Origin of the sequence: Paraburkholderia panacisoli (assembly GCF_008369935.1) — a bacterium.
Classification (GTDB): Bacteria; Pseudomonadota; Gammaproteobacteria; order Burkholderiales; family Burkholderiaceae; genus Paraburkholderia; species Paraburkholderia panacisoli.
Window position 1 is genome coordinate 228,530 of record NZ_VTUZ01000010.1, and the last position, 56,131, is coordinate 284,660.

Sequence of the window (56,131 nt, forward strand, 5' to 3'; positions counted from 1 at the left end):
GTGGTTCATGAAGCCAGTGCCGCCGAAAGGCATCAATTTCGATTTCCCCATGAGCGAAGCGCTGGAAAAGCTGTACGCAGCGCCCAACGACAAGGCCTTTGATTGAGACTGGGCGACGCTGCTGTGGCGCGCGATTGAAATGGTGCGAAGCGAACGATTTGCCTATGGACTACAGGCACGCCACGCTCACGCATGAGTCGCACCACGGCATCTGAGCTGCGTTGTATCGCTGTCGACGTTCTGGCGTCCCACGACACGCCGGAGCGAAGCCGCCCGATAAATAGAATAGAAGTGAAATGAGGGCATTTGCGATAACCGTGCTACTCCATCCGTGGCACAATCGCCGCGCTAGCTCGGTCCTTGCAGAGAGTACTCCGCACAGCGAATTTCAAGGAGACGGAGGTTGCCGGAGCCATGCATTCCGTGACAACCTCGCTGACGGAGGCGTCTCCTGAAACAGAAGAACACGCACGTGAGCGACGTGCTCTCGGATTGCACGCCATGGACCTGGGCTGCGATCGAAGGCGAAAGCCCAAATACGGTGGGGCAATATCCATGTCAACCTATAAAGAGACGCCGCGCGTTACCGCCGGCCTCCCCCACGCACCCTCCCCCTCTCTCCCGCTCAGGTCGGCATTGCGCCGCTGGAACCTGCGGGTACAGTGGACGATTGCCGCGCTCAGCGCCATCGGCGCCATCACGGCGGCCCGCTGGTACGGCAGTTACGGCGCCGCATTGGGACTGGCGCAGTTCCTTGTCATTTTTGGCCTCTTCGGGGCAGGCCTGAGCCATGCAATCTCGACCTTGCGGGCGCAGTTGAATGCGCTGTGCGACGGCGACCTGGTGCGCGACGTATGTTTGCCCGGGCGCGACGAAATGGCTGCGCTGGGCGAACAGGGCCGCCTGCTTGCCTACCAGTTGTCGCAGATGGTAGCGCGCATCCGCAGTGAAGCCGAACTGATCGCCATGGGCGCAGCCCAGGCCACCCAACAGACGACCCTGCTGTCGCAGCGGACCGAATCGCAGGCTGCCAGCCTGGAGGAGACCCGTGCTTCGCTCCAGGCCTTGCTGGAGGCCGTGCGCTACAACACCGATCAGACGCAGCAAGCCGATGAGCAGTCCTCTCGTGCGCATGCAGATGCGGTCGCGGGCCAGGCGGCGGTGCGCGCTTCCGTCGAAAGCATCGAGCGCATCGAGCAGCGTTCACGCGAGATGGGGGAAATACTCGGTGTGATCGACGGCATCGCCTTTCAGACCAATATCCTTGCGTTGAATGCCGCAGTGGAAGCCGCACGGGCCGGCGACTCCGGCCGCGGGTTTGCCGTCGTCGCCGCCGAAGTGCGGGCATTGGCGCAGCGCTCCGCGCAAGCGGCGGCCGAAGTCAAGAAGCTGATCCAGCATTCTCGCGACGAGGTGACCGACGGGGTGCAGGCCATTGAAGGCAGCAGGAATTTGCTGGCGCGCGCGGTCGGCGCGGTCAGCGAAGTGGCCGCTTTGCTGCGCGACGTTGCACGCTCGAGCAACGAGCAGACCACCGGCCTGCAGGAGATCGCGCAAGCGGTCGAGGTGCTGGACGACATCACGCAGCGCAATGGCCAGATGGTCGGCGGGTCGGTGGAAACCGCGAGTCTGATGCAGGCACGGGCCGATCGACTGAGTGATGGAGTGAAATACATCCGGCTTCGACAGGGCTGTGCGGAGGAAGCCAGAGCGATGGCGGAGCGTGCCGCTCGACTGGTCGACACTGAGGGGCCGGAAAGCGCAGTGCGCCGATTTCACGACCCGCAGGGCGGCTTTCACGATCGCGATCTTTACATCGTGGTCGCGGACCGCGACGACTATTTCCGCGCCTTTGGCTCCGATCCGGGCAAGGCCGGCAAGCTGCGCAACGAGGCGCTGCCGGGCGACGACCAATCCGCGATCCGCGAGGCCAGTTGGCGCGCGGTCGATCAAGGCGGCGGGTGGATCGAATTCAGCGGACGCCATCCGATTACCAGACAACCCGTGGAAAAGATCGGCTACATCGCGCCCGCCCTCGGCGGCCGCTGGGCGGTTCAGTGCAGCGTCAACCGCGGCGACGGACTGGTGCCGTCGAGGAGCGCTTGAGCGCGGCGTCAGGCAGTCGAAGCCGGGGCATCGTTCCAGATGCGCGACGACCACTGACGCTGTCGAGTTACCCGTTTAACGAGTAGTTCTGCTCACGGATGCAGCATTAATCCCTTCACCGCCTTATCAACCATCTTTCTCGGTCCACGTAAAGCGACTCCAACCAGATCGGGCTGGTCAGCCGGCTCGGTGCTAAACGCGGCGCGATTGTCGTCGTCATTACCGGTCGAAAACATTGCTGTCACATAGACGGCCATCATGAGTTCTCGTTGGTGACCTTGCTGGAACGCCCTTTGCAAACCGGAAAGATCACCTGTATGGATCATCATCGGTTGGCCGAGCAATGCGGCGTATTTTCGCCCGTTCGCATCTTCGTAAGGCTTTCCAATCGCATCAGGCGCGGCCGCTGCTATTCCGGTCGCCAAAAAAGCGGTGACGTTCAATTTTTGCCACGATGCCAGATCCTCACGCACCACGATCGCCACTTTAGTTTCAAATTCCATCAGTTCCATTTCCTCACCGTATCAGACACGCAAAGCGAGAGCGGACACTGTGCGACATGTGGGCACGTCGGCAAGCATCGCCTCGCGGACCCGACGTTCCGAGAAGACTGACGGGGTCGTTCCCGGCAAGACTAGTTCACTTTCCTCGCGCAGTCTGGAAGATTTGTGCAACGTTTGCTGTAGTGCGCCGGCGTCAGTCCATACGCACGCCGGAACCAGCGTCCAAGGTGACTCTGGTCGGAAAAGCACAGCGAATGTGCAACATCCGCTGGCAGCGCGCCGAGTGCAAGCAGCTGACGCGCCTTGGTCAGACGCAGTTGAATCAGATAAGCGTGCGGCGCCAGTCCAAAACAGCTCTTGAACGCGCGTGATAGCCGGAACCGATCCACTGCGCAGGCAGCCGCCAGATGGTCCAGTCCGATGTCATCTTCGACATGGGCATGTAGATATTCGCGCGCGCGATGTGCGACACCCAGGAGCTTAGGCCCGCGTTCGCAGCGTATGCGCCAGTCGAGATGGTGGCTAAGGCGTTCGAGTAACACATCGATTGCAGCCTGCCGCACGACGTGCATTTCTTGCGTATGCAGTGCGCGAAACACAGTCGCAGTTGCCCTGACGAGCAAGACATCGTCGACAAGGGTTTGCGGGAAAGAAGGGGCGCCCGATTGCGGCGCTTCACTGGACCATGCCCGGAGTTCGCGCGTCAGCCACTCCGGTTTGAGATACAGCATCGAATAGGTGAACCCGCCTTCCGACGGTGCGTGTCCGTCGTGGATGTCGCCCGGTTCGAGCATAAAGACTTTACCCGGTGTACTGGTAACGCGGGTGCGGCGGCAGTCGAATTGCTGGATGCCGTGTTCGGTATAGCCGAGAAGATAGGTGTCGTGCCAATGTGGATCGTAGGCATGACCCTCGAAATGCGCACGAAGGATTTCGATTTCCGTGCTCTTGTCCTTGCGTATATCGATCCAGTTATTTCCTGCCATGGGGTGTACGCGGAAGCCTCGTCGTTGCCGTCAATTCTATGCGGTCAAGAACTCTGCTGCCCACACCCATGCATTTGGGCTTTCGTCCACCTTTCCTTTGCCTATACTTTCCCTGCGCGAAGTCGGCATATTGTCTACACCGCGCGCTTGATTTGGTCAGATTTAACCTGCTTTCGTCACGGAGGCTGCACATGCACTACGACGAGCAGAAAGTAGAGGACTTCATGGCGCGCATGGTCGGCGAGTTCGGTGCCGTGGCATCCGCGCCGCTCATCGCACTGGGCGACAGGCTGGGTCTGTACAAGGCGATGAGCGAACGGGGTTGGATGACCTCCGAGCAGGTCGCCGAACGCGCAGGTCTGGCCGAACGATACGTCCGCGAATGGCTCGCGGCGCAGGCTGCGTCGGGCTTCCTCAGTTACGATGCGGCGAGCGCCCGGTACCAGCTCGAAAACGAAATGGCGAGGTGCTTTGCCGACGAGAGCAGCCCGACTTTCATCCCGGGCTTCTGCGACTGCGCCGAAGCGATGTTCCGCGCCTTGCCCAAACTCGAAGCAGCTTTCCGCACAGGCCTTGGAGTGGGATGGCATCAGCATCATCCATCGCTGTTCAAGGGCACCGAGCGGTTCTTTCGTCCGGGCTACGCGGCACATCTGGTCAATGAATGGATTCCGGCACTCGAAGGCGTTGAAGCGATTCTCAAAGGGCATGGCGCGAAAGTCGCCGACGTTGGTTGCGGCCACGGCGCGTCGACGATTCTGATGGCGCAGGCGTTTCCGGACGCGACATTCGTCGGCTTTGACTATCACGAGCCGTCCATCCAGAGGGCGCGAGAGTGCGCCCGTGAAGCGGGCGTCGGCGATCGCATTTCGTTCGAAGTAGCCAGCGCACAGCAATACCCCGGAACAGATTACGACCTCGTCGCGTTCTTCGACTGCCTGCACGACATGGGCGACCCGACGAGCGCCGCCGCACACGTGTTGCAGTCACTCAAGCCCGATGGTTCGTGGATGATCGTCGAGCCCTTCGCGCATGACCGCCTGGAAGACAATCTGAATCCTGTCGGGCGGGTGTTCTATTCGGGATCTACGATGTTCTGCACCGGAGCGTCGTTGGCCCAGGAAGGCAGAAGGGCGTTGGGTGCTCAAGCCGGAGAAGCCCGGCTGAGGGAAGTAGTGAGCGCAGGTGGCTTCACCCGCTTCCGGCGAGCAACGCAAACGCCGTTCAATCTGATTTTCCAGGCACAAGCGTGAGCGGCAGTGCAAACGCTGGGCAGGCTGCGCTCACGGGCGGACGAAGTCCGAGCACACGTTTATCACAGAGGCCGGCTCAGTTCGACCCAGACAGCCGTACATCCCCATGGCTGTTAGCGTTTGACGTGCGGCCAATGACGAACGGTCGAATTCGCCAATGGCCGCACATGAGAGCCGCGATATCCGCCGCCTAGCCGTTGCTCAAGGCATCGTCCAGCAGTTCGAGCGTTTCGAGCGCTCCGCTTGCGAAGCCGATTCCGCGATGGGACGCAATGCCCGGATCCTTGGGATTGATTCTGATGATGTGAGAGCCGACGCGCTCGCTGAAATGACGAACGGTGGGGATGGTCTTGCCAGCTCCGATTTCTATGACGACAGGTCGTTCGACCGAAGCGAGCCACGCATACAAGCGCGACTCCTGCGCTTCCGTGCGCAGAGCGACCCAGTCAAAATCCCCGAACATGAGAATGTTGGGCCGCGCGATGGCTCCACAGTGCGGACAGGTCGGCAGATCGCCAAGCAGACGACAGTTAGCCTCGTCGACAACGGGTTCAAATGCTTGCGCCGACCATATCGCATCGGTACAGAATTCCGAGCACTGCATCATGTGGATGGAGCCGTGGCATTCCGCTACGCGTCCCTCATGAAAGCCGGCTTTCTGGAATTGACCGTCGACATTACTCGTGAAAACCGCTGCGCCGCCCGGCATATTTTCAGCCCAACGACGCAGTATCTGGAAACCATTGTGAGGCACGGTGCGCCGATAGAGCTGGAGCCGGTGACCATAGAATCCCCAGCAGAGTTCGGGAGAGCTGGCCAATGCTCGCGGGTTTGCCATGTCCTGGAACGTCAATCGATGAGCTCTGAGCGCCGGATAGGCTCGCCAGAATCCCTCCGCGCCCCGAAAATCGGGTAGGCCCGAGTCCACCCCCATGCCGGCACCGGCCGTGACGAGCAGACCGTCTGCCTCACGGAGCCATGAAACCGCGCGCTTCAATTTCTCGCCTTCGTCCATTGAATCCGCTCTTCCAAATCGGGTCTTCGCTTGGGTTGGTCCTGATCGGCATAGACCTTTGCGCCCTCACGGCGCCAATAATGCGGTGGTCCTATCGGTTCGGCAAGCGCATCAATTCGGCAACGTCCTGGAAAGGCTCGATCCGGGCATGTTCCGTGCAGCCTGACCAACGTTCGCACAGCCAGCGGGGCACCGCGCTCATCCCCTATCGATCGACATGGACGCCATCCACAGCAAACCCGCTTCGCCTCCTATGCCCTCGGGCGCTCATACCGGCTTCGTACGCGCGCGGCGCTCGCGAGCACAAGCCCAGACGCCCACTCACGCATAGCGTGCGAGAAACATGTCAGCGGCCGATTCCGCGACCTGCCTTTGCTCCTGTTCGCCGAGCGGCGCCTGGCCCATCGTCACCTGCGGCCAGAACGCAAACGCCTTCACCAACGCCTGCAACTGCAGCGCTGCGAAGAGCGGATCGGCGGTCTTGAGGCGGCCATCTGCGACGGCCGCCCGGATCCACACGGTCAGGTCTTCCTCGCGTTCGCCGAGGCGGGCGACCATGTCCCGCGCGCGCTCCGGCGAATGGATACCGGCCGCGATCGCCACACGTGCAAGCGACAAGAAGGACTCGTCGTTCAGCAGCCGGAGCTTGCGGCCCAAAAGGTCGAGCAACTGCGCGCGCAACGGTTCGTCGGCGCGGTAGGCGGGCGCATCGCCGCTCTGGCTCGCGTCCCACAGTTGATGGAGAATCGCCGCGAAAAGGACTTCCTTGCTCGGGAAATGGTTATAGACCGTACGTTTCGAGACGTTCGCGCGGGCGGCGATACGGTCCATGCTAGTCGCGTCGTAACCGGCCGCGAGGAATTCCTCAATCGCGGCGCCGACGATAGCGACCCGCTTGCGGTCAGTCAGGCGTTGGTGAGTGGCACTTGGATCCATGACAGGATTTTACACCGGGCAGTTTACTTTTCTCGAAAATAAACTACACTGCCGAGTGTACATTTCTTTCCGGACGGCCTACCTCATGACGTCGCTTCCTGCTCTTGTCAGTCGCGTGCTCGGCGTAACCGCTACGCAGCGTGGCCGCGCGCTGTCCAGCCACTCGCCGCAGCACGATGGCGAACGCTTTCGCAACGTCAAGCCGCGTCCCGCCGAAGGCCTGCGCAAGACGCTCGGCATCGTGTGGAACGTGCTGTTGAACAAGCCACGCGACACGGTGCCGACGGACGCGTTGCCCGTCGATGCGCTGACGCGCGCTCAGCTCGATGCCGCGCCCGACCGCAGCCTCTACCGGCTCGGTCATTCGACGCTGCTGATGAAGCTGCGCGGCCAGTTCTGGCTGACCGACCCCGTGTTCGCCGAGCGTGCGTCTCCGTTCCGGCGCCTCGGCCCGAAGCGCTTTCATGCGCCGCCAATCGCGCTTGCCGATTTGCCGCCGCTGCGAGGCGTGATCCTGTCGCACGACCACTACGACCACCTCGATCGCGAAACCGTGCTCGCGCTTGCGCAGAGCACCGCCCTTTTTCTGACACCGCTCGGCGTCGGCGACCGCTTGATCGAATGGGGCATCGACGCTTCGAAGGTGCGGCAGTTCGACTGGTGGCAAGGCATCGAGGTCGACGGCATGGAGTTCACCGCTACGCCCGCGCAGCATTTTTCCGGCCGTAGTCTGTTCGACGGCAACAGCACGCTATGGGCGTCGTGGGTGATCGTCGACCATGATCTGCGCGTGTTCTTCAGCGGCGACACAGGCTACTTCGACGGCTTCCAGACGATCGGCGAGCGCCTTGGGCCATTCGACATCACGCTGGTCGAAACGGGCGCGTACGACGCGCAGTGGCCGTACGTTCACATGCAGCCCGAAGAAACCGTGCAGGCGCACATCGATCTGCGCGGCCGCAGGCTCGTGCCGATTCACAACGGCACCTTCGACCTCGCCATGCATCGCTGGCAGGAGCCGTTCGAAAGGGTGACGGGCTTGGCCCTCGCGCGCGGTGTTGCGCTGTCGACGCCCCGCATGGGCGAACGGCTTGATCTGGGCGCCCCCCATCGCGGCGAACTCTGGTGGCGCCGCACCGTCGAGACTGTCGCCGCGCCGAAGGCCGCATGGCGTTGGTGCGCGCCGCGCAACGCCGCCGACGCGAAGTCTTCGTGATTCCTGGTGAGCACCGCGAGCCTGACGTCGCGCTTGTCGCCATTGTCAGTTCGGGTTCTTCGTACCTCACCTGATACGAAGAACTGCGAAGGGCGATTTCGGGGCGCATCGAGGGCGGACGTTAAAGAACGGCGGCGCGTGCGCCGGCGTTCAGACCGTGCGGTGCAGTGCCAAAGCGGCGTTCGCCGCTGCCTGCATCTCGGCCAGCAGTGCTTCGCCTGACCATAAAGGGCGCACGTCGGCGAGTTCGGCTTCCCGCACGAGTTCACAAAGCCGCTCATTTACCGGTGCCGTTTGCCCAAGGCGTTGGGCGAGACGCACGACCTCGCCGTTGATCCAGCTGACTTCCGTGGCGCGCCCCGCCGCCAGGTCGTCGGACATCGACGAGCGCGCCAGTGGATCGATCGTCAGCATCGTGCGTCCCAGCCTTTCGAACAACGCATCGGGCACGCTGAGAACATGCGGTATCCACGTGGCCGGCAACGGCGTCACTCTGGCTGGCCGTATGCCGGCCCGCTTCAGAAGCGCGAGCGCTTCTTTCTGCGCCATGCCGAGACAGAGCCGGTAGGCGCGTTGCGATAGCTCCTCCTTTAATGGCCGGTTCGCTAACGCGTTGATGGCATTGTTGAGGTTGAGCAACAGCTTGGCCCACTGCACCGGCAACATATCGACGTGCTGGATCAGCGGCAGACCCGCTTGCCTGAATGCGTCGACGAACGGCTGCATCGCCGGCGTATGTCTGACCTCCAGCTCGCCCGCTGAACCTTGATGGAATGCCCCCGGGCCACGTTCGACGACATTGAATGGCACCATCCCCTCCAGCACGATGTTCTGTGGCAGCGCGACACGCAACACGTCCGCGTTGCCAACGCCGTTCTGCAAGCTCAGAACAATCGTGCCAGGGCGAAGCACGCTGGCCAATTCTGCCGCGGCCGCACGTGTCGCGGCAGACTTGACGGTTACCAGCACGAGGTCGGCGGCGGCGGCGCTGGCGGCGTCCGTCGACACGTCGATGAGCTCCGGGGGCACATGCCAGCGGCTATCGTCGTGCCGCGACAGCGTAATGCCGTGACTGCGCAACTGGTCGGCCATGCGTGCACGCCCAATGAAACTGACGTCGCTACCGCCGGCCAGGAGCCGTCCGCCGACATAGCAACCGATCGAGCCAGCGCCGTAGATACAGATTTTTGCCATAGAGGTTCTCACGTGTCTTACCCGCTTACATCCGCGATGCGTTGAATCCCAGACGCGATCCATGATCGCTGACGCCGTTCGCTCAGCCTCTGTCATCGCGCGTACAGCATGGTGCGAATGGACTGGCCGCGTTAGTCGGCATATCCGGGGTTGAGGCGGTCGAGCCGGCGCAGCAACCCGGGCCACACCAGCGCCCCTGGCGTGACGCCCCTCGTCACCAGCCCGATCTGCTCCTTGATGCCGTCGAGAATCGGCTGTGCGATGGGATTGAGTTTTCCGCCACCTGCCAGGGCGCGCACCTGAATCATGCAGGCCGCTTCGAAGAAGTACATTGCGACGAAGGCGTCCGCCGGCGTCGCGCCGACCGTCAGCAGGCCGTGGTTGCGCAGCATCAGATAAGTGTTGGTTCCGAGGTCTTGAACAAGACGAGGCTTCTCGGCTTCATTGAGTGCGATGCCCTCGTAATCGTGATAGCCGAGCGACGCCAGCACACCAAGTGACTGCTGGGAGAGCGGCAGGAAGCCCGCCGTCTGCGCCGACACGGCGACGCCGTTGACCGAGTGCGTGTGCATCACGCAATGAGCGTCTTCGCGTGCCGCATGCACTGCGCTATGAATCGTGAAGCCGGCCGGATTCGTGTCATACGGGGAATCGGCAATCTTGCGGCCGTCGAGGTCGATCTTGACCAGCGACGACGCGGTGATTTCGTCGAACATCATGCCGTACGGGTTGATCAGGAAATGATGCTCGGGCCCGGGCACACGCGCCGAGATATGAGTAAACACCAGATCGTCCCACCCGAACAGCGCCGTGAGACGGTACGTGGCCGCGAGATTGACTCGCGCTTCCCATTCGGCAGGTGAAACGTCGTTCTTCAGACTGGTAACAGATGAGGCCACGTCGACACTCCTTATTCGAGGATTCAAGCAATGGAATACCCTGAGACAACGCCCTGTGCAATCGCCTATTCGGTCCCTGCGACGCAGCGCGTGCATCAAGGGACAAGTCATTGCGTCGACCGTTGCAAGTCCACATGATGGTCGCGAACCCGCCTAAAATCTGTCGGATACACGACAGGTCGATGCGCCAATGGATTCCAGCCTGCACCGCTACCGGTCACAACTCGAAACGACCCCATGGTTCCGGGGCCTGCCCGTCGAGTTGCGGGACTACCTCGTGAGCCATGCCACCCTGCTCACGCTGGAGAGGGGCCAAATGCTGTATCGGCGCGGCGACCAGTCTTATGGCCTGTACGCCGTGCTGGGCGGCGCACTCGCTATCGGCACCGTCGGACTGGATGGGAAAGAGGCGTTGCTCGCGGTGCTCGGACCGACTGCGTGGGTGGGGGAAATCTCGATGTTCGACGGGCTGCCACGTCCGAACGACGTCACTGCCGTCAGCAGGACGCTTTTGCTGCACGTGCCCGAGCCCGCGCTGCAGGCCCTGCTCGATTCCACGCCGCGCTATTGGCGCGATTTTGCGCTGTTGATGGCGCAAAGACTGCGGGTTTCGTTCGAGAACGCCGAAGCGATGACCCTGTTGCCCGCAGCACAGCGGGTGGCCAACCGTTTGCTGATGATCGCCGGAGGTTATGGCGGTCTCAACGCTTCGCAAAGCAGGATAAGGGTCTCGCAAGACAGCCTGGCTTCAATGGTGTCGCTGTCGCGGCAAACCACTAATCAGTTGCTCAGGAACCTCGAAAGTCAACGCATATTGAGTCTGAAGTCCGGCGAAATCGCCATTCTGGATTTCGACCGATTGCGCGCAGCCAGTCTCGGCGATCCGAATCCGTGACTGTCTCGTCGCGGCATGGTGATCGCAGGCCTCTGGAAGTTTCCTGTCAGCTATTGGCGTCCAGCACGGCATAACTCGATGTCGTCGAACGCTCTTGTACTCGCGTCCGTGCGCGCCAGAAGCCCTGTGCACAGCGCGGCGCGGGCGATATCTTTCAGTGCCTGGCCATTTCCCGCTCATCCGTCTATGCTGTTTCATGTCAAGCTATTTGTAAGCACGACGATCGACCGCGCTCCGCCTTGTCGAACCTCAGCCGGCTTGTCGTTTGGCACGCCGTTGTATGTGTTTGTTGACTACCCACTGCCATGCCCGCACCCACGCCGTATCCGAAGCAGCAGATACGCCTTTGCACAGGCAGCGACGGCGTGCGCATCGCCTACGCGACCTGCGGAACGGGGCCGCCCATCGTCAAGGCCGCGAACTGGCTCAGTCACCTCGAATTCGATCTGAAGAGTCCCGTATGGAGTCATGTGATCGCGGAGCTATGCCGGCAGCACACGTTGATCCGCTATGACCAGCGCGGCTGTGGATTGTCCGACCGCGACCCTGACGAGATTTCATTCGACGCATGGCAGCGCGATCTGGCAAGCGTGATCAACGCCTGCGGCGTGCAGCGCTTTGCGTTGCTTGGCATTTCACAAGGCGCGTCGATTGCGGTGGCTTATGCGGTCGCGTGGCCCGAACGGGTCAGTCATCTCGTTCTTTATGGCGGCTATGCGCGTGGCAAGCTGAAGCGCTCGGCGGATCCCCGGTTACGCGACGAAGCGGAAACGCTCGTCAAGCTCGCTGAACTCGGCTGGGGGCAGCAAAACCCCGCGTTTCGCCAGTTCTTCACGACGCAGTTCATTCCGGGCGGCACGCCGGAACAGCATCACTGGTTCAACGAACTGGAGCGCCTGACGACGACCCCGCGTAACGCCGCGCGCATCATGCGGGTTTTCAACGAGATCGACGTGGTCGATCTGCTGCCACAAGTGCAGTGCCCCACGCTCGTGCTGCATGCGAGCGACGATGCGCGCGTGCCGTTCGAGGAAAGCCGGCTGCTCGCCAGCCTGATTCCAGGCGCGCGCTTCGTGCCGCTCGACAGCGAAAATCATCTGCTGCTCGATTCGGAACCGGCCTGGCTGCGCTGGCGCGACGAGTTGCGCGCATTCCTGCCGACTACGGAGCCCGTCGATCCGGCGTTCGCCGCATTGACGCCGCGCGAGCGCGACATCGTCGGCCTGATCGCGGGCGGCCGCGACAACGCACAGATCGCCGCCCGTCTCGGTCTGAGCGAAAAGACCGTACGCAATCACATCACCAGCATTTTCTCGAAGCTCGAAGTCGAGAACCGCTCGCAGGCCATCGTGCTAGCCCGCAAAGCCGGCTTCGACGCGCCGCCCGCCTGACCTCAGCCCGACGCGTGTAATCGGGACACCTGTCCCAGACAAACGCCACGAACCATGCATGTCCCGGTGACGACCCGGGACTGGCGCCTCATGTCGGCGAGGCGGCCGATCCGGAGAATTCATTCTCGAACGGCGACGCAGCAAACCCTCCCGTGCCGCTCGATACCGGCGCCGCCCTGGCGCATGACAACCCAAACGCCTCCGCTATCGAGAGGCCATCCGGAGACTCAACATGAATGCCGTCGTCAACGAAAATCCGTCTGTCCGTTACGCAAAATGTATCGAACTGTCGCGTCGTATCCGGTGGGATATCGACCGTGATGTGATTCGCGGCCGCCATCTCGATCCCGCGCACAAGTTCCTGCCGGACGGACTCACGCAAGTCGACCGTCTGCCCTTCCTGAACCCGGCGCAACGACTGTTGATGTCCCAGGTCCAGGGACGCACGTACGCGAACATGTTCCGGCTGGTCGAACGTTTCGTCAGCGCGAAGATGCTCGACGTGGGCCGCGATCATGCCCTCGGAGATCAGATGGCGCTGGAAGCAGTGGTGCGCTTCACGGATGAAGAACTGAAGCATCAGGAACTGTTCCGCCGTATCGAACTGCTGGCTGCGGATGCCATGCCGGCGGGTTATCGCTTCATGCCGGAGGCCGACCACGTTGCGTCACTTGTGCTTGGCAAATCGACCTGGTCCGTGCTGGCGCTGACCTGTTGCATCGAGATCGTCACACAGGTCCATTACCGACAGAGCATCGAGCCCGACGCGGGCCTGTCACCGCTATTCAAGGATGTATTCCTGTTCCACTGGAAAGAGGAGTCGCAGCACGCGATCATCGACGAACTCGAATGGCTGAGGGACGACGCGCAATTGAGCGACACAGCCCGCGACGCGGCCATCGGCGATCTGATCGAACTGGTGGCCGCCGTGGACGGCCTGCTGCAAATGCAGGCCGCGGCGGACGCCGAATACTTCGTCGCGCACGCGGGCCGCAACATGAGCATGGCCGAACAGGCTGCCGTGGCGACGGGTCTGCTCGATGCATACCGCTGGCAGTACATCGTGTCGGGCGTCACGCAGCCCCGCTTCTCGAAGCTGCTGGAAAGCCTGATTGCGCCTGCGCAGAGGGAACGCATCGGCCACGCGCTGGCGCCGGTCATGCAGCGCGCGGCCAATGACGAAACGGCCGTGTCTGCCTGATCTCACAAGGATAGCCGGGACGTGATGTTCCGGCCTGCTCGAACTATCGCGAGGAGCATCATCATGATTCCCTTCATTCTGGAGCTGATCGGCGCGTGGATGGACGCAGCCGAACACAGGCGGCGTGCGCATATGTCGCGGGCGCAACAGATCTCAGCGAGGTCGGACAGCGCACGCACGTTTTCGAAAACGGCGATACGTTCCGGTGATTTTCTAACCCGCTCGCGGTCGGCCCGTTATGCGGGCCAGCTTCGCCGTATCCGGCGTTCAGAACGCCGGCTCCCATCTGCTTGATCCCGGCACGAAGAACGAATCATGTTTCGAGCTTGTCGTTGAACCGGGCGATGAACACCGCCGCCGCATAGCCCTCCACAATTTGGACAGCATGAAACCGAAGCGCGGGCGTGTGGACCACACGCCCGCGCTTCTCATTTAACAGAACGCCTTCGGATCGGAGCGACCGCAGAATTCTCGTGCGCGGGCGACCCGGTGCTCAGGCAGATACGCTACAGCGCTGCTTCCACCGTCAGATGCATCACCTCATGAACCGGGGCGAGGCGGGCGCGAATCGTATCGGTCGTGACATCGCCTCGCGTACGCACGCTTACGATTGCGGCCCTTGCTTCCGGTCCGATTTGCCAGACATGGAGATCGGCGATTTCAGCATCACCGTGGGATTGCAAGATTTCACGGATTTCATCTGCGACGTGCTCGTCCGTTTTGTCGAGCAACACCGCAGTGGTATCGCGCATCAGAGTCCACGCCCAGCGGGCGATGACGACCGAGCCGACGATACCCATGACCGGGTCGAGCCAGACCCATCCAAGATAGCGGCCAGCGAGCAGCGCCGCGATCGCAAGTATCGAGGTGAGCGCATCAGCGAGAACGTGCACGTAAGCGGACCTCAGATTGTTGTCTGAGCCGTGCGAATGGCCATGATGATGGTGATGATCGTGGTGTCCATGTCCCGCATCACCGCTGGACAGCAGAAAGGCACTCACGATATTAACAACCAGCCCGACCGCGGCAATGATGGTCGCCTGTCCGAACTCGACATGCGTAGGACGCACGAGTCGGAGAGCCGACTCGATCCCTATTGCCAGCGAGACGATCGCTAGAATCAGCGCCGACGCAAAGCCAGCAAGCTCACCGACCTTTCCGGTGCCGAAACTGAATGCCCTGCTGCCAGCATTGCGCTTCGCATAAGCGTAAGCGAATGCAGCAATGCCAAGCGCGCCTGCATGCGTTGCCATGTGGAATCCGTCGGCGAGCAGGGCCATCGATCCAGTCAAGTAGCCGGCTACGATCTCGGCCACCATCATGACGAAGGTCAGCGCTACGACGGATCTTGTCCGCCTCGCGTTTTCATCGTGCGAACTGCCCAGGAATGAATGCTCATGCTCACGAATTGTTTGCTTCGAACCAGTACTCATAAAAACCTACTTTGAATAGCGTCGGATTGCTTCGATCAGTGCATCGACGCCCTTCCTTCGCTGACTAGCTGTTAGATCGGGATGGGCCACATGTTCCCGCGCGTGCGCCTCGACAATCTCGTCCAATAGACCGTTCATGGCACCGCGCGTAGCGGCAACCAGGTGGAGAACCTTCTCGCAGTCTGCGTCCGCTTCCAGCGAACGCTCTATCGCCTGCACCTGACCGGCGATGCGACGTACGCGTTTCAACAGATCGTCTTTTCTTTCAGACAAGTGCGACATACTATACCCCCCTACGGTACCCAAGGATAACACAGGCGTCGTTCCGACCGCTGTCTCTGCAAGATTTGACGAGCGAAACGCTCATCATCTTCCCGAACGCGCCGCGCCCGAGCTACGCGGACCAGGCATGCGAATGCTCGATTTGATCTATGCGCTCTATGAAGAAGAGCAGATGGAACTCCGTCCGCCGTCACGCGAGTAGCAAGCCGCATGCGGGTGTCGAACCATCATTTTGCCGTTCTTCATGACGCGGTCGAGCGTGACGCCTGGGTGAGCACTCCATGCGGTCAGCGCAGACCCGCGCGTCGACTTCGCGCGACTTGTAACGGACAGTAAGAGCCTCTTACAGGGCTATCCGCGCCGCGCGACCGTGCGATGCCGTCAGCGCATGACGACGCGGGCCACTGCGCGCCAAACAGCGCATAGGTGGCCAACCGTAGGCATTGACGCGCAACACAGCTCGTTACAAATCGACACTGCACGCGGCGGATTGGCGACCGACACTCCAACACGCGCCCCCAGACATACGGCGGCGCGATCAATCAGAAGCTCAGCAAACAGAGCCTTTCGTCGTTCCCACGCTAACTTCCTGGCGGTAACAACATGCAGCAGACCTTCTCACCCGTGCGGCGCTTCAAAAAGAACACCTGCGGCCGTGACTTCGTCGTAGGCGATCTGCACGGCTGTTTCGCGCAACTTCGCAAGGAACTGGCGCTGCGCCAATACGATCCGGCGCGCGACAGACTCTTCGCCGTCGGCGATCTCGTGGACCGGGGTGTCGAATCGCCGGCCGTACTCGACGTCGTGCGGCAATTCCAGATTCACTCGGTGCGCGGAAATCACGAGGACGTCATCGTGCGCTGGCATCGGCATGGCGGCAAAGCGTCGGCGGTTCGCTGCAACGGCGGCGAATGGCTGCTCGATATGGCGGACGACGCGCAGGCGGTCGACGACATCGTGAACTACATGGCGGCGCTACCCTTTGCGATCGAAATCGAAACAGACGATGGCCTCGTCGGCATCGTGCATGCCAATGTGCCGTTGCCCTCCTGGTCGCAGATGATCCGCGCACTCGAACAGGAGAACCGTGACGGGCCGATACGCCGCAAAGTGATCTGGGACCGCTCGCGCTGGAAATCGCGTCGAACGACGGGGCTGGCTTCGCTACGACGCTTCGCCGCGCAACTGTTCCCGCGTGTCGCGTCGGCGTGGCGCGAACCCGGCGGGCGCGTCGACGGCGTGGCGGCTGTTGTCGTGGGACACACGCCCATGCGCGTACCCAAGGTGCGCGCGAACGTCATCAACGTCGATACCGGGCTAGTCTACGGCGGCAACCTGACGTTGCTGCGTCTCGACGAGATTCCCATGCTGCTCAACCGTACCGCGCGGAAAGAGCCGGCGCTGGGCCGCTCGAAGCAATATCCCGCGGGCTCCGGCGTGTGAGCAAGCGCTGCTTGCAGTTCGGGCATGTCACGTGCTACCGGATCGCCTGTACGGAGACAGCTATTCGACCGTCAACCAGGAGCCCGATGATGAAAGCCAAAGCACTAATTTGCGCGACCGCTCTCACCGCCATCTGCGCGTCGCCAGGCGCGTTCGCCCAGGTCGCCGGACTGCAACCGCTCGGCGGTACGGTCGAGCAGACCAATGCGCTGCTGAAGGGTTGGAGCGTGCGCCGCGCACTGGTCGACGAGCCGGTCTACAACGACCTCAACGACAAGGTCGGCAGCATCTATGACGTGATCATTTCGCCGGACCGCAAGGCGACATATGCGGTGGTGTCGGTCGGCGGCTTCCTCGGCATGGGCAAGCACTATGTGGCGATCCCGGTCGACCACTTCGAGATTCGTGACGGCAATCTGTTCCTCGCGGGCGCAACGAAGGAAGCGTTGAAGTCGGTGCCTGAATTCGAATACAACAAACTCGAAAAGGCGACCAAGCCTCATAAGGTGAAGGCGGAGTAGCCCCTCTCCGGCGACGGCTGCCTATTTGCTGGAGCGACCGCGCCGCTCGCAGCGGCACCATCGACTGCGCCATTTCAGCGATTCGCGGCCGTAACCAGTTGCAGCGGTGTTTCAATCACCGGCGACAATTCTCTCTGCTTTCTGCGTTCGGTCACCGCCTTCAATGCCACGTCGATGCCGAATACCGCTTGCCTGTCGGCGAACTGATTGATCGTCGCGAGCACGCGGCCGTCGGCGAGCAACGGCTTGATGGCGTCGATCGCGTTGTATCCGGTGACATACACCCCGCCGCTGCGGCCCGCGTCGCGAATCGCATCGACCGCGCCCATCGCCATGTTGTCGTTGCCGCATAGCAGCGCGCGAATCTGCTGATGCTCGCTGAGCATCTTCGATGCAACGTCGCGCCCTTTGCCGTAGTCCCAGTTGCCGGGCTCGATCGCGACGACCTTCACGCTGGCGGCGTCCATCGCATCCTGGCTGCCGGCCGTGCGTTGCTTTGCATTGCGGTCCACGGGAATGCCTTCGATGATCCCCACCTCATCGCCCGGCTTGAGCTTCGCCGCGAGATAGTTGCCGACGAGGGCCGCGCCTTTGCGATTGTCCGGTCCGACGAACGGCACGGAAATGCCGGCCGCTGCCTGGGCTGCATCGTCGAGCGGATTGTCAATGGCGATCATGATGATGCCGGCCTTGATCGCGCGCGCGACCACGGCAGTCAGCGCCTTCGAGTCGGTCGCCGCGATGACGATCGCATTCATCCTCGCCTTGATCATCTGCTCGACCATCTGGATTTGCGCGGCCGTGTCGCTCTCCCTGACCGTTCCGCGAATCGTCAAGCCGAATTGAGATGCGTAATGCTGCTGATAATTGCGCGCGGCGTCGACCATCGCCACCGTGAACGGATCAGCGAGCGACTTCAGCACGAGTGCGATCTTCAGCTTGCCGTTTTGCGCGTCGACGCGCGACGCGCCGGCCAGGCCGGCCGCGGCCAGCGCACCGGCAAGCAGCATGCGGCGTCGCGGGTTCTGCGTCATCGGTTCCCTCCTTTCCAGCCGGGCTCGCGAGTGGCCGCTCCACTGTCGAACGAATGCGGATCGAACCGCCAGCCCCGCCCGGGTCCACGCGTGCCGTTCATCGACCGCCCTTCAGCGCGAGCAAACGGGCCGCGATTTCATCGAACAGCGGCCGGCTGTCGATATCTTCGCTCAGGCAACGGTCCTTCAACTCGATGAGCATCGCCGCAATGGGCGCGTGTGCGTCGAGCTCGTCGCATCGGTCGAGCAGCTCTTCGAGCAGACAACCATACGCCCTGACTTCGAGGCGCTGCAGCGCGATGCCGGTAGCGGGATCGTCGGCGGCATAGAACGATGCTGCGCCGAAATCGCCCAACAGCGCATGTCCCTCGCCGCCATGCAGGATATTGTGCGCATACAGATCGCCATGCATGACGCCTCGCTGATGCAGGTGGCTCGCCGCCGCTGCAATGCCGTGCGCGATACCCAACACCGAGCGCAGCTCGAAGCGCGTGCCGGCGTCGTAGATGTCGCGCGTGCACGATTCGAGGCTCGGCGGACCGGCGAGGTTCCTGAATTGCGGATCGATCAGTTCCATCACGAGACCGTGCGTGCCTGCCGGATGATCCTGCACTTTTCCCGTCACCGGGATCAGGTTCGCATGGTCGCCGCCCCGAATGCAAGCGGCCATTTCGCAGTCGGGCAAGCCGTCGCTGGTGACCGCCCCCTTGAACAGCTTGACGGCGACCGCACGCAACACGCGTTCATGGCGCCCCATGAGTTGCGCGCGATAGATGACGCCGGAAGCGCCTTCGCCCAATGACTGTTCGAGCGTCAACTCATCCCAGCGAATGCCGGCGATCGGCGTATCGGTCATCGCGGCCGTCTCCAGCGCCTCGCTGAACGGGTTGCCGGCATACGCGAGCCAGGCGAGCCGCGGCAGACGCAGCAGCCACGCCGGCAGACCACTGAGCCGGTTCGCCGCGAGACGCAGCAGTTCGAGCCGCGAGCAGGCGGCCAGTTCATCGGGCAGCGCGCGCAGCCGGTTACCTGCCAGCATCAGCTTCTGCAATTGCGAACAGTCGCCGATCTGCGCAGGCAGCGTCTCGATCTCGTTGTCGGTGAGGATCAGCCAACGCAGTTGCGGTGGGAGCGCGCGGCCGGACACCTTACGGATACGGTTCGACTTGAAGCCGACCATGCTCAATTGCGAACACTCGCCCAGCACGTCCGGCATCTCGGTGAACGGGTTGTTGGACGCGAAGAGGATCTGCAGTTTGCCCAGTCGCGGCAAATCGTCGGGGAGTGCCGTGAGGGCATTGCCCGCGAGGTCGAGTACTTCCAGCGTGTCGGCCAGGTCGAAAATCTCGCGCGGAAATTCGCGCAGGCCGCACGCCAGTTTGAGATGACGCGAGCCCGTCAGTTGTCCGGCCCGCAGCTGTTCTAGTGTCGTGGTCACAGTGGTGGAGAAGGTGTCCGGCTAGCGGTGCACGTCGTATCGAAGCCTTCGATTCTACTGAGTCGCGGGCGAGATGCGAGCGCGCGGTTGTACAGGAGCGGAGCAATTTGGCTGCGGCGCTGTCCAATCACGCGCAACGCCGCCAACATCTTATGAATGGAATCGGAAAGGGCGGTACAGTGGCAGGCCGGCTGCTATCCAGCCAAGATGCTTGAACACGAATGAAATAGCAAGAACTGGAGCGTCTTCAGAGGGAATGGGTTTTACGCTGTCGAATAGGGGCGCGCCTTCAGCGCCGATTCCCAGACCGGTCTCGCCCGCCTCCGTGCCTCCAACCCGTCAGGAGCAAGCAAAGTGACATACGCATACAAGTTGATGGATTCGCCCGTCGGTCAGTTGAAGCTCGTCGCCAACGGCGAGCACCTCGCCGCGATCCTGTGGGAAAACGACAAGCCGAACCGGGTACGGCTCGGGGACTTGAGTGAAGAGAACGGGCGTCCCGTGCTGGTCGAAACCGAGCGGCAATTGAAGGAGTATTTCGCCGGCACACGGCAGGCATTCGACCTCGCGCTCGATTTTCAGGGCACGGAGTTCCAGAAGAAAGTCTGGCACGCGCTGTTGACGATCCCGTTCGGGCAGACACGCAGCTACGCGGAAATCGCGCGGCAGATCGGCAATGTCAACGCAGTACGAGCGGTCGGCGCGGCGAACGGCAGGAATCCGATTTCCATCGTCGCGCCTTGCCATCGCGTGATCGGCGCGTCGGGCGAGCTGACCGGTTTCGCGGGTGGTCTCGCCAACAAGATGTTGCTGTTGTCGCTCGAAGCTGGACAGACTTCGCTGGAAGCGGCGGCTAGTACCCAGACGCACGCGCAAACGCCAACTCAAGCGCGGCCCGTCGCGACCAAAACCGACGCCAAGCCCGCTCGCCATGCGCCGAGCCACGGGACGCAGGCGTCGCTGTTCGGCAACTAAGCACGCCCCGGCAATGGACCACGAATCGGCCGGGATGAACTCCGGTAGCGGCGCATAAAGCACCTATCCTTAAGAGGCCCTTTGGGCATTAACCAGGAGGACGACATGCGCATGCTTCTCAACATACGAATCCCGCACGAACCGTTCAACACCATGGTGCGCGACGGCAGCATCGGCGAAGTGATGGCGAAGATACTCGAAGAGGTGAAACCGGAGACGGTTTACTTCACCGAGCAGAGCGGACACCGTGGCGCGGTGCTCGCGGTGAACATCGACGACGCATCGGCTATTCCGTCGCTCGCGGAGCCATGGTTTCTGAAGTTCAACGCGGACTGCGAGCTGCGCATTGCGATGTTGCCGGAAGACCTGATGAAAGCCGGGCTGGACAAGCTCGGCGCGAAATGGAAATAGCGGGCAGGCAGCGAGGCGCGTGACGCGCGTCGGTGATTCAGCGGACGCGCCGTCACCGCTAACGCCACCGCAATTCATCACGACCGCGCCGCGCATTGCTCCTGAAGGATCGCAGCCGCAGCGGTGGCCGCGACCCGGCAGCCGAGGACGATATGCTCCTCGGCCGTATCTTCGATGAAGTCGTGACTCACGCCGCCGATGCTCGGCACGAACATCATGCACGCCGGCATGCAGCGCGATATGACCTGCGCGTCGTGCGCGGCCCCGCTCGGCATACGCAGCCATTGCCCCGGCGCGACGGCCTCGGCGGCTCTGGCGAGATGGTCCGCGAGCGCCGTGTGCATGCTCACCGGTTCCATCGGCGCGTCGAAGGTCGTCAGTTCCACGCTCACGCGATTGCGCGCATTGAAGTCACGCACCAGGTCCGCGAGCTTGCTCTCCATCGCCTGCAAGCGCGCGGCATTCGCGTCGCGGAATTGCAGGTACATATCGGCCGAGCCGGGCACGACGCTCAGCGAACCCGGATCGAGATCGATGCGGCCGACGGTCCACACGGTGTCGGCATCCGCGAGTTGCGCGAACGCATCGTTCATCGTGGCGATAAAAGCGACCAGCGCCGCGCCCGCGTCGCGCCGGATCGCCATCGGCGTGGTGCCGGCGTGATTGCGCTGCCCCGTGAAGCGCAAGCGCAACTCGCGTAACCCGACGATCGTCGTGACGACGCCAATCGCTTTGCCGGCCGCTTCGAGCCGGCCACCCTGCTCGATATGCGGCTCCAGATAGGCCACGTGCCGCCCGGCCTCGAAGCGCACGCGCGGCCGTCCAGCCAGACCTGCGGCTTCGAGCGCATCTTCGAGGCGCTGGCCCTCGCGATTCGTGGCGCCCCGAATCGATTCTTCGATCGGATCGCCCACGAAACTGCGGCTGCCAAGCAAGCCGGAAAAGGTGCCCTCTTCGTCGATCCACGATGCCACGTCCACAGCCAGATGCTTTGTCGCGGCGTCTTCCGCCAGCGCGCGGGCAATCTCCAGTCCGTAGATCACGCCCATCGCGCCGTCCAGCCAGCCGCCGGTCGGCTGCGTGTCGGTATGAGAGCCGACCACGAGCGCCGGGCCGCTGTTGCGTGAACGCCCGAACACGGTCCCCACGCCGTCGATGCCCGCGTCGAGCCCCGCTTCCGTCATCCGCGTGACGAGCCATTGGCGCGAGGCCAGATCCACCGGCGAGAGCGCAAGCCGAACCACGCCCGGCCCGGTAGCGCCGAAACTGCGTAGCCGCTTGAGGTCGGTCAGCAGGCGATCCGGATTGATCGTCACCACGTTTTCATCTCCTTTGATTGATGGTTCGCACTGCGTGGCCGTCGTGCAGCGCGGCGGCTAAGCATGCCATAAGCTTGGTCCACTAACATGGGTCGACGCAAATCCGGCAGCACGCGTCATCTCAACTCACTGATCCACGTCTGATAGAAAAGCCACGGCATGAATACACTCGAAGCGTTCAATCAGGCGCTCTTTCTAAAGCTCAACGCGACGCCGTCGACCCCGGCTTCGCAAATCGACCTCGCGCGCTTCATCGCGGACTACGTCATCTATCTCGTGCCGCTGTCGTTGGTCGCAATCTGGCTGTCCGGCGACGAACGCCGACGCCAAACCGCGCTGCGTGCGTGCTGCGTAGCCTGGCTCGCACTCGGCATCAATCAGCTCATCGCCCTGCTGTGGCCGCATCCTCGGCCGTTCGAGCTGGGCATCGGCCATACGTTCCTCGACCACGCGCCGGACTCGTCGTTCCCCAGCGACCACGCAACGATCTTCGCGTCCATCGCATTGACCTTGCTGTTGGGCAGCGTGCGCCGCTATGGCGTCGTGATCCTGTTGTGCGGTCTCGCCGTGGCCTGGGCGCGCGTCTTTGTCGGCGTGCATTTTCCATTCGACATGGCGGGCGCGGTCGCCGTGGCGGGCGTGGCCTTCATGCTGACCGCGCCGCTATGGCGGTGGCTCGGCGCGAGACTGACGCGCGCGCTGATCGCGGTGTACCGCAAGCTGCTGGCCTGGCCGATCGAACGTGGCTGGCTCTCGCTATAGCGCCGCGTTGCGCACGTGGCCGCCGTTGACGGCAGCCTGTGCCTGTCGCGCCAGCGCGCGAAAGTCGCTGGGCGACATGTCATACGCGCGCCGAAACGCGCGGGTGAAATCCGATGCGCTATTGAACCCCAACCCATACGCGACCTCGACAATCGCCTTATGCGGGTAGCGGTGCAGTTCATCGGCCGCTTCGCGCAGCCGCCGGTTGCGGATATAAGCGGCCAGCCCGCCCTCGGGTTCGAACAGTCGATACAACGTGGGCCGCGAAAGTTGCGACACGGCGAGCACGCTTTCGATCGTGAGATCCATTTGCCCGAGATTCGCGTCGATGAAACGCCGCGCCGTTGCGAACATCGCCGTGCGGGCGGCCGCGCGCGCATTGCCGCTCAACCCCGCCTCCTTGCCGAAGGCCGCCGCGATCAGCATCGCGCAAGTATGCATGGCTTCGTAGGCGTCGGGCGCGCTCATCGTCGGCAATCGCTTGCACAGGTCGGCGAGATGCGCCGGAATCATCCGCGCGAGTGGCGAGTGATATTCGATCACGCGGCCATGAACCGATTCCGCTTCCGGCAACACGGATTCCACCAGCTCACGCGGCAGAAAAAACGCCAGCACGCGACAGGCGCTGCGCGCCATCTGCATCGGCTGATTCATGTCGAGCGCGAGGATGCCCGGCTCGGACTGCAGCGCCTTGCGTTTCGGGTGCAGACCCGCGCCGGTTTCGAGCGTGCCTTCCACGGCCACATGAAACACGAACTGGCGAACCGAGTCCGTGGAAATGCGCGCGACCGATCGCGACTGCGAAATGGGATCGGTCTGGCAGTCCATGAAGGTCAGATCGCCGACGCGGTAGCTGTCGATCCTGCCGTTGAAGCCGTCGGCCAGTTGCGAGCGCGAGATCGGCACGTCGAGGAAATGACCCAGACGGTCCCGCCAGGCGATCGCCTGCGCGCGCGGCGCTTCGTGATACGTATCGAAGTGGCTATAGACGCAGCCCGTGGCCGCGGCATGCGTCGCTACGGAGTCGGTCGTCAAGGTATTCCCCGCCAGTTTCGTCAACTGCGAATCATATCCGCAGGCGGGGAAAACATCACGATCTGAGCGATGCGGCGGCGCCACAGTCGTACGCGAAGCCGCGTGTGCGCGGGCCTGTTGACTCAGCGCGATTCGTATCTGACCTGGACGCTCAGCTCATGGGCTCTGGACAGAAAAAGCTTCAGCACCGGCGATGTATTCGATCGGCTGTAGCCGATGACCAGATCGATAGCCGGCGCATCGCCTTCGAGCGGCCGGCTGACGACCGACCACGGCAACAGATTGTTCGCGTACTCGGGCATGAGCGCGAGCCCGCGCGCGGACGCCACGAGTGACATCGCCATCGCCAGATTGTCGACGCCGTGCGCAGGCGTGACGGTCACGCCGCAGTCCCGCAGATAGCGCTCGATCACGTCGTGCAGCACCGTCGCCTTATTCGACGCCATGATGAACGGCTCGCCGGCGAAATCCTCTGGACGGATCGCCGTGCGCGCGGTCAGGCGATGGTCGCTCGGCATCAGCACGACGAGCTTTTCGATGCTGACCACGCGATAGTCGAGATCGAAGCCCGGTTCGGCGCGCAGAAACGCGAGGTCGAGCTTGCCGCGAGCGAGCGCGTCGGCGAGGTCCGGTGAATAGTGGCTCGACACCGTGACGTCGATATCCGGCAGTTCGTCGCGCAGCAACTGCATCGCGCGCGGCAGCCACGTCATCTCCTGGCCGGTCAGAAAGCCCAGCGCGAAGAGCTGCCTGGCCGGCTGCGCGGCGCGCGGCCTCGATGGCGGCGTCGACTTGCGTCAACGCGAGCCGCGCGTGATCGAGAAAAGCCCTGCCCGCTGCCGTCAGCTCGACCCCGCGCGCGCTGCGGCTGAACAATTCCGCGCCGATTTCGTCTTCGAGATCGCGGATCTGACGGCTCAGTGACGGCTGCGACGTATGCAGACGCTGTTGCGCCGCCACGGTCAGGCTGCCCGTCTCCGCGACCGCCATGAAATACCGCAGATGCCGAAGTTCCATACACCCTCGCTCAGGCGTGCAACAGGCCATGCCTTGCTGGCATGCCTGCCAGCCTACAAAGTCTTTTTCCTTTGCGCAAGCCGTCGCTACATTACCCATCAGCAGCGACACGATAGTCAAACCAAACCCACTACGGCCTGACACCCATCGCTCACTCCATGCTTTTCATCTATATCGCAGAGGAACCGGAAATGAGCCAGCCAATCGCTCCAAACGATGTCGCGGCGACCCGCCGACTGAACCGCGCAAGCACGCTCGCGAATCTACGCCCGCTATCGCGCGGGCCTGCCAATCCCCTCAACGGAGTTACGCCATGAACAACCTCACCGGAAAGACCGCGCTCGTCACAGGCGCTTCACGCGGTATCGGCCGCGCCACCGCCCTCGCACTCGCCGAAGCGGGCGCGCAGGTTCTCGTTCACTACAGCAGCGCGGAAAAAGAAGCGGACGCCGTGGTCGCCGAAATTCGCGCAGCAGGCGGCAACGCGCAAAAAATCGCCGCGAATCTGCGCGACGCTCAAGGTCCGCATGCGCTGGCGAAACAGGTTCGAGCCGTAGTCGGCCGGCGTCTGGACATTCTGGTCGCGAACGCCGGCATTTCGAAAGCGACCAATATCGAGGAAACGACCGTCGAGGATTTCGACGACCTGTTCGCGGTCAACGTGCGCGCCCCTTACTTCCTCGTGCAGCAGTTGCTGCCGGTGATGTGCGAGGGCAGCTCGGTGATTCTGCTGTCGTCGCTTGCCGCACGTGCGGCGGTCGGGACGCTGTCGGCCTATGCAGCCACCAAAGGCGCGGTGGATACGCTCGTCAGGCATTTCGCGGCGGCGCTCGGCGAACGCGGCATTCGCGTGAATGCGGTCGCGCCGGGCGTGGTCGAAACGGACATGTCGAACTTCGCGAGGACCGATGCGGGACGCGATCTCACGTTGAGCATGCAGGCGTTGAAGCGCGTCGCGCAGCCCGACGATATCGGCGGCGCCGTGGCGTTTCTCGCGTCGGACGCCGCGCGCTGGATCACCGGCGAAACGCTGCATGTGGACGGCGGCTCGAAGCTCTGAGCTCGACGCGTGTCTTTGCGGTTGGATCTCGCCGCGAAGGCTTTGCGGTGTGCCGCGCAAACGTGTCGGCACATCGCAAGCATTTGCGCACGCGATCCAATGCATTGCCGCCTCGCCTTGAGAGCCATGACCGGCAAGCTCGCGACGCTCTTACGTCGCGCCGCTCACTTCCACAACGTGCGGCCGAAGAACGTCAGCGTGCGGTCCCATGCGAGCTGCGACCAGACCGGATCGAACTGGGTCTTCGCGATACGGCCCGGCCCAACCGCGGTTTCATTCGCGAACGCGTGATGCGCGAGATAGCGATGGAACTCGACATCGACGCTGGCTTCGGTCAGCTTCTTCTCCAACGCATCGACCGTTTCAGCGGAGAAGAACTCGTCCTGCAAAGCCCAGTGCCCGAGCACCGGCACCGTGATTTTCGACGCGTCGATGTATTCCAGCGGCGGGAAGCCGTACCACACCACCCCGGCCGCGACGTCGGGAATGTTGCACAGCGAAAGCCAGGTGAGCGCGCCGCCCATGCAATAGCCGGTCACGGCAACTTTCGCCGCGTGCTGCTTCAGATACTCGACGGCGCCGCGCACGTCCTGGGTAGCGGCGTCGCCGAAATCGAGCCCGCTCATCAAATGGTGCGCTTCTTCCTCTTCCAGCGTCGATTTGCCACGGTAGAGATCGGGCACGAGCGCCAGATAGCCGGCCTGCGCGAGGCGGTCCGCGACGCCGCGAATCTGTTCGTTCAAGCCCCACCATTCCTGAATCACGACGATGGCGGGCGCCCCTTCCAGCTTCTGCGGCTTGGCCAGATAGCCCTGAAGCTGCTGACCATCGGGGCGGCTGAAGGTGATCATCGATCCTGCTGGCTGTTTCATGGGTTACTCCTCGGGTGGATGAAGCCGCTAGCATAGCGCCAGCGCGGTTTTCGCACGCAGGCTCCTATTGCGCGCCGATCGTCGTCGGGCCGGGCTGCGCGGCGGATGGTTCACCTGGTGATTTCATTACAATTTGTCGCTGCATCCCTTTCTAAAAGGGCGGCAATCGACGTCGCAAAACGCGCTGTCCGCTGCAAGGCAATTAGCCCTCTTTCATTGCAATGAGGATTGGTTGCGAGTTACAAAAATATTTCCGCGTCCGGGACTGCGAAATCGGCCCGCAGAGTCGCATCCATCAAAACCGCTCGATTACCCCAAGCTGCACGCCCGCGACCGGCGCGCCCGGATAAGCGACCGGCAGCCCGACCACATTGACGCCGCGCAGCGTGAAGCTGGCGTCGTCGTGATTCCAGAGATAGGCCGCGCTGAAATAGAACAGCAGCGTGCGCGAGAAGTCGTATTCGAATGCCGCGCTGAACTGGTCGGCACTCGCGCCGGCAGTGGAATAGTCGCGCACGTGCGCATAGCCCAGCGATGCCCGCGCATGCGGCGACAAGCTGTATTGCGCCGACAGCGACCCGCCCGCGCCGTGATAGAACGGCGTCCCGCCGTCGCCGTTGAAAAAAGAAAGCCACACGCGCACGTTCTCGAACCCGTAACTCGCGCCGCCGAGATTCGCCCGCAACGCCCCGGCGCCGTGCGTCTGCTGCCGCGCGTATGAGAGCTTGAGTCCGTCGATCTGATACGCGGCGGTCAGATAGTAACCGTCGATCCCATTGCCATCGTTTTCCGACGGATCGCGCATCGCCATCATGACGGTCGCGCTGAAGCCGCCGACCAGCGGCGACAGATACGCGAGCGCGTTATTCGTGTACGGCGTGATCTTCGACAGGTTGTTGAGCCCGGACGCGATCGTGCCGGCGCCGAACGCATCGAGGTCGCCCTTGAACGGGATATAGATGGGCGAGTACTGGCGGCCGAATCGCAATTCACCCCACGTGCCGTGTGCGCCGATCCACGCCTGTCTGTTGAACAGTACACCCGGGGTTTGCAACGTGCCGTCCACCGAGCTGAAGCCGTTTTCCAGCGTGAACACGATCGCCAGGTCCGCGCCGATCGGTTCCGAGCCGTGCAGTCCGAATCGCGAGCCGCGATAGGCGCCCGAGTCCAGGCGCGGCGTCCAGCCGGAGCCGGGATTGGTGACTTCGAGACTGGTGTCGAGCACGCCGTACAGCGAAACGAAACCGGCACCCGTATCGGACGCCGCGATGCCATGCGTGCAAAACAGCAGCGCCGCGCCGCCGACGCCCGCGCGCAGAACCGCACATGAGCGCCGGATTGCGGCGCCCCGTGTCAGCACAGCGCGTCCGGGTCGCGTGGCCGTGAGCGGAAGCGGCGGTGTGCGGAACAGATGAGATCCTCCACAGACACATCAATCGTGCATACCGGGGATGAAAATTACCACGTTCATCACGCTGGCGCGGCACACGAAAATTACCGACGCACGCCGGGCTTCGCGGTGCGATGCCGCCCACAGAGCTTGCGCGCCGCCGCGAATCGCGTCATGAGCGCTCGTCAACGTCCGTCTTCAAACAGGCCGATAATCGCAAGTCCGGCAGGAAGAATACCCCACGGCCTTGTCACGATCCAGGCCTCCCGCCGCACGGCGCCCGCATGACCACGCCGTGTCCACGCACCTTCACTTACGAATTCAATCTCATGGATAAACGAGCACTCATCATTGGCGCAAGCGGCATCGTCGGCAGCAATCTCGCGGACCACCTGCTATCGAGCGGCTGGCAGGTGGCGGGAGTCTCGCGCGGCCGCACGCCGGTCTCATCGGCGATCGAAGCCATCACCGCCGACCTCGGTTCACCCGACTCCATCAACGGCGCGCTAGCCGGCAAACCATTCAGTCATGTGTTCTTCACCGCGTGGTCACGCCAGGCCACCGAGAAAGAAAACATTCGCGTGAACGGCGCGATGGTCCGTCATGTGATGGACGCCGTGGGGCCGGCAGGCACGCTCGTCCATGCCGCGCTTGTGACGGGACTGAAGCACTATCTCGGCCCCTTCGAGGCGTATGCGACCGGCGCGGTGCCGATCACGCCGTTCCGCGAGGAACAGGGGCGGCAACCCGTCGACAACTTTTACTACGAGCAGGAAGACCGCCTGTTCGAAGCCGCGCGGCGCTATGGGTTCAGTTGGAGCGTGCATCGTCCGCACACGATCATCGGCTATGCGCTGGGCAACGCGATGAACATGGGCGTGACGCTCGCAGTCTATGCATCGCTGTGCAAGCAGACCGGCCAGCCGTTCATCTTCCCGGGGTCGGGGGCGCAGTGGAACAGCCTCACCGACATGACCGACGCCAGGCTGCTCGCGCGACACCTCGAATGGGCGACCACGTCCGCGAACGCGCGCAATGAAGACTTCAACGTGGTCAATGGCGATGTGTTCCGCTGGAAGTGGATGTGGTCGCGCATCGCCGACTACTTCGGCATCGAAGGAGTGCCGTTCGACGGCGAGGTGCGTCCGCTGGAAGGCCGCATGCAGGACGCCGCCAAACCGTGGTCCGGGATCGCGGCGCGCTTCGGTCTGCAGGAGCCGGACATCGGCAAGCTCGCATCGTGGTGGCACACGGACGCCGATCTCGGCCGCCCGATGGAGGTGCTGACGGATATGACGAAGAGCCGCATCGCAGGCTTCCTCGACTATCAAAGCACGCCCGACGCGTTCTTCGCGCTGTTCGACCGCCTGAAGGCGGAGCAGGTCATTCCGCAGTGAGCTGAAGCGGACACGCAAGCGGTCAGCTTCTTGCTTCGATCGATACCCGCCTATCGCGTCCGATTGAACAGCGGCGACGCGTGACTCGCCGCGGCGAGTTCCGCGGCCGCCGCGAGCAGCGTCGGGCCGAGACTCTCCATGCGCTTTTCGTCGAGCCGCACGAGCGGCCCGGCAATGCTGATCACGCCCATGGCGGCATAACCGCGCCGCTGCACGGGCGCGGCCATCGCGGTCATGCCGGGCGCGAACACCTCGTTGATCGTCGCGTAGCCGCGTTCACGCGCGGCATGCACGAACTTCAGCAATCCATTGATGGTGGTCGGCGCGTTCGGCCCGTATTGTTTCGGCTGCCCAAAGCCCTGGCGCGAGACGAGTTCGAGCGCGCGTTCGTCCGTCATGGTCATCATCCATGCATGACCCGTCGCGCTGCACGACAGGATCGTGTCCATGCCCATGTCCGGGTCGTAGCGCAGCCCCTTCAGCGCGCCTTGCGACTTCGCGACCCACGTGAGCCGGTCGCCGTCCACGATCGCGAGCCGCACCAGTTCACCCGACTTCTCGGCGAGCCGGTCGAGCATGGTCTGCGCGATATCGACGATGCCCGACGTCGCAAGAAAGCCGAGTCCGAGACCCACGAGTTTGGTGGTGAGCACGTAGTCGCCGTGTTCGCGCAACTGCCGCACGTAACCGCATTGCTTCAGATCGACGAGCAGCCGATGACACGCGCTGCGCGGAATATCGAGCTCGTCGGCGATCATCGCGAGCGGTGTGCCCTCCATCTGCGTGGCGAGATATTCGAGCACCGCGAGAGTGCGTTCCGTGACGCCGGGCATATCGGTCTCCGTGTTTTGCCTGGGCCGCCGCAAGCGGGCGGCAGCGGTTTGCCAGCGCAGTTTTGCACATTATGAGATCGAATTCCACCCTGGAATGGCATACCACCCAACGATGCTAATCTGTTTTCAAGGCCGCGACGTCGCACGATGACAGCACAACGCGCCGAGTCAATCGACCAGACAAAGAGCAGGAGCGGACCGCGGCGAAGCGTTGACGAGTTTCGCTCATCACCCGACCCCCGCACGGCAGACGGACAAGGAGACAACATGATTCAGGATGCACAGGCCGGCACAAACGCCGCGAACACCGCGCACGCAGCGATGCGCACGCGAGCGGTCACCGCCGCCGCGATCGGCACGGCGCTCGAGTGGTTCGACTTCACGCTGTATGGCGCGCTCGCCGCCACGATTTTGCCAAGGCTGTTTTTCCCGGCGATGGACCCGACCTCCGCGTTGCTCGCGTCACTGGCGACTTTCGGCGTGGGACTTGCCGCGCGACCGCTCGGCGCGATCATCTGCGGGCATCTGGGCGACAAGCTCGGACGCCGCAATCTGATGCTGGGGACCGTCACCGTGATGGGCCTCGCGTCGATGGCGATGGGTCTGTTGCCGACCTACGCGAGCATCGGCGTGTGGGCGCCGGTGTTGCTGGTGCTGCTGCGCATTCTGCAAGGCTTCGCGCTGGGCGGCGAATCGACCGGCGCGCAACTGATGGCGATCGAACACGCGAGCCCCGACCGGCGCGGCAAGTACTCGGGACTGCTCGGCCTGTGCTCGCCGCTGAGCCAGATCATGGCTAACGGCGTGCTGCTTCTGCTGTCGTCCACGATGTCGGCGCAGGCATTCGATTCGTATGGCTGGCGCATCCCGTTCGTGCTGAGCTTCATCCTCGTGATCGTGGGCCTCTACATCCGGCTGCGAGTCAGCGAAACCCCCGCGTTCGTGGCGCTGCGTAAGACGGAAGTCGTGCACGTGGGCAGCCCGTTGCGCGATGCGCTCCGTCTGCACTGGCGCACCGTGCTGCGCTGGATGCTGTTCTTCTGCGGACCGGCCGCGATCTTCTATCTGATCGTGGTGTTCTCGCTCAGCTACATCACCAAGACGCTCGCCATTCCGAAGCAGACCGGATTTCTGCTGCTGATGGGCGCCAACGTCTGCGCGATCGTCGGCGCGCTCGCCGGCGGCATGTTGAGCGACAAGATCGGCCGCAAGAAGGCGCTCGCGATCGGCTCGACCGCGACCTTGCTGATGCTGTTCGCCTACTTCCAGATTCTCGATACCAAAAGCTTTGTGCCGATGCTGGCCGCGATGGGCTTCTTCCTCGGCTTCACGCAGTTTCAAAGCGGCATCCAGCCGGTCGCCTTCGCGGAAGCGTTTCCGACCAACGTTCGCTACTCCGGCTCGGCGCTTGCCTATACGGGTGCGAACCTGGTGGCGGGCGGTCCGATGCCGGTGCTGGCCGTGTGGCTCTTCTCGGTGTGCAACGGATCGCCGTGGGGAGTCGTCGCGGTGTGCGTGGTCTTCAACGTGATCTCGCTCCTGATGATCCTGACGGCACGCGAAACGCGCGGCATCGACATGAATCGCACCGATTCGGCCGCGGCCGTGACCGGCGAAGCGGACTTCGCAACGGCCGGGGTGGGCAACAGCCGTCACACGTAAGCGTTGCTGCGCTCCGGTAACAGATTGAATTTTGCAAACAGGCGACTGAACAATGACTGATCTCGTATATGTATTGAATGGCTCGAATCTGAACATGCTCGGCAAGCGCGAGCCGCATCTGTACGGCACGACCACGCTGGCGCAGATTCAGCAGCAGGTGGAAGCGCTCGCGGCGAAGCTCGAACTGCGCTGCGAATTCCGCCAGACCAACAGCGAGGCGACCATGGTCGACTGGCTGCAGGAAGCGTTCGAACGGGACGCCGCGGTGATCATCAACCCTGCGGGCTTTTCGTTCGCGTCGGTGCCGGTGTTCGACGCGGTCAAGCTGATCGAGCGTCCGCTGATCGAGCTGCACATCACCAACATTCACAAGCGCGACGAAACCTACCGCCACTCGCTGATCTCGCGCGCGGCGACCGGCGTGATCTGCGGACTCGGCGCGAACGGCTACCTCGTCGCGCTGCAGGCCATGGCGATGGCGCTCGGCAGGAGCGCGAATTTCGGCTGACGCTCCCAGCTCACGGGTGGCAGAGATCGTATGTCGCCCCGCCCGCAGCATGCCGTGCCTGGCGGCACGGCATTTTTTTGTCCATTTTTCGCGTACAAACTGCCAGAAAAGAGTTTTGTCCTAGGGAAAACCCGTATAATCGCCAGCAAGAGGTCAGACAACTTGAACAGGTTGCCGTCGAGACCCTGGCCCGCGATCCGCCGCGCGGCGTCCACCCTGAACCGCCCTTTGCCAGCTCCGTGAACCCGACTGCCACTGCACTGCCCTTCCGAAACGCCCTCTTCGCGATGCTCGGCATCGGCCTCGTCAATATGCTGGTCGCGCTCGACCAGACGGTCGTCAGCACCGCGCTGCCGTCGATCGTCGCCGAACTGCACGGCTTCGAATACTTCGCGTGGATTGCCAGCGCGTACCTGCTGGCGTCGGTGGTGACGGTGCCGGTATTCGGGCGGCTCGGCGACTATTTCGGCCGCAAGCGTTTCGTGATCGCCGCGGTGATCACGTTCACGGTGGCCTCAGTGCTGTGCGGCGTCGCCAACGACATGCTGTTCCTCGTGATCGCGCGCGGCTTGCAAGGCGTCGGCGGCGGGATGATGGTCGGCACGGCGTTCGCGTCGATACCGGATCTGTTTCCCGATGCTCGCACGCGAGTGCGCTGGCAGGTGGTGCTGGCCGCCGCCTACGGCATCGGCACTGCCGCCGGCCCGTCGCTGGGCGGCTGGATGAGCGAACACTGGGGCTGGCGCTCCACCTTCCTGATCAACTTGCCGGTCGGCGCCGCCGCGCTGTATTTCATCTGGGCGCATCTGCCGAGCTTCCGCCGTCCGCAGGAAGGCGAGGTCAAGATCGACTGGCTCGGCGCGGCGCTGGTCGCGGCGGTACTCGCCGGTTTGCAGACCTTGATCGAAGCGGTGCCGAAAAGCGGGCTGACCACCGGTAACCTCATTCTGGCGGTCTGCGTGGTCGCCGGCGCGATCGCGTTGTTCGTGTGCGAGAAGCGCGCCACGCATCCGATCATTCCGCTCGACCTGTTCGAAGACCCGCAACTCGTGACGCTGTTCACGCTCGGCATGTTGTCCGGCTTCGTGATGTTTTCGCTGATCTTCTTCGCGCCGCTGCTGCTGCAAGGCGGCTTCGGACTGTCGCCGCAACAGGCCGGTCTGATCGCGACGCCGATCGCCGCGTGCATCGCGCTCGGCAGCCTGCTGAACACGCGCATCGTGATTCACATGAACAAGCCCACGCGGATTCTGTCGATCGGCTTCGCGCTGCTCATGTTCGCGTCGATCGCGCTGGCGTTCGCGAATCCGGGCACACCGCACCTGCGAATCGAATTGCCGATGGCGGCGGTCGGCATCGGCCTCGGGTTCATCCTCAACAATCTGAATGTGTTCGCCCAGGAGATTGCCGGGCGTGAGCGCTTCGGCATCACGACCGCGCTGCTGCAGTCCACGCGGATGGTGGGCGGCATGCTCGGCACGAGCATTGTCACGACCGTGGTATCGCATCACTACCGCAACGTCGTCACGCGCACGATGAGCGTGCTCGGCGAACCGGCCGCGTCGCAATGGCGGCCGCGCTTCGTCGATCTGCGCATTCTCATCGACGAGGCGTCGCGGCTGAAGCTGATCGCGGATATGAAATCGTCAGGGCTCGATACGCTCGCGTTGATCGACACCGCGCGCGATGCGCTGGTGCAATCGATTCATATCGGCGTATGGCTGACGGCGGTTGCGTCGCTGGCGGCGGCGCTGCTGGTGCAGCGGATCTCGCATGTGGTGTTCCGGCGGAGCTGATGCCGGGTTGGGATCGCCTCTGCGCGCGGTCCCGGTTAGCGTGGTGAGCGCTGCACCTGCGTGATGGGGTTCGCGCACAAGGCATAGCGCGCGGCCCCGCTCGTGAGGCGCCGCGCGATCACCTGGCCTGAACGACGCCCGCAACGTGCGGGCGCGCGGGCGCGGTCTCCCACGCATGCGCGATGCACCCTGGCTTTAGCGCACCAGACACGGCCGCTTGTTATCGAACTTCCAGTTCGGAATCAGGTATTGCATCGCGACGCCATCGTCGCGCGCGCCCAGGCCATGCTGCTGATACAGCGCGTGCGCCTTCTCGATCTCGTCCATGTCCAGTTCGACGCCGAGCCCCGGCGCCTGCGGCACCTTCACCTTGCCGCCGACGATCTGCAACGGCTCACGCGTCAAACGCTGACCGTCCTGCCAGATCCAGTGCGTGTCGATCGCCGTGATCTTGCCGGGCGCGGCGGCCGCCACGTGCGTGAACATCGCCAGCGAAATATCGAAGTGATTGTTCGAATGCGAGCCCCACGTGAGCCCCCAGTCGTTGCACATCTGCGCGACGCGCACCGAGCCCTGCATGGTCCAGAAATGCGGATCGGCCAGTGGAATATCCACCGACTGCAACTGGATCGCATGGCCCATCTGGCGCCAGTCGGTGGCGATCATGTTGGTTGCCGTCGGCAGGCCGGTCGCGCGGCGGAATTCGGCCATCACCTCGCGGCCCGAATAACCATTTTCCGCGCCGCACGGATCTTCCGCGTAAGCGAGCACGTCGTGCTGGTCGCGGCACAGGCGCACCGCTTCGGCGAGCGACCACGCGCCGTTCGGGTCGAGCGTCACGCGCGCGTGCGGGAAGCGTTCGGCCAGCGCGGTGACCGCTTCGATTTCGGCGTCGCCGGACAGCACGCCGCCCTTGAGCTTGAAGTCGTTGAAGCCGTAGCGCGCCTGCGCGGCCTCGGCCAAGCGCACGACCGCTTCGGGGGTCAGCGCCTCTTCGGTGCGCACGCGCTCCCAGTCGTCGCGGCCATCGGCGCCGCTCGCATACGGCAGGTCGGTCTTGTTGCGATCGCCGATATAGAACAGGTAGCCGAGCATCTCCACTTCGTCGCGTTGCTGGCCTTCGCCGAGCAAGGCCGCGACCGGCACGCCCAGATGCTGGCCGAGCAGATCGAGCAGCGCCGCTTCGAGCGCGGTCACCGCGTGAATGGTGGTGCGCAGATCAAACGTCTGCAAGCCACGGCCACCCGCGTCGCGGTCCGCGAACTGCGTGCGCGCCTTGTTCAGGATAGCTTGCAAATTACCGATCGACTGACCGACGACGAACGGACGCGCGTCGTCGATGGTTTTGCGGATATTCTCGCCACCCGGCACTTCGCCGACGCCGGTGTGGCCCGCGCTGTCACTCAGAATGACAATGTTGCGCGTGAAGAATGGACCATGTGCGCCGCTCAGATTCATCAACATGCTGTCGCGGCCGGCGACCGGCACCACTCGCAGTTCGGTGACGATCGGCGTGGCGTTCGATTCAGAGGGTTTCGTGGACATGAAAATAAGCTCTGTTGAGTGAGTAAGCCGGCAGGTGGACATCATCGCGACCGTTGCGTGCGCTCGACACCGATACCGGATGGAAATTGGCAAACCCGTGACGCTCGATTGACCGTAGTGAGCGTCAGTGTAGTCAATGTGCTTTGCTGTGCAACGCCTCCGGCAGCACGCCGCGATCGCCCCGTCGACTGCGCGTGAGGAAACCGGCCGCCGCCGCGATCAGCGAGGCCACGCCCAGGCCATACAGACCACCGGTAATCGAACCGGTGTGCTGCTGCAGATAGCCGAAGGTGGCCGGCGCGAAGAATCCGCCGAGGTTGCCCAGCGAGTTGATCAGCGCGATCACGCCGGCGGCCACGCGGGCATCGAGGTAGCCCTGCGGAATCGGCCAGAACAGCGACGAGGCCGCCTTGAAGCCGATCGCGGAAAAGCAGATCGCCACGAAGGACGTGACCGGATTGCCCGAGGTCGACGCGAACAGCCCGCATGCCGCGATGACGAGCGCCACCGCGAGCCATGCCTGCTGGAAGCGCCACTTCGCCGACAGCACCGCGAAGCAGTACATCGCGACCATCGCGATCAGCCACGGAATGGCGTTGAGCATGCCGACTTCGAAGTCGGACAGACCACCCATCTTGCGGATGATGGTCGGCAACCAGAAGGTGGCCGCGTAAATGGTCAACTGGATCGCGAAGTACAGCAGGCAGAACAGCACGATCTGCGGGTCCTTCAGCAGCTTCAGCGTGGGCAAATGCGCGCCGCCGTGCGCTACGCGCTCGGCCTGCTCCGCCGCGATCGAGCGCGCGAGCACGGTCTGCTCTTGAGCGGTGAGCCATGTCGCGTCGCGAATGTGCGACTTGAGCAGCATCCAGCTGACGCCGCACAGCACGATCGAAAAACCGCCTTCGATGAGGAACATCCACTGCCAGCCTTGCAGCCCGAAGCCGCGAATGGACAGCAGCGTGCCGGTGATCGGACCGGACAGCACGGACGCGAGCGCCGAGCCGGAGAGAAAAACCGCGACGGCCTTGCCGCGCTCTTTCTGCGGGAGCCATTGCGTGAAGTAATACACCACGCCGGGGAAGAAGCCGGCTTCGGCCACGCCCAGCAAGAAGCGCAGCACGTAGAACGAAGTGTCGTTCCACACGAACGCCATGGCCGCCGCGACCAGCCCCCACGTGCCCATGATGCGGGTGAGCCAGGCGCGCGCGCCGTACTTCTGCATCAGCACGTTCGACGGCACTTCGAACAGCGCGTAGCCGATGAAGAACAAACCGCTGCCCAGCCCATAAGCCGCAGCGCCGATGCCCAGGTCCGTCTGCATGTGCGAATTGACGAAGCCGATGTTCACGCGGTCGATGTAGTTCGCGATGAACATGATCAGGAAAAGCGGCAGTATGTGTCGCTTGACCTTCGAAACCGCGGAATCCAGCGGGTCGATTGCGGCGGTGAGAGCAGATGTCAAGGTTGTCTCCAGTGTCGGTCGCGCGGGCGGACTGATCGAACACAACGCGGGGCGGCGGAGCCCGGTGGCTCATCGCCTCGACCGCGTTATATGTTGTCTGATGACATTTTATCGTGAGCCCGGCATCAAGTCCAATCGAGTGTTTACCCTGCGTAACCTTTTGTGATTACTGGGATTACAGGATTCAAAACTGGCTTGCAAGGTTTCTGGAAGTTGAACTAGGACGTCTGATGACTAAATTTCCTCAACGCTGTGCACCAGACTAACCGCCCCGGCATTCGCAGGCGCCCCTGCCTACGGCACGAAGCGCGGCAGTCGCTCCCTCGCGAAGCCGAGCAAACAGCAAGCGCCGTCGACAAGCCGGGAATCGAGTAAAGTCCTGTGCGATACTTTGCGGAAAATCCAGGTCACGGCATCCTCCCGCCGCCGTTACCCGCACGCTCAAGCGTCCGCATCCAGCCGATTAGTCAACTAGCCACAAAAATGTCCAGCCTAACTGAGAAGGTGGTGGCCACCCTTTCCGATGAAATTCGCCGTGGCACCCTGCGCCCCGGCGACCGCATTCCCACCGAAGTCGCGATGATGAAGCAGCTGTCGGTGAGCCGCTCCGTGGTTCGCGAGGCGATTTCGCGCCTGCAGGCGGCCAAAGTGGTCGAGACGCGCCACGGCATCGGCACGTTCGTGCTGGCGCCCGCCGCCGAAAGGCCGGTGCAACTGGCCGCCGCCGACCTGTCCAGCATGCTGGACGTGATGGCGATCATCGAATTCCGTATCGATGTCGAGGCGGCCGCGGCCGCGCTCGCCGCAGCACGGCGCACCGAGCAGAACCTCAAGCAGATTCGCGCCGCGCTCGATAGCTTCGAGTCGGAACTCGAACGCGGCAGCACGGATACGCTGGCGCACGACATCGAGTTTCATCTGCAGATCGCGCGTGCCAGCGGCAACCGCTACTTCTTCGACGTGCTCAGCCAGCTCGGCCGCGCGGTGAGCCCGCGCACGCGGCTCGGGTCCGCCGAGATCGCGGAACTCGACCATATCGAGCTCCTGCGCAACGTGCTCGGCGAGCACCAGATGATTTATCGCGCGATCGAACGGCAGGACCCCGATGACGCGCGCGCAGCGATGCGGATGCATCTGAGCAACAGCCGCGAAAGGCTGCGGCGCGCGCATGAGTTGAGTCGAGCGCACGGCTGATTCTGGCGGTTGCGGTGGTCAGCCTGCTTGCGCTGCCCGTTGCTCGTTGCCAACGAGTCGCGTTGTCGTTCATGTGCGGCAAGCCGTTATCGCACTGATCCGCGCGCAGCCGCTCTGCTCCGCTTGCGAGCCGGGACTGTTCCCGGCGATTGATGAGCGGCCCTGACAAGGAGCTTCCGATGACGCCGCCCAATCACGCCGGCCGTTCCGCAATCGCCACGCCGCGTTCGGCGGCGCTTTTCGCCGTCAACGAAACCGGCGCGTCCACCGGTGCGATGGACCGCTTCGGCTCGCTCAACATATTTGTGCGCGCCGCCGAAACGCGCAGCTTCACCGAAGCGGGACGCAAATTGGGGATCTCGTCGTCGGCGGTCGGCAAGGCGATCTCACGGCTCGAAGGACGGCTCGGCGTCCGCCTCTTTCATCGCAGCACGCGCAGCATCGCATTGACGCCCGAAGGCGCGACGTTCCTGACGCGCTGCCAGCGCATCATCGGCGAGATCGAGGCCGCCGAAACCGAATTGGCGCTCGCCAATGCCGAGCCGCGCGGACGGCTGCGGGTCAGCATGCCGATGGTCAGCACGCTGATGATGCCCGTGATCGGCGCATTCATGAGAGCGTACCCGGACATCACGCTCGATATCGATTTCTCCGACCGGATGGTGGATGTGATCGAAGAAGGTTTCGACGTGGTGACGCGTACCGGCGATGCCGCCGACTCGACACTCGTCACGCCCGCGATGGGCGTGTTCCGGCAAATGATCGTCGGCTCGCCGGCGTACTTCGCGCGACGCGGCATGCCTACGGAGCCCGAGCAACTGCGCGAGCATGCGTGTCTCCAGCATCGTTTTCCGACTACCGGCAAATTGCGGCGCTGGCCATTGAGTCGCGACGGCGAGACGCTGGACATCGAGCTGCCGACCGTGGCCATCGCCACCGCCGTCGAACCGTTGACGTTGCTCGCCGAACAGGGTCTGGGGCTGGCCTGCGCACCTGACTTCACGGTGCGCGCGCAACTGGCGCAAGGCTCGCTGGTTGCCGTGCTACAACCGTATCTGGATACTCCCAGCGTGTTTCGGGCGCTATGGCCGTCCGGGCGGCAAATCTCGCCGAAAGCGCGGGTCTTTGTCGATTATCTGAGCCAGCATCTGTTTCCGGATTCCGCTGCGGCGGTGGGCGAAGACGCGGCGAAACGCGATTGAAGTGACGGGGCTTCGCGTGGTTCTTGGCGCCTGTCCTCGTCGTCGTCCGCGCAACCTATCTTGCGGCTTGTGCATCGGATATCGCGCTCGTCGCAACGCCCTCTTCGCTACCGCGCACCCGACACAAGACGGCCAGCCTTTGCAAAGCGCTTCGCGTCTCGTCCCGCGCTTTGCTCGGCGCACTAAAAAGCCAGCGTATCGCGCCGAAACACGCTGGCCATTCCAGCCGATCGAGGCAACCATTCCCCCGCTTACGCAGCCACTGCCTCTTCGTCATAAAACGGATAGTCGGTGTACCCGACTTGCGTGCCGCCGAAGAACGTCGGCCTGTCATACGCATTGAGCGGCAAGTTGCGGCGCAAGCGTTCCGGCAGATCCGGGTTCGCGATGAAGTCGCGGCCGAAGGCGACGAGGTCCGCATCGCCATCGGCCAGAATGGCTTGCGCCGACTCGCCCTTGAAACCGCCCGCCGTGATGATCGTCCCAGGATAGTGTTTGCGGATCTTCCGCGCCGCGACTGGACTCGGATCGCGGCTTTCATCTTCGATGTCGCCCGAGATACGCGGCTCGATCAGATGCAGATAAGCGAGATCGAGTTTCGCGAGTTGCGCCGCGACGTAAGTGAACAGGCCGACCGGGTCGCTATCCGACATATCGCCCCACGATCCGCTCGGCCCGAGGCGCACGGCGACCCGATCGCTGCCCCACACCGAAATCACCGCGCGGGTCGCCTCCATCAACAGGCGGGCGCGATTTTCGAGCGAGCCGCCGTACGCATCCGTGCGCTTGTTGCTGCCGTCCTGAAGGAACTGATCGAACAGATAGCCGTTCGCGCCATGCAACTCGACGCCGTCAAAGCCCGCCTTCACGCCGCGTTCGGCCGCCGTCCGAAAGCGCTCGACAAGCGCGGCGATCTCGTCGATCGCGAGCGCGCGATTCGGCGTGTTCGGAATCCAGCCGGCTCGCGTATAAGCGACGCCGCCATGCGGCACTTCGGACGGTCCCACCGGTTGACGTCCATCGGGCTGCAACTCGGCATTCGACTGACGCCCCGCGTGATAGAGCTGCAGGAAGATCCTGCCGCCCTTCGCATGCACCGCGTCGGTGACTTCGCGCCAGCCGGCGATCTGGCTGTCGTCGTAGAGGCCAGGGGCGCCGAGATAGCCGTTGCCGTCGACGGCCGCAATGGTCGCCTCGCTGATCAGCAACGCCCCGGCCGAGGTGCGCTGCGCGTAGTACTCGGCCATCAGACGGCCGGGCCGCGCGCCTTCTTCGGCACGCATCCGCGTCAACGGTGCGAGCACGACGCGGTGCGCGAATTCATAAGGCCCGACTTTGACCGGCGTAAACAGCTTGTTCATGAGGTTCTCTCGAAAGTGATCCGTGAAGGATTGCCGCCAAACGCTCAATGCGTTGTGCGGCGCTGGATCACAATCTATAGGCGCAGCCCGGTTGGAAAAACGGGCCGCGCTTTCGAATACTTCGGACCGGGCAGTCCGCAATGCGCTGGAACCTTGCGAGCACTGGGCTGCGCGGCGGTCCGCCGATTGTTTCGAAAGCGCGTCAACTGTGTTTCGACGACGAGGCCCGACGCACGACATCATGCGTAGCGGGTGCACGGAGGCAGCGCCCGCGCACGCGCGTCATACGCGATTGACCCCCAGCCGGATTCGGTGATTCAATCAGCGGGGCGCGCGGGGATCGCCGCCGCCGTCATTTCGATTTTCAGATCCAGGTCACCCACGACACCCAGCATCTGAATCTGCAATGCCACCGCTTGAAAACGAAGGATCGAGGCAAGCAGCACGCCACCTGAGGAGCGAAGCATGAGCGCATCGAAACCCGAAGCTCAACCCGGCGCAGGTCCCGCCCCAACCAAATCCGGCGTGCCGATCGGTCTGATCGCGAGCGTCGTCGCGATGATCGTCGTGCTGCTGCTGCCGCTGCCCGCCACGCTGCCGCCAGCCGGGCACCGCATGCTCGCCATTCTCGCGTTCGCCGTGGTCGTCTGGTTGACGGAAGCCGTCTCGTACGAGGCCAGCGCGATCATCATCACTTCGCTGATCGCGTTTCTGATCGGCACCGCGCCGACCATCAAGGACCCGAGCGTGCTGTACGGCACGTCGGCCGGCATCAGCATGGGACTCGCCGGCTTCTCGAACTCGGCGCTCGCGCTGGTGACCGGCGCCCTGTTCATCTCCGCCGCGATGACGATCACCGGCCTCGACAAGCGCATCGCGCTCGTCACGCTATCGTTGATCGGCACCACGACGCGCCGCATCCTGATCGGTTCGATCGCGGTGACGATCGTTCTGTCGCTGGTGGTGCCGAGCGCCACCGCGCGCAGCGCCTGCGTCGTGCCGATCATGATCGGCGTGATCTCGGCGTTCGGCGTCGACCGGCGCTCGAACATCGCGGCCGGCGTCATGATCGTGGTCGCCCAGGGCACCAGCATCTGGAACGTCGGCATCCTGACGGCCGCCGCGCAGAATCTGCTGACCGTCGGCTTCATGGACAAGATGCTCGGCGCACGAGTGACGTGGCTCGACTGGCTGATCGCCGGCGCGCCGTGGGCGATCATCATGTCGGCCGCGCTGCTGGTCGTCGTGCTGAAGATGCTGCCGCCCGAGACCGACAGCATCGCCGGCGGCAAGGAGGCGGTCGCGCGCTCGCTGCGCGAGCTCGGTCCGATGACCGGTCCGCAAAAGCGCCTGCTCGGCGTCGCGATCGGCCTGCTGTTTTTCTGGGCGACGGAAGGCAAACTGCATCCGTTCGACACCACCTCCGTCACCTACGTGGGCCTCGTGATCCTGATGCTGCCGCGCGTCGGCGTGATGGACTGGAAAACAGTGCAGAGCCGCATTCCGTGGGGCACGGTGATCGTCTTCGGGGTCGGCATCAGCCTGGGCACGGCCTTGCTCACGACGACCGCCGGCCAGTGGCTCGGCGACCTCGTCGCGCATCACACCGGCCTCGATCAGGCGAGCGCGTTCACCGCATTCGCGATTCTGTCCGCTTTCCTGATCGTCATTCACCTGGGCTTCGCGAGCGCCACCGCGTTGACCTCGGCGATGCTGCCGATCCTGATCGCCGTGCTGCAATCCATGCAGGGCAACTTCAGCCGGCTCGGCATGACGATGCTATTGGGCTACGTGGTCAGCTTCGGCTTCGTGCTGCCGATCAACGCGCCGCAAAACATGGTGTGCCTCGCCACGGACACGTTCACCGCGCGCCAGTTCGCACGCGTGGGCATCGTGCTGACGATTTTCGGGTATCTGCTGCTTCTGCTGTTCGCGGCGACGTGGTGGCGCTGGCTCGGGTGGATGTGAAGCGGGCGCGTTGAATGACGACGCGCTTGTGCTGCCTGACGTTCCCATTCAGCCAATCAACCCGGCTGGCCACGCGCAGAAAACACATCGACCAATCGATTTTCGCCGCCACACTGGCCAGTTCGCAAATCCCCACGCAATGGAGACCACGATGGAATTCTCGAGGGCCCAACACGACGACCACCTCGAACATTTCGAAGCCCATGGCGCGGCCCCGCTGCCATCGTCGAACGAAAGCGGCCACGTCGAGCACGACGGCGCGCGAATCTGGTACGCGGCATACGGGGCCGGGGCGCCCGTGATCCTGCTGCACGGTGGCCTGGGACATAGCGGCAACTGGGGTTATCAGATTCCGGCGCTGGTGGAGGCCGGTCATCGCGTGGTGGTCATCGACAGCCGGGGCCACGGCCGCAGCACGCGCGACGCGCGGCCCTACACGTACGAGCTGATGGCATCCGATGTACTGGCCGTGATGGACAGCTTGCAACTGGAAAAGGCGGCGATGGTCGGCTGGAGCGACGGCGCCTGCGTCGCATTGGTACTCGCCAGCATCGCGCCGGAGCGCGCCGGGGGCGTGTTCTTCTTCGGCTGCAATATGGACCCCAGCGGCACGAAACCGTTTGTGCCGACACCGGTGATTGACCGGTGCTTCAGCCGGCATGCCAGGGACTACGCGCAACTGTCGGCGACGCCGGACGACTTCGACGCGTTTGTCGGCGCCGTCAGCGAAATGATGAGAACGCAGCCCAACTACACGGCGCAGCAACTGGCTCAGATCCGCGTGCCGGTTGCGATCGTGCAAAGCGAGCACGACGAGTTCATCAAGCCTGAACACGCCGACTACCTCGCCCGCCACATTCCCGGCGCGGAGCTGATCGTGCTGACTGGCGTCAGCCATTTCGCGCCGCTGCAAAGGCCGGCGCAATTCAATCGCGCCGTGCTCGAATTTCTCCGCCGGGTGCTTTCCTGAAGCGGAAGACCCCCCGCGAGCCGCTTTGCCGCCATGCCGACGCGCAATGTATCTCGCCGCACCCCAATATTTCACGATATGAAACGAAGCGTTGCTTCGTAAAAAATCTTGCTGCGTGGCACAAATGCGGCATTTCGCAATGCCGCCCCACGTTGCACATCGCGAAATGAATCGCACAAGTCTTTATTTTTTAACGATATTTTTTGAAGAATCGAAACACCCAAGAGCCACTTGTACCGTCACTCGCTGACGTAGACTCTTTTACAAGAGCACGAGGTTCAGGCAGTCAGGTTGAATGGGCCGGGAAAATGCAGTCGGCCCGGTCATCCAACCGACGCATGGAACCCTTAGCGCACCGCGGTTTTTTAAATGGCAATTGGGAGACAAAAAATGAAAGGCTTTCGCTTTAGTTCGACCCAAGGAGCGTTCTATATTCTGCCGGGCCAGGATGGCTGGGAGGCAACCTACGGCAACGATACGCTCGGTGAATTTTCCACCCCGCAACAGGCGGCCGACGACCTCGCGCGCGGCTTGACCTGCCCGCATCTGTCCGAAAGCGACGATACATCCACGCTCGAAATTCCGGAGAAACTGGCCGATTGGGAAATCGTTCACGTGTGATGGCGGGCATGACCGCTGGCCACGTGGAAGTAGAAACGACGATGGCGCTCTTGAGCGCCATCGTCGTGCTTACTGCTTGCTATAGTGCATACGTTGCCGCTTACGCGGGTACTTCAAGCCACTTCGACTTAAGCAACCGAGTCCACGATCTTGTTCAGCGTCGTGCTCGGGCGCATTGCCTGGCTCGTCAGTTCGACATTCGGACGATAGTAGCCGCCAATATTCACCGGCTTGCCCTGCGCCGCACCCAGCTCTTCAACGATCTTCGCTTCGTTCTCGGCCATCGCCTTCGCGACGCCGGCGAACTGCGCCTGCAGCGCTGCGTCTTCCGTTTGCGCGGCCAGTGCTTCGGCCCAGTACATCGCGAGATAGAAGTGGCTGCCACGGTTGTCGATACCGCCAACCTTGCGCGCCGGCGACTTGTCGTTGTCGAGGAACTTGCCGGTGGCCTGGTCCAGCGTCTTGGCCAGAACCTGCGCCTTCGGGTTGTGATACGCATTGCTCAGGTGTTCGAGCGATGCGGCCAGCGCCAGGAATTCACCCAGCGAGTCCCAACGCAGGAAACCTTCTTCGACCAGTTGCTGAACGTGCTTCGGTGCCGAACCGCCGGCGCCCGTTTCGAACATGCCGCCACCTGCCATCAGCGGGACGATCGACAGCATCTTCGCGCTAGTGCCCAGTTCCATGATCGGGAACAGGTCGGTCAGGTAGTCGCGCAGCACGTTGCCGGTGACCGAGATCGTGTCCTTGCCGGCGCGGATACGCTCGACCGAGAACTTCGTCGCTTCGACCGGCGTCATGATGCGGATGTCCAGACCGCTGGTGTCGTGGTCCTTCAGGTACTGCTCGACTTTCTTGATGATCTGCGCGTCGTGCGCACGAGCCGCGTCCAGCCAGAAAACGGCCGGCGTGTTGGTGGCGCGGGCGCGGTTGACCGCCAGCTTGACCCAGTCCTGCACCGGCGCGTCCTTGGTCTGGCACATGCGCCAGATGTCGCCCGCTTCCACTGGCTGTTCGATCAGCACCGTGCCGGCTGCGTCGGTCACGCGGACCACGCCGTTCGCCGGAATCTGGAACGTCTTGTCGTGTGAGCCGTATTCTTCTGCGGCTTGCGCCATCAGGCCGACGTTAGGCACCGTGCCCATCGTGACCGGGTCGAACGCGCCGTGCTTCTTGCAGTCTTCGATCACCGCCTGATAGACGTCCGCGTAGCAGCGGTCCGGAATCACGGCCTTGGCGTCGTGCAGTGCGCCGTCCGCGCCCCACATCTTGCCCGACTCGCGAATCATCGCCGGCATCGAAGCGTCGACGATCACGTCGCTCGGCACGTGCAGGCTGGTGATGCCCTTGTCCGAATTGACCATCGCCAGTTGCGGGCGTTGCGCGTATTGCGCCTTGATGTCGGCTTCGATCGCCGCGGCCGTATCGGCCGGCAGGTCCTTCAGGCGCGCGTACAGGTCGCCGATACCGTTGTTCGGGTTGAAGCCGACTTTCGCCAGCGCCTCGGCGTGCTTGCCCAGCACGTCTTTGTAGAACACCGACACCACGTGACCGAAGATGATCGGATCCGACACCTTCATCATCGTGGCCTTCAGGTGCACCGAGAACAGCACGCCCTTGCTCTTCGCATCGGCGATTTCCGCTTCGATGAAACTGCGCAGCGCGTTCTTGCTCAGCACCGACGCGTCGATGATCTCGCCTGCCTGCACGGCCGTCTTTTCCTTCAGGACCGTCTTCGTGCCGTCGGCGGCCGTCAGTTCGATCTTCACCGCGCCGGCTGCCGCGATCAGCGCCGACTTCTCGCTGCCGTAGAAATCGCCGCCGCTCATGTGCGAGACGTGCGACTTCGAGTCGGCACTCCACGCGCCCATCTTGTGCGGATGCTTGCGTGCGTAGTTCTTCACCGACAGCGGCGCGCGGCGGTCCGAATTGCCTTCGCGCAGCACCGGGTTGACCGCGCTGCCCTTGATCTTGTCGTAGCGCGCCTTGACGTCTTTTTCGGCGTCGGTGGTTGCGACGTCCGGGTAAGCCGGCAGCTTGTAGCCCTGGTCGCGCAGTTCCGTGATCGCGGCCTTCAGCTGCGGCACGGAAGCGCTGATGTTCGGCAGCTTGATGATGTTCGCTTCCGGACGCGTGGTGAGTCCACCGAGTTCCGCCAGGTCGTCGGAGCCCTTCTGTTGCGCGGTCAGGTAGTCCGGAAATGCAGCAATGATCCGGCCGGCGAGCGAGATGTCGCGCGTTTCAACGATCACGTCGGACGAGCGCGTGAACGCCTTGACGATCGGCAGCAGCGAGTAAGTCGCCAGAGCAGGCGCTTCGTCGGTCAGGGTGTAGATGATCTTCGGCGGTGTGGACATGTTCGATGCTTTGCTAAATGAAGTGATAGACAGAGCGTTGGTAGCGCTGAGCCAGCGAAGTTGCGACGAAGCAGCAAAAACGCAGCGCAACCTACGGCACTACTTTTTACGGCCCGACCGTGAGTATATGCGCGTTTTCCTCGATTCGCTGCTAAACAAACAGGTCCGGGAACCGCACTCAACGGGGTCAAGCCCCGCCAGATAAGGCTTTGACGCCAATCATCGCTGTCTTAAGACAGATGTCTTATAGATGACTTACCGCATCGAAATATTTGTAAATGAGAATTAGATGCATTACCATTCGTGCGCATTCAGGTTTGGATCATCTGTTTAATAACCACTCGCTCGAACCGGCCCCGCCACGCCCAGCCTTGGTGCGTGGCGGCGTCACCCTGTCTAACTCAAACAAACATGCAGAAATCCTTTATCGCCGGCCGTCCGGCGTTTGTCCGCGCTCCACGTCGCAGCCCTTCGCTGCTGAGCGCGGGGCTTTTCGTCAGTGTGGGCTTGTCGCTTTCCACACTGTCATCGTCGGGGTGGGCGCAGGGCGTGGCCAGCGATGACGTCGCCGCGCTGCCGGCCGTGAGCGTGTCGGCGTCGAAAGATACGACCGTCGCGCAGGCCGATACCGTCAGCGCCGGCGCACTGGGTACGCGCAAGCAGGTGGACACGCCGTTTTCGACGCGGGTCGTGACGAGCGAGGAAGCGCAGGATCTGTTCGCGACGACCGCCAACGACCTGTTCAAATACGACCCGGCCGTGACGGTCAGCAGCGAAAACTCGGTCAGCGAGAACTCGATGTTCAACGTGCGCGGCATGCCGATCGACACGCTGAACAGCATCAAGGTGGACGGCCAGACCTTCCCGTCGTGGGACACCGACCTGTCGCTCGAACCGTTCGAGCAGGTCGAATTGCTCAAGGGCCTGTCCGGCTTCATGTACGGCTTCGGCGCGCCGGGCGGCATCGTCAACTATGTGTTGAAACGCCCCACCGACGACCCGTACCGCAGCTTCACGCTCGGCTACGAGTCGCCCGGCGTGTTCAGCCAGGCGGTGGACCTGGGCGGGCGATTCGGCAATGACAACCGTTTCGGCTACCGCCTGAATCTCGCCAACGAATACGGCAACACCGCCGAGGAAAACGGGCACGTGAGCCGCCAGGTTGCGTCGCTCGCGTTCGACTTCCGCATTACGCCGGACCTCGTCCTGAGCGCCGACGCGTTCTACCAGAAGCGCAGAACCGAGGGCACGCTGTTCGGCCTGATGTTCGCGGGCGGCATTCCCGACGCGAGCAAGGTCAGCGGCACGCTCACGCAACCGCAGAATTACTACATGACGGAGATGGCCTCGTTCGGCACGGGCCTCGACTACCGCATCTCCGACAACTGGCACGCGAGCGTGAAGTACCGCTTCACCAAGGAGAACCGCACCAATTCGGACAGCTTCCTGTATGTGTTCGACGACGCGGGCAACTACTCCAACACGCTCTATGCAGCGATGACGCGCTACTTCTACCAGAACGTCGACGCGATGGTGCAGGGCCAATTCAACACCGGCAGCATCAAGCACGATGTGGTGCTCGGCGCGGGCTATCAGACACAGACCAGCGAGTACAGCAACAGCGTAGGCTGGAACGAAGGCTACTTCCTCGGCAACGGCAATCTGTACAGCACCACGCTGCTGACCAACGACGAAGTCAGCATCGGCTCGAACCTCTACCGGGAGCAGCGCACCACGCAGGCCGCCGTGTATGCGAGCGACACGATGCAGTTCACGTCGCGTCTGTCCGCACTGGTCGGCGTGCGCTATACGCAATACCGCCAGAACGTTTACGACCCGAGCGGCGCGGTCACGTCGCAATACAGCGCGAACCCGGTCACGCCGACCTTCGCGCTGATGTTTAAGACCGATCCGTATTCGACCGTGTACGCGAGCTACGTCGAGTCGCTGGAACAGGGCGGCTCGGCGTCGAACCTCAACGCCAACTATCCGGCGACCTTCGGCCCGCTGCGCAGCAAGCAGTATGAAGTGGGCTTCAAATCCGACCACAGCAAGTGGGGCGCCAATCTCGCGCTGTTCCGCGTCGATCAGGGCTACAACTACACGAACACCGCGAACATCTTCGTGCAGGACGGCACCAAGCGCTTCACCGGCATCGATGCGAGCGGCTGGCTCGCGCTGACCAGCGAATGGCGCGTGATGGGCGGCGTGATGTGGCTCGACACGAAGGCCGTCGACATCGACGATCCGAGCATCGAAGGCAAGCGCATTTACGGCGCGCCGCGCTTCACCGTGACGGGCCGTATCGAATACAACCCGGCGTACCTGCGTCCGTTGACGCTGGCCTTCGGCGGCAAGTACGTGAGCGACCAGGCGGTCAACGCGAGCAACACGCAGTTCGTGCCGGCCTATGCCACGTTCGATCTGAGCGGCCGGTACGAGACGAAGATCGCCGGCAAGGACGTGACGTTCCGCGCGGGCATCAACAATCTGTTCAACCGCCGCTACTGGACCACTGCATGGGGCTATTACGTGTCGCCGTCGCCGACGCGCACCGCGGTAGCCAGCGCTACTTTGCAATTCTAAGTATCACGGGTAGCACGTGAATGAGGGGCGCGCGGTTGGGCGCCCTGATCGATCATCGCGGGTATCTCCGCCACCAGCGCATCGATCGCGCAGCGCGTCTTCAACGCGAGATAACGGCTCTTCGGCCACATCACGTGGATCTCCTGCGACGGCCGGAAACAATCGTCCATCACCGTCACCAGCTCGCCGCTTTGCGCATAACGCGCCAGCAGCCAGCTCGGCAACCACGCGAGGCCGAAGCCGGCGAGCGCGGCATCGAGAATGCCCTGCATGTCGTCGAAACCAAGCTGCGGCTCGACTTGCGCGCGCCGGATCTGTCCGTCGACGTCGACCACATCCCAGGGTTGCGCGGTCCCTGCGCGCAGATAAGCGATCACCGTATGCCCGCGCAATTCATCGACATTGCGCGGCGTGCCATGCCGCGCCAGATACGCGGGCGCCGCGCCGATACTCGCGCGCTGCACGCCGAGCTTGCGCACGGCGAGACTCGTACTGTCGGCGAGCGGCCCCACCCGCACGACCAGATCGAAGCCCTCTTCCACCACATCCACGAAGCGGTCGCTGATCGAAATGTCGATCTTCAATTGCGGATGCTTGCGCGCGAGCCCGAGCAGCACCGGCGCCACGCAATGATGACCGAACGCTTGTGGCACGCTGACCCGCAGACGCCCCTTGGGCTCGCGCCGTCCTGAATCCAGCTCGGCTTCGGCGGCCTCCAGTTCGGCGAGTGCGCGCACGCAGCGGTCGTAATAGGCCTGCCCGTCTTCGGTGAGACTCTGGCTGCGGGTCGTGCGATTGATGAGCCGCACGCCGAGCCGCTTTTCGAGCCGCACGATCACCTTGCCGACCGCCGAGCGCGTGAGGTTCATGCGTTCGGCCGCCAGTGCGAAGCTGCCGGTTTCGACGACGCGCACGAACGTCGTCACACCATCGAGGATGTCGCTCATATTTCGGCCGATTGGTTCCAAAACGGACACATTTATGGGATTTTTGCTTGCCAATAGGGACGTGTATTCCCCCTATATTACCCATTCCAGAAACGCAAGCCGATCGACAACCGAGGTGAACCTCCATGTCCAGTCATCCCGATGCGCCGTCACGGCGCGAGCAACGTGAAGGGTCCGAAACCGCGACCGCCGCAGCGAAACGCACTGGAGCCCTGCGCGAATCGAGCACCGCGCGAACCATCAAGAATGAAGCCGCTGTTCAGTCGACGCGCGTTCCCGCAATCCGCAAAAACACGCTGGCACTAGGCGCGGTATGCCTTGCGTCGCTGATGTTCGGGCTAGAAATCTCCAGCGTGCCGGTGATCCTGCCCACGCTCGAACGCGTGCTGCACGGCGACTTCAACGGCATGCAGTGGATCATGAACGCGTACACGCTTGCGGTGACCACCGTGCTGATGGCGACCGGCACGCTGGCGGACCGCTTTGGGCGCCGCCGGATCTTTGTGATCGGCATTGCGCTGTTCGGCATCACGTCGCTGATCTGCGGATTCGCGCAGAGCGTGCCAATGTTGATCGCCGCACGGCTCCTGCAAGGCGCGAGCGGCGGCGCGATGCTCATCTGCCAGGTGGCCGTGCTCTCGCATCAGTTTAGCGACGGCCCCGAGCGCGCCCGCGCATTCAGCGCATGGGGCATCATTTTCGGCATCGGGCTCGGCTTTGGGCCGATCATCGGCGGGACGATCGTCGCGGTATCGAGTTGGCAGTGGGTCTTCTGGGTGCACGCGCTGCTCGCCGTCGTCACGTTGACACTCGTATTCGGCGGCGTGCGGGAATCGCGCGATCCGCATGCGCATACGCTCGACCTGGCCGGCATCGTCACGCTTTCGCTAGCCGTGTTCGGCCTCGTGTATTTCATTACCCAGGTCTCGGCGCTCGGCTTCGCGAATCCTCGCGCGCTCTCCATCGTCACGGCCACGATGCTCGCACTCGCCGCCTTTCTCTACGCGGAGAAGCGCAGCGCCCGCCCGATGTTCGACTTCTCGGTGTTCAGGATTCCGCAGTTTTCAGGTGCACTGATGGGTTCGGCGGGGATGAACTTCAGCTTCTGGCCGTTCATGATCTACCTGCCGGTCTATTTCCAGATCGGCCTCGGCTACGACAGCGTGAGCGCGGGCCTCGCGTTGCTCGCCTACACGCTGCCGACGCTGCTGTTTCCACCGCTCGGCGAACGCCTCGCGTTGCGCTACGGTTCGGGAATTGCAATACCCGCGGGCCTGTTGACGATCGGTCTAGGCTTCATGCTGATGAGACTCGGCAGCGGCGCCGCGCATCCCGGCGTGTCGACCATGCTGCCCGGTTGCTTGATCGCAGGCGCGGGCCTGGGTCTCACGAATACGCCCGTTACCAACACGACGACTGCTGCGGTTCCCACGCAGCGCGCGGGCATGGCGTCCGGCATCGACATGAGCGCGCGCATGATCACACTCGCGATCAACATTGCGTTGATGGGGGCGATACTCGTCGGCGGGATTCTGTTCGATTTGAAGAAGAGCTTGTCGACGGCGCTCGATACAACGGCGCTCGCCCGGCTGGCTGAGAAAATCGCAGCGGGAGATGCCGAAGCGATAAGCGCGGCAATGCCGGCGCTAGTGCAAATCGATCCCACTGGAAGCATCGTGCATGAAGCACTGATGCGAGGTTTCGGCTGGGTGATGCTGTATGGCGCAATCGGCGTATGGGTGCTCGCCGCGCTCAGTTTCGCGATATCGGGCAGCGCATCGAGACGGCTGACTAGCAGGCCCATGCCGCCTGCCGTGCAACGCGCCGCTCGCTGCGACTCCTGCTAACGCACAAGCGCCCGGCAAGCCGCATCGAAGGCCTGCCGGGCGCCGCATAAAACCGCTTACTTATTCAGTTCGCGAGAAACTCGACCACCATCCGGTTGAACTTCTCAGCGTGCTCCCACTGCGCCCAGTGGCCGCAGCGGCTGAAGATATGCATGTCCGCGTTCTGCATCCCGGCCACCAGCCGCAGGCCCACGTCCATCGGCACGAAGCGGTCGTCGCGGCCCCAGATCACCAGCGTCTTCGCGGAAACTTCGCCAAGGCGCGGACCGAAGTCGTTGAACTGCTTCGGGTTAGCCGCGAGGCTCGCGACGAAATTCTCCAGGTGGTCGCGGCGCGCGAGAATATTGTCGAGCCGCGCCTTCATCAGGTCTTCGGTCAGCGCTTTCGCGTCGAACACGAAGATGTTCATCATGCGCTGCAGGTTCTCGATCGTCGGTTCCTTGTACACACCCTGCAGCAGCTTGATGCCTTCCGTCGGCATCGGCACGAACTGGCTGGGCCCGCCGGTGCCGCCGCCCATCAACACGAGCTTGCCGACACGCTTGGGCTCGGCCAGCGCGAACGCCACCGCGCTATGTCCGCCCATCGAGTTGCCGATGATATGCGCCCGCTCGATCGAGAGCGCGTCGAGCAGGCTCTTCAGCGAACGCGCGTTGAGTTCGGAGCGCGAGCCCTTGCACAGGATCGGATCGCTCTTGCCCCAGCCGAAGCAGTCCATCAGGATGACCCGATAGCCCGCGGCGACGAGCGGTTCGACATTGCGATTGAAGTTCGCCCAACCGGTCGCGCCCGGGCCCGAGCCGTGCAGCATCACCACCGTTTCGGCGCCCTGCCCCACGTCGTTGTAGTGGAGCTGCATGTCGCGCCCATCTTCCGTGATACGGACGAATCGGCTGGTCGACGCTTCAGTGAATGCCTGTGCTTGTGAGCTCATGTTGAATTCCTTTCCTTCACGAATTGAGTGAGCGCGGACCGCCGACGTCGGCGAGCCCGCATGGTGTGTCGGTTGGCGGACCTACTGCACGGCCGCCGCGGTATACCGGGACTCTGATTTGCTGACCACGAGCCACGCCGCAATGGCAGCGATCGCGATCAATGGAATGCTTGCGCTCAGCAGCACGGACGCGCCTTGACCAATGGCGAGCAACTGCCCCGCGATCAAAGGCCCGAGGATCGAGCCCACGCGCCCCACTGCAACGGCGGCGCCCACGCCGGTGCCGCGCACTTCCGTCGGGTAGAGACTGCTGGCGAGCGCGTACAACACCGACTGCCCGCCGACGAGAAAGAGCCCCGCCAGCAAGCCGCCCCACGCCATCGACGCGCCGCCGCTCGCGCCCACCAGCGCAGCCAGTGCGACGACGATACCCAGATACATGCCGCCGACCGTGCGAGGCCGGCCGATCCGGTCCATCAGGCTGGCAATCGCAATCGCGCCGAAGCCGCCGCCGATGTTGAACATCATTTGCACGACGCCCGACTGCATGCGCGTCAGCCCTCGGCTCAACACCAGCGAAGGCAGCCAGTTGATGAGGAAGTACAGCACGATCAGCGTGCCCAGGTAGCTGATCCACAATGCGATGGTCGTGGCGCCTCGCCCTTCCTGCCACAACGCGCGCGCCACGCTGGTGGACGGCTTGCGCGAAGCACTGCCGGACGAGCGCGCCGCCACGAACTGCGCCGACTCGCGCAGGAACAGCGCGAGCAACGGCAGCACCAGAAGCGGGCCGACACCGCCGACATAAAAGATATGCCGCCAGCCTTCATCGCCCGGACTGACGATGCCGATGACCGCCGCCAGCGCCGCACCGAACGGCATGCCGCAATACATCGCGCCCACCGCCGTGTTGCGCTGATCAGGCTTCGCAGCCTCCGAGCACAACGCGATCAGGTTCGGCATCGCCGCGCCGAGACCGAGCCCCGTGAGGAAGCGCGCCGCCAGCAAACTGTTGAGGTCCCACACCTGCGTGGTCGCAAGCGAAAAGATGCCGAACAGCGCGACCGACAGCATCAGCACGCGCTTGCGTCCCAGCTTGTCGGCGAGACGTCCGCCGATCGCCGCGCCGGGCAGCAGTCCCAGCGCGCCGATGCTGAACGCCCAGCCCATCTGCGCCACCGCCAGATGAAATTCGCGCGCCATACGCGGCGCGGCGATGCCGGTCGATTGCAGGTCCAGCCCCTCCAGCAACGCGACGATGAGGCACAGCCCGATGGTCAGGGCGCTACTTTCCGACGTACTCGTTGATTGCCGCATAAAAGTCTCCAATATCGAATCAGCATCGCTCTTGCGGCGATATGGCTGAAGGGTGTCGACGCTGCACGGCGCGCACGCGGCGCGGCCGTGCAACGTACGTCAGGTCATGAAGCAACGACTTCCTTCGCGGACGCGCGCGTCAAGTCCAGCGCCACGTCGACGATCATGTCCTCCTGGCCGCCGACCATGCGGCGCTTGCCCAACTCGACCAGGATGTCGACCGTCTTCAGGCCGTACTTCTTCGCGGCCACTTCCGCGTGGCGCAGGAAGCTCGAATACACGCCGGCATAGCCGAGCGCCAGCGTCTCGCGATCGACGCGCACCGGACGGTCCTGCAATGGACGCACGATGTCGTCGGCGGCGTCCATCAGTGTGTAGAGATCGGTGCCGTGATTCCAGCCGGCACGCTCCGCCGCGGCGATGAACACTTCGAGCGGCGCATTGCCCGCCCCCGCGCCCATGCCGGCGAGACTCGCATCGACGCGGTCGCAGCCCTCTTCCACCGCGACCATCGAATTCGCCACGCCCAGCGACAGATTGTGGTGTGCGTGCATGCCCGTCTGCGTCTCGGGTTTGAGCACCGACTTCAACGCGCGAAAGCGTGCGCGCACATCGTTCATCGTCAGCGCGCCGCCCGAATCGACCACGTAGATGCAGGTGGCGCCGTAGCTTTCCATCTTCTTCGCTTCGACTGCGAGGTTTTCCGGCGTGGTCATGTGGCTCATCATCAGGAAGCCGACCGTGTCCATGCCGAGTTCGCGCGCATATTCGATGTGCTGCTTCGAAATGTCCGCCTCGGTGCAGTGGGTCGCGACGCGCACGATGCGCGCGCCGGCCTGGTACGCCGCCTTCAGATCGTGGATCGTGCCGATGCCGGGCAACAGCAACGTCGCGATCTGCGCGTGCTTGAGCACGTCGGCCACCGCCTCGATCCATTCGAGGTCGCTATGCGCGCCGAAGCCGTAGTTGAAGCTCGAACCTTGCAGCCCATCACCGTGCGCCACTTCGATGCTGTCGACCTTTGCCTTGTCCAG

48 protein-coding genes and 1 pseudogene (1 of these 49 only partly in view) are annotated in these 56,131 nt (G+C 63.2%); 24 read left to right on the forward strand and 25 right to left on the reverse strand.

What is annotated here, in order from left to right:
- Positions 1-106: the final stretch of a glutamate/aspartate ABC transporter substrate-binding protein gene (locus tag FVF58_RS17455; protein WP_149671116.1), read on the forward strand. The gene continues 788 nt to the left of window position 1, outside the view; 106 of the gene's 894 nt are visible here — the last part of the coding sequence; the start codon falls outside the window, past its left edge; its stop codon occupies positions 104-106.
- A 449-nt stretch (positions 107-555) separates the two neighbouring features.
- Positions 556-2,106 (forward strand): methyl-accepting chemotaxis protein, encoded by a 1,551-nt coding sequence (locus FVF58_RS17460; RefSeq protein WP_188130850.1) that lies wholly within the window; start codon positions 556-558, stop codon positions 2,104-2,106.
- A gap of 92 nt (positions 2,107-2,198) precedes the next feature.
- Here the strand turns inward: FVF58_RS17460 and FVF58_RS17465 are convergent, their stop codons facing one another.
- Both FVF58_RS17465 and FVF58_RS17470 read right to left on the reverse strand, forming a co-directional pair.
- On the reverse strand, positions 2,199-2,609 hold the full coding sequence (locus tag FVF58_RS17465) for a DUF2000 domain-containing protein (protein WP_149671172.1): 411 nt from the start codon (positions 2,607-2,609) through the stop codon (positions 2,199-2,201).
- Positions 2,610-2,740: 131 nt separating this feature from the next.
- Positions 2,741-3,595, reverse strand: a complete 855-nt coding sequence (locus FVF58_RS17470; protein ID WP_149671118.1) for an AraC family transcriptional regulator — start codon at positions 3,593-3,595, stop codon at positions 2,741-2,743.
- 191 nt (positions 3,596-3,786) lie between these two features.
- Here FVF58_RS17470 and FVF58_RS17475 point away from each other — a divergent pair, with 191 nt between their 5' ends.
- Positions 3,787-4,848, forward strand: coding sequence for a class I SAM-dependent methyltransferase (locus tag FVF58_RS17475; RefSeq protein WP_149671119.1), 1,062 nt, complete (start codon positions 3,787-3,789; stop codon positions 4,846-4,848).
- Between the two features lie 190 nt (positions 4,849-5,038).
- Here the strand turns inward: FVF58_RS17475 and FVF58_RS17480 are convergent, their stop codons facing one another.
- Both FVF58_RS17480 and FVF58_RS17485 read right to left on the reverse strand, forming a co-directional pair.
- On the reverse strand, positions 5,039-5,863 hold the full coding sequence (locus FVF58_RS17480) for an SIR2 family NAD-dependent protein deacylase (protein WP_149671120.1): 825 nt from the start codon (positions 5,861-5,863) through the stop codon (positions 5,039-5,041).
- 321 nt (positions 5,864-6,184) lie between these two features.
- The gene (locus tag FVF58_RS17485; protein WP_149671121.1) at positions 6,185-6,799 is read right to left on the reverse strand and encodes a TetR/AcrR family transcriptional regulator; all 615 of its coding nucleotides are present in this window, start codon (positions 6,797-6,799) and stop codon (positions 6,185-6,187) included.
- Between the two features lie 85 nt (positions 6,800-6,884).
- On the opposite strand from FVF58_RS17485, the gene FVF58_RS17490 reads away from it, so the two are divergent.
- Positions 6,885-8,015: an MBL fold metallo-hydrolase gene (locus tag FVF58_RS17490; protein WP_149671122.1), complete on the forward strand. Its 1,131-nt coding sequence runs from the start codon at positions 6,885-6,887 to the stop codon at positions 8,013-8,015.
- Positions 8,016-8,165: 150 nt separating this feature from the next.
- On the opposite strand, the gene FVF58_RS17495 is transcribed toward FVF58_RS17490, so the two are convergent.
- The gene (locus tag FVF58_RS17495) at positions 8,166-9,209 is read right to left on the reverse strand and encodes a 2-dehydropantoate 2-reductase (protein ID WP_149671123.1); all 1,044 of its coding nucleotides are present in this window, start codon (positions 9,207-9,209) and stop codon (positions 8,166-8,168) included.
- A 131-nt stretch (positions 9,210-9,340) separates the two neighbouring features.
- The gene (locus FVF58_RS17500) at positions 9,341-10,108 is read right to left on the reverse strand and encodes a class II aldolase/adducin family protein (protein ID WP_149671124.1); all 768 of its coding nucleotides are present in this window, start codon (positions 10,106-10,108) and stop codon (positions 9,341-9,343) included.
- 190 nt (positions 10,109-10,298) lie between these two features.
- Between FVF58_RS17500 and FVF58_RS17505 the strand changes: the two genes are divergently transcribed.
- The 3 genes from FVF58_RS17505 (at position 10,299) to FVF58_RS17515 (ending at position 13,595) form a co-directional block, all read left to right on the forward strand.
- A complete protein-coding gene (locus FVF58_RS17505) occupies positions 10,299-11,003 on the forward strand; it encodes a Crp/Fnr family transcriptional regulator (RefSeq protein WP_149671125.1) in 705 nt (234 codons plus the stop codon).
- A gap of 305 nt (positions 11,004-11,308) precedes the next feature.
- On the forward strand, positions 11,309-12,394 hold the full coding sequence (locus FVF58_RS17510) for an alpha/beta fold hydrolase (RefSeq protein WP_149671126.1): 1,086 nt from the start codon (positions 11,309-11,311) through the stop codon (positions 12,392-12,394).
- 232 nt (positions 12,395-12,626) lie between these two features.
- On the forward strand, positions 12,627-13,595 hold the full coding sequence (locus FVF58_RS17515) for a hypothetical protein (protein ID WP_149671127.1): 969 nt from the start codon (positions 12,627-12,629) through the stop codon (positions 13,593-13,595).
- Between the two features lie 506 nt (positions 13,596-14,101).
- On the opposite strand, the gene dmeF is transcribed toward FVF58_RS17515, so the two are convergent.
- On the reverse strand, positions 14,102-15,028 hold the full coding sequence (gene dmeF, locus FVF58_RS17520; RefSeq protein ID WP_149671128.1) for a CDF family Co(II)/Ni(II) efflux transporter DmeF: 927 nt from the start codon (positions 15,026-15,028) through the stop codon (positions 14,102-14,104).
- Between the two features lie 6 nt (positions 15,029-15,034).
- Entirely contained in the window at positions 15,035-15,310 is a 276-nt protein-coding gene (locus tag FVF58_RS17525; protein WP_149671129.1) for a metal/formaldehyde-sensitive transcriptional repressor, read from the reverse strand.
- A 603-nt stretch (positions 15,311-15,913) separates the two neighbouring features.
- On the opposite strand from FVF58_RS17525, the gene FVF58_RS17530 reads away from it, so the two are divergent.
- Together FVF58_RS17530 and FVF58_RS17535 are read left to right on the forward strand one after the other, a co-directional pair.
- On the forward strand, positions 15,914-16,753 hold the full coding sequence (locus FVF58_RS17530) for a metallophosphoesterase (RefSeq protein WP_149671130.1): 840 nt from the start codon (positions 15,914-15,916) through the stop codon (positions 16,751-16,753).
- Between the two features lie 89 nt (positions 16,754-16,842).
- A complete protein-coding gene (locus tag FVF58_RS17535) occupies positions 16,843-17,274 on the forward strand; it encodes a PRC-barrel domain-containing protein (protein WP_149671131.1) in 432 nt (143 codons plus the stop codon).
- 74 nt (positions 17,275-17,348) lie between these two features.
- Here the strand turns inward: FVF58_RS17535 and FVF58_RS17540 are convergent, their stop codons facing one another.
- Both FVF58_RS17540 and FVF58_RS17545 read right to left on the reverse strand, forming a co-directional pair.
- A complete protein-coding gene (locus tag FVF58_RS17540; RefSeq protein ID WP_149671132.1) occupies positions 17,349-18,308 on the reverse strand; it encodes a substrate-binding domain-containing protein in 960 nt (319 codons plus the stop codon).
- A gap of 97 nt (positions 18,309-18,405) precedes the next feature.
- Positions 18,406-19,746 carry a leucine-rich repeat-containing protein kinase family protein gene (locus FVF58_RS17545; RefSeq protein WP_149671133.1) on the reverse strand — a complete coding sequence of 447 codons (1,341 nt, stop codon included), beginning with the start codon at positions 19,744-19,746 and terminating at the stop codon, positions 18,406-18,408.
- 354 nt (positions 19,747-20,100) lie between these two features.
- On the opposite strand from FVF58_RS17545, the gene FVF58_RS17550 reads away from it, so the two are divergent.
- Both FVF58_RS17550 and FVF58_RS17555 read left to right on the forward strand, forming a co-directional pair.
- The gene (locus tag FVF58_RS17550; RefSeq protein WP_149671134.1) at positions 20,101-20,721 is read left to right on the forward strand and encodes a methylated-DNA--[protein]-cysteine S-methyltransferase; all 621 of its coding nucleotides are present in this window, start codon (positions 20,101-20,103) and stop codon (positions 20,719-20,721) included.
- 105 nt (positions 20,722-20,826) lie between these two features.
- Positions 20,827-21,132: a panthothenate synthetase gene (locus FVF58_RS17555; protein WP_149671135.1), complete on the forward strand. Its 306-nt coding sequence runs from the start codon at positions 20,827-20,829 to the stop codon at positions 21,130-21,132.
- Between the two features lie 77 nt (positions 21,133-21,209).
- Here FVF58_RS17555 and FVF58_RS17560 read toward each other — a convergent pair whose 3' ends face one another.
- On the reverse strand, positions 21,210-22,451 hold the full coding sequence (locus FVF58_RS17560; protein WP_149671136.1) for a Zn-dependent hydrolase: 1,242 nt from the start codon (positions 22,449-22,451) through the stop codon (positions 21,210-21,212).
- Positions 22,452-22,610: 159 nt separating this feature from the next.
- Here FVF58_RS17560 and FVF58_RS17565 point away from each other — a divergent pair, with 159 nt between their 5' ends.
- Positions 22,611-23,213 carry a phosphatase PAP2 family protein gene (locus FVF58_RS17565; protein ID WP_149671137.1) on the forward strand — a complete coding sequence of 201 codons (603 nt, stop codon included), beginning with the start codon at positions 22,611-22,613 and terminating at the stop codon, positions 23,211-23,213.
- On the opposite strand, the gene FVF58_RS17570 is transcribed toward FVF58_RS17565, so the two are convergent.
- Together FVF58_RS17570 and FVF58_RS17575 are read right to left on the reverse strand one after the other, a co-directional pair.
- A complete protein-coding gene (locus tag FVF58_RS17570; RefSeq protein ID WP_149671138.1) occupies positions 23,208-24,248 on the reverse strand; it encodes a helix-turn-helix domain-containing protein in 1,041 nt (346 codons plus the stop codon). The two genes, FVF58_RS17565 and FVF58_RS17570, sit on opposite strands and share 6 nt — an antisense overlap.
- A 122-nt stretch (positions 24,249-24,370) precedes the next feature.
- A pseudogene (locus tag FVF58_RS17575) lies at positions 24,371-25,265 on the reverse strand (LysR family transcriptional regulator).
- 313 nt (positions 25,266-25,578) lie between these two features.
- On the opposite strand from FVF58_RS17575, the gene FVF58_RS17580 reads away from it, so the two are divergent.
- Complete coding sequence (locus FVF58_RS17580; protein WP_149671139.1) at positions 25,579-26,325, forward strand: SDR family NAD(P)-dependent oxidoreductase; 747 nt, start codon at positions 25,579-25,581, stop codon at positions 26,323-26,325.
- A gap of 164 nt (positions 26,326-26,489) precedes the next feature.
- On the opposite strand, the gene FVF58_RS17585 is transcribed toward FVF58_RS17580, so the two are convergent.
- A complete protein-coding gene (locus FVF58_RS17585; protein WP_149671140.1) occupies positions 26,490-27,197 on the reverse strand; it encodes a dienelactone hydrolase family protein in 708 nt (235 codons plus the stop codon).
- 295 nt (positions 27,198-27,492) lie between these two features.
- Positions 27,493-28,557 (reverse strand): porin, encoded by a 1,065-nt coding sequence (locus tag FVF58_RS17590; RefSeq protein WP_425468949.1) that lies wholly within the window; start codon positions 28,555-28,557, stop codon positions 27,493-27,495.
- 359 nt (positions 28,558-28,916) lie between these two features.
- Here FVF58_RS17590 and FVF58_RS17595 point away from each other — a divergent pair, with 359 nt between their 5' ends.
- Entirely contained in the window at positions 28,917-29,984 is a 1,068-nt protein-coding gene (locus tag FVF58_RS17595) for an SDR family oxidoreductase (RefSeq protein ID WP_149671141.1), read from the forward strand.
- A gap of 50 nt (positions 29,985-30,034) precedes the next feature.
- Here FVF58_RS17595 and FVF58_RS17600 read toward each other — a convergent pair whose 3' ends face one another.
- Positions 30,035-30,817, reverse strand: coding sequence for an IclR family transcriptional regulator (locus tag FVF58_RS17600; RefSeq protein ID WP_149671142.1), 783 nt, complete (start codon positions 30,815-30,817; stop codon positions 30,035-30,037).
- 267 nt (positions 30,818-31,084) lie between these two features.
- Here FVF58_RS17600 and FVF58_RS17605 point away from each other — a divergent pair, with 267 nt between their 5' ends.
- The 3 genes from FVF58_RS17605 (at position 31,085) to FVF58_RS17615 (ending at position 34,783) form a co-directional block, all read left to right on the forward strand.
- On the forward strand, positions 31,085-32,479 hold the full coding sequence (locus FVF58_RS17605) for an MFS transporter (protein WP_223191158.1): 1,395 nt from the start codon (positions 31,085-31,087) through the stop codon (positions 32,477-32,479).
- Between the two features lie 52 nt (positions 32,480-32,531).
- Positions 32,532-32,987, forward strand: a complete 456-nt coding sequence (locus FVF58_RS17610; RefSeq protein WP_149671143.1) for a type II 3-dehydroquinate dehydratase — start codon at positions 32,532-32,534, stop codon at positions 32,985-32,987.
- A gap of 287 nt (positions 32,988-33,274) precedes the next feature.
- Complete coding sequence (locus FVF58_RS17615; RefSeq protein WP_149671175.1) at positions 33,275-34,783, forward strand: MFS transporter; 1,509 nt, start codon at positions 33,275-33,277, stop codon at positions 34,781-34,783.
- Positions 34,784-34,978: 195 nt separating this feature from the next.
- Here the strand turns inward: FVF58_RS17615 and gudD are convergent, their stop codons facing one another.
- Together gudD and FVF58_RS17625 are read right to left on the reverse strand one after the other, a co-directional pair.
- Positions 34,979-36,328, reverse strand: coding sequence for a glucarate dehydratase (gene gudD, locus FVF58_RS17620; RefSeq protein ID WP_149671144.1), 1,350 nt, complete (start codon positions 36,326-36,328; stop codon positions 34,979-34,981).
- A 133-nt stretch (positions 36,329-36,461) separates the two neighbouring features.
- Positions 36,462-37,793 carry an MFS transporter gene (locus tag FVF58_RS17625; protein WP_149671145.1) on the reverse strand — a complete coding sequence of 444 codons (1,332 nt, stop codon included), beginning with the start codon at positions 37,791-37,793 and terminating at the stop codon, positions 36,462-36,464.
- Between the two features lie 483 nt (positions 37,794-38,276).
- Between FVF58_RS17625 and FVF58_RS17630 the strand changes: the two genes are divergently transcribed.
- Both FVF58_RS17630 and FVF58_RS17635 read left to right on the forward strand, forming a co-directional pair.
- On the forward strand, positions 38,277-38,987 hold the full coding sequence (locus FVF58_RS17630; protein WP_149671146.1) for a FadR/GntR family transcriptional regulator: 711 nt from the start codon (positions 38,277-38,279) through the stop codon (positions 38,985-38,987).
- Positions 38,988-39,166: 179 nt separating this feature from the next.
- Positions 39,167-40,189: a LysR family transcriptional regulator gene (locus tag FVF58_RS17635; RefSeq protein WP_425468950.1), complete on the forward strand. Its 1,023-nt coding sequence runs from the start codon at positions 39,167-39,169 to the stop codon at positions 40,187-40,189.
- A 251-nt stretch (positions 40,190-40,440) separates the two neighbouring features.
- Here FVF58_RS17635 and FVF58_RS17640 read toward each other — a convergent pair whose 3' ends face one another.
- Both FVF58_RS17640 and FVF58_RS51480 read right to left on the reverse strand, forming a co-directional pair.
- Positions 40,441-41,550 carry an alkene reductase gene (locus FVF58_RS17640; RefSeq protein ID WP_149671147.1) on the reverse strand — a complete coding sequence of 370 codons (1,110 nt, stop codon included), beginning with the start codon at positions 41,548-41,550 and terminating at the stop codon, positions 40,441-40,443.
- A gap of 317 nt (positions 41,551-41,867) precedes the next feature.
- Positions 41,868-42,017, reverse strand: a complete 150-nt coding sequence (locus tag FVF58_RS51480; RefSeq protein ID WP_188130851.1) for a hypothetical protein — start codon at positions 42,015-42,017, stop codon at positions 41,868-41,870.
- Here FVF58_RS51480 and FVF58_RS17645 point away from each other — a divergent pair.
- The 3 genes from FVF58_RS17645 (at position 42,016) to FVF58_RS17655 (ending at position 45,109) form a co-directional block, all read left to right on the forward strand.
- Positions 42,016-43,518 (forward strand): DASS family sodium-coupled anion symporter, encoded by a 1,503-nt coding sequence (locus FVF58_RS17645; protein ID WP_149671148.1) that lies wholly within the window; start codon positions 42,016-42,018, stop codon positions 43,516-43,518. The genes FVF58_RS51480 and FVF58_RS17645 overlap by 2 nt on opposite strands.
- Before the next feature lie 151 nt (positions 43,519-43,669).
- Positions 43,670-44,488: an alpha/beta fold hydrolase gene (locus tag FVF58_RS17650; protein WP_149671149.1), complete on the forward strand. Its 819-nt coding sequence runs from the start codon at positions 43,670-43,672 to the stop codon at positions 44,486-44,488.
- A gap of 390 nt (positions 44,489-44,878) precedes the next feature.
- A complete protein-coding gene (locus FVF58_RS17655) occupies positions 44,879-45,109 on the forward strand; it encodes a hypothetical protein (protein ID WP_042326353.1) in 231 nt (76 codons plus the stop codon).
- 128 nt (positions 45,110-45,237) lie between these two features.
- Here FVF58_RS17655 and FVF58_RS17660 read toward each other — a convergent pair whose 3' ends face one another.
- Positions 45,238-47,466, reverse strand: coding sequence for an NADP-dependent isocitrate dehydrogenase (locus FVF58_RS17660; protein ID WP_149671150.1), 2,229 nt, complete (start codon positions 47,464-47,466; stop codon positions 45,238-45,240).
- A 411-nt stretch (positions 47,467-47,877) separates the two neighbouring features.
- Here FVF58_RS17660 and FVF58_RS17665 point away from each other — a divergent pair, with 411 nt between their 5' ends.
- A complete protein-coding gene (locus FVF58_RS17665; RefSeq protein ID WP_149671151.1) occupies positions 47,878-50,052 on the forward strand; it encodes a TonB-dependent siderophore receptor in 2,175 nt (724 codons plus the stop codon).
- Here the strand turns inward: FVF58_RS17665 and FVF58_RS17670 are convergent.
- The gene (locus tag FVF58_RS17670) at positions 50,049-50,999 is read right to left on the reverse strand and encodes a LysR family transcriptional regulator (RefSeq protein ID WP_149671152.1); all 951 of its coding nucleotides are present in this window, start codon (positions 50,997-50,999) and stop codon (positions 50,049-50,051) included. The two genes, FVF58_RS17665 and FVF58_RS17670, sit on opposite strands and share 4 nt — an antisense overlap.
- A 125-nt stretch (positions 51,000-51,124) precedes the next feature.
- On the opposite strand from FVF58_RS17670, the gene FVF58_RS17675 reads away from it, so the two are divergent.
- Positions 51,125-52,846, forward strand: coding sequence for an MFS transporter (locus tag FVF58_RS17675; RefSeq protein ID WP_149671153.1), 1,722 nt, complete (start codon positions 51,125-51,127; stop codon positions 52,844-52,846).
- A 64-nt stretch (positions 52,847-52,910) separates the two neighbouring features.
- Here FVF58_RS17675 and FVF58_RS17680 read toward each other — a convergent pair whose 3' ends face one another.
- The 3 genes from FVF58_RS17680 to dmpG form a co-directional block, all read right to left on the reverse strand.
- Positions 52,911-53,780 (reverse strand): alpha/beta fold hydrolase, encoded by an 870-nt coding sequence (locus FVF58_RS17680; protein ID WP_149671154.1) that lies wholly within the window; start codon positions 53,778-53,780, stop codon positions 52,911-52,913.
- Positions 53,781-53,861: 81 nt separating this feature from the next.
- The gene (gene mhpT / locus FVF58_RS17685; RefSeq protein ID WP_149671155.1) at positions 53,862-55,097 is read right to left on the reverse strand and encodes a 3-(3-hydroxy-phenyl)propionate transporter MhpT; all 1,236 of its coding nucleotides are present in this window, start codon (positions 55,095-55,097) and stop codon (positions 53,862-53,864) included.
- A 104-nt stretch (positions 55,098-55,201) separates the two neighbouring features.
- Positions 55,202-56,131: 4-hydroxy-2-oxovalerate aldolase (gene dmpG, locus FVF58_RS17690; protein ID WP_149671156.1), on the reverse strand; the 930-nt coding region annotated here is incomplete at its 5' end.

What these genes read in the sequence shown, in the direction of transcription:
- FVF58_RS17470 (WP_149671118.1), bottom strand. Translation starts at nt 3,595, where the DNA reads ATGGCAGGAAATAACTGGATCGATATACGCAAGGACAAGAGCACGGAA.
- FVF58_RS17490 (WP_149671122.1), top strand. Translation starts at nt 6,885, where the DNA reads ATGACGTCGCTTCCTGCTCTTGTCAGTCGCGTGCTCGGCGTAACCGCT.
- mhpT (WP_149671155.1), bottom strand. Translation starts at nt 55,097, where the DNA reads ATGCGGCAATCAACGAGTACGTCGGAAAGTAGCGCCCTGACCATCGGG.
- FVF58_RS17475 (WP_149671119.1), top strand. Translation starts at nt 3,787, where the DNA reads ATGCACTACGACGAGCAGAAAGTAGAGGACTTCATGGCGCGCATGGTC.
- FVF58_RS17610 (WP_149671143.1), top strand. Translation starts at nt 32,532, where the DNA reads ATGACTGATCTCGTATATGTATTGAATGGCTCGAATCTGAACATGCTC.
- FVF58_RS17605 (WP_223191158.1), top strand. Translation starts at nt 31,085, where the DNA reads ATGATTCAGGATGCACAGGCCGGCACAAACGCCGCGAACACCGCGCAC.
- FVF58_RS51480 (WP_188130851.1), bottom strand. Translation starts at nt 42,017, where the DNA reads ATGCTTCGCTCCTCAGGTGGCGTGCTGCTTGCCTCGATCCTTCGTTTT.
- FVF58_RS17630 (WP_149671146.1), top strand. Translation starts at nt 38,277, where the DNA reads ATGTCCAGCCTAACTGAGAAGGTGGTGGCCACCCTTTCCGATGAAATT.
- FVF58_RS17585 (WP_149671140.1), bottom strand. Translation starts at nt 27,197, where the DNA reads ATGAAACAGCCAGCAGGATCGATGATCACCTTCAGCCGCCCCGATGGT.
- FVF58_RS17600 (WP_149671142.1), bottom strand. Translation starts at nt 30,817, where the DNA reads ATGCCCGGCGTCACGGAACGCACTCTCGCGGTGCTCGAATATCTCGCC.
- FVF58_RS17480 (WP_149671120.1), bottom strand. Translation starts at nt 5,863, where the DNA reads ATGGACGAAGGCGAGAAATTGAAGCGCGCGGTTTCATGGCTCCGTGAG.
- FVF58_RS17540 (WP_149671132.1), bottom strand. Translation starts at nt 18,308, where the DNA reads ATGACGCAGAACCCGCGACGCCGCATGCTGCTTGCCGGTGCGCTGGCC.
- FVF58_RS17495 (WP_149671123.1), bottom strand. Translation starts at nt 9,209, where the DNA reads ATGGCAAAAATCTGTATCTACGGCGCTGGCTCGATCGGTTGCTATGTC.
- FVF58_RS17565 (WP_149671137.1), top strand. Translation starts at nt 22,611, where the DNA reads ATGAATACACTCGAAGCGTTCAATCAGGCGCTCTTTCTAAAGCTCAAC.
- FVF58_RS17515 (WP_149671127.1), top strand. Translation starts at nt 12,627, where the DNA reads ATGAATGCCGTCGTCAACGAAAATCCGTCTGTCCGTTACGCAAAATGT.
- FVF58_RS17460 (WP_188130850.1), top strand. Translation starts at nt 556, where the DNA reads ATGTCAACCTATAAAGAGACGCCGCGCGTTACCGCCGGCCTCCCCCAC.
- FVF58_RS17615 (WP_149671175.1), top strand. Translation starts at nt 33,275, where the DNA reads ATGCTCGGCATCGGCCTCGTCAATATGCTGGTCGCGCTCGACCAGACG.
- FVF58_RS17650 (WP_149671149.1), top strand. Translation starts at nt 43,670, where the DNA reads ATGGAATTCTCGAGGGCCCAACACGACGACCACCTCGAACATTTCGAA.
- FVF58_RS17665 (WP_149671151.1), top strand. Translation starts at nt 47,878, where the DNA reads ATGCAGAAATCCTTTATCGCCGGCCGTCCGGCGTTTGTCCGCGCTCCA.
- FVF58_RS17670 (WP_149671152.1), bottom strand. Translation starts at nt 50,999, where the DNA reads ATGAGCGACATCCTCGATGGTGTGACGACGTTCGTGCGCGTCGTCGAA.
- FVF58_RS17555 (WP_149671135.1), top strand. Translation starts at nt 20,827, where the DNA reads ATGCGCATGCTTCTCAACATACGAATCCCGCACGAACCGTTCAACACC.
- FVF58_RS17510 (WP_149671126.1), top strand. Translation starts at nt 11,309, where the DNA reads ATGCCCGCACCCACGCCGTATCCGAAGCAGCAGATACGCCTTTGCACA.
- FVF58_RS17525 (WP_149671129.1), bottom strand. Translation starts at nt 15,310, where the DNA reads ATGTCGCACTTGTCTGAAAGAAAAGACGATCTGTTGAAACGCGTACGT.
- FVF58_RS17645 (WP_149671148.1), top strand. Translation starts at nt 42,016, where the DNA reads ATGAGCGCATCGAAACCCGAAGCTCAACCCGGCGCAGGTCCCGCCCCA.
- FVF58_RS17640 (WP_149671147.1), bottom strand. Translation starts at nt 41,550, where the DNA reads ATGAACAAGCTGTTTACGCCGGTCAAAGTCGGGCCTTATGAATTCGCG.
- FVF58_RS17660 (WP_149671150.1), bottom strand. Translation starts at nt 47,466, where the DNA reads ATGTCCACACCGCCGAAGATCATCTACACCCTGACCGACGAAGCGCCT.
- FVF58_RS17530 (WP_149671130.1), top strand. Translation starts at nt 15,914, where the DNA reads ATGCAGCAGACCTTCTCACCCGTGCGGCGCTTCAAAAAGAACACCTGC.
- FVF58_RS17675 (WP_149671153.1), top strand. Translation starts at nt 51,125, where the DNA reads ATGTCCAGTCATCCCGATGCGCCGTCACGGCGCGAGCAACGTGAAGGG.
- FVF58_RS17655 (WP_042326353.1), top strand. Translation starts at nt 44,879, where the DNA reads ATGAAAGGCTTTCGCTTTAGTTCGACCCAAGGAGCGTTCTATATTCTG.
- FVF58_RS17485 (WP_149671121.1), bottom strand. Translation starts at nt 6,799, where the DNA reads ATGGATCCAAGTGCCACTCACCAACGCCTGACTGACCGCAAGCGGGTC.
- FVF58_RS17535 (WP_149671131.1), top strand. Translation starts at nt 16,843, where the DNA reads ATGAAAGCCAAAGCACTAATTTGCGCGACCGCTCTCACCGCCATCTGC.
- FVF58_RS17680 (WP_149671154.1), bottom strand. Translation starts at nt 53,780, where the DNA reads ATGAGCTCACAAGCACAGGCATTCACTGAAGCGTCGACCAGCCGATTC.
- gudD (WP_149671144.1), bottom strand. Translation starts at nt 36,328, where the DNA reads ATGTCCACGAAACCCTCTGAATCGAACGCCACGCCGATCGTCACCGAA.
- FVF58_RS17505 (WP_149671125.1), top strand. Translation starts at nt 10,299, where the DNA reads ATGGATTCCAGCCTGCACCGCTACCGGTCACAACTCGAAACGACCCCA.
- dmeF (WP_149671128.1), bottom strand. Translation starts at nt 15,028, where the DNA reads ATGAGTACTGGTTCGAAGCAAACAATTCGTGAGCATGAGCATTCATTC.
- FVF58_RS17595 (WP_149671141.1), top strand. Translation starts at nt 28,917, where the DNA reads ATGGATAAACGAGCACTCATCATTGGCGCAAGCGGCATCGTCGGCAGC.
- FVF58_RS17635 (WP_425468950.1), top strand. Translation starts at nt 39,167, where the DNA reads ATGACGCCGCCCAATCACGCCGGCCGTTCCGCAATCGCCACGCCGCGT.
- FVF58_RS17580 (WP_149671139.1), top strand. Translation starts at nt 25,579, where the DNA reads ATGAACAACCTCACCGGAAAGACCGCGCTCGTCACAGGCGCTTCACGC.
- FVF58_RS17465 (WP_149671172.1), bottom strand. Translation starts at nt 2,609, where the DNA reads ATGGAATTTGAAACTAAAGTGGCGATCGTGGTGCGTGAGGATCTGGCA.